The following is a 56,704-nucleotide window of genomic DNA, read 5'->3' on the forward strand; positions in this document are numbered from 1 at the left end:
GAGCGTGCCGACGAGGGTGACCGCGTCGGGACTGATGCCCATCCGGATGAACAGCCGCACGAACGGGTGCAGCACGGTCCCGGCCCAGAACTCCTTGAAGCGCTCCAACACGGCGCGAAACCTACCCCTGCCAGTGCTCGGCGAGCAGATCGCGGGTGTCCCCGAGCAGCTGCGGCAGGGTCTTGGTGCCCGCGATCACGGTCATGAAGTTGGCGTCGCCCGACCAGCGCGGCACGACGTGCTGGTGCAGGTGACCGGACAGCGAGCCGCCGGCCGCTCCCCCGAGGTTGAGCCCGACGTTGAACGCGTGCGGCTGCGAGACGACCCGGATCGTGCGCAGTGCGGCCTTCGTCAGCGCCGCGACCTCGTCGGTCTCGGCGTCGTCGAGGTCGGTGTAGTCGGCGACGTGGCGGTAGGGCAGCACCATCAGGTGGCCCGGGTTGTACGGGTAGAGGTTGAGCACGGCGTACGCCGCCTCCCCGCGTACGACGACCAGGGCGTCGTCGGTCGACGTCGCCGGGTCACGGGTGATCCGGCAGAAGGGGCAGGCCGGGCGGGGCTCGGCGTGGGCCGGCGGCTCGACGTCCTCCTCGCCGCGCACGTAGGACATGCGGTGCGGCGTCCACAGCCGCTCGAGCCCGTCGGGGTCGGCCACGTGGTTCCCGTTCCTCACTGCCGTCACTGGTCGTCGGACGAGGTCGAGTGCGAGAGCATCTGCAGCAGGTCGGCGACGGGCAGGTCCGGCAGGTTGAGCCCGCGCGACAGCGCCATGCCGTTGATCTGCAGCCAGATCGACTCCGACAGGATGTTGATCGTCGCCTCGGTGCTCGGCTCGCGCACGTCGCGCTCGAGCCAGCGCCGCACGGCGGCGAAGACCGCGCCGATCATGCCGAACACCCACGGGTCGAGGGCGGCGCGGTCGTCCTCGGAGAGCTCGACGCCGAGGGCCGCCACGACGATCGTCATGATGCCCTCGATGCCCTCGGCGACCTGCTGGACCGCCTGGCTGAGCGGGCTCGGGCCCCACTGGGTGAGGTCGCGCTCGCCGAACCAGTAGAGCGACGGGTGCGCCTCGGCCCAGCGGACGAAGCCGCCGACGATGCGGTGGATGATCTGGTCCGGCGTGCCGTCGTAGGACAGCGCGGGGAGCATCTGGGCGCCGATGTTCTCGCAGATCTCGGTCTGCACGGCGCGGTCGAGGTCCGAGCGGTCGCTGAAGTGGCGGTAGATGACCGTGCGGCTCATCTTCGCCTCGTCGGCGACGTCCTGCACCTGGAAGTCCTCGCCGGGGGCCTGGCGTTCGAGCACCGCGATCGCGGCGTCGATGATCACCTGGCGGCGTACCTGGTTGTGCTCCTGCCAGCGCCGACGGCGTCCGTCGAGCAGCTCACCACTCTCCGAGCTCATTGCGAAACCCTCTCACGTGAAGCGGTGGAACCACTGGCCGAGGTCGGCGGCGACGCCGGGGCACGTGACGTTCTGGTCACGCTGCAAGGCGACCCACTGTCCCATCACGGCCGTGCCGCCCTGGATCGACCAGTCGTCGCCGCACCTGTTGAGTGCCTCCGCCTTCGACGTCTGGCCCGCCGCGCGCCACTCGGGCACGCCGCCGAGGTCGAAGTCGCCGACGACCCGCTCGTAGAGGCTCGGCGTCGAGTAGACCCCGATCCGGAAGCCGGCGTCGACGTAGCCGCGGGCGACTCCCTCGATGACGGCGGCGTTGGCGCGCAGGTTGCCGCTCCACTCGAAGTCGGGCACGGGCTCGACGTCGATCCACACGATCGGGCTGAGCAGCCCGACGGTGGCCATGGTGCCGATGTTGAAGCGGGCCTGGGCGTAGCCGACGTTCTTGAGCTGTCCGATCGTCGTCGAGGCGTCGTAGGGGCCGTTGGCGCCCTCGTCCCTCAACGTCGCGGCGCTCGGGTACGACGACACGGCGTAGACGGCGACCAGGACGTCGTTGTCCTTCGCCCACTGCACCTGGTCGGCCAGGCACGGGTTGGGCGTGAAGCCCGGCCCGTTGGTGAGCCCCAGGACGACGTACTCGGCCGTCGGCAGGGGCATCGGGAGCCCCTTGCCCTGCTTCTGGGGGATGCCGGTCCCCTTCGGGCACTGGGGCCAGCTCACGTCGCCACCGAGCACCTCGCCGTCGCGCGGCGCGATGTCGCTCGTGGGCTGGCTGCCCTCGCGGGCGAGGTCCTCCGCCGCCTTCGCCAGGTCGCTGGCGTCGGCACCGGGGTCACCCGCGTCTCCCCCGGGCTTGCCGCTGTCGCTGGGGCTGGCCGTGGCCGTCGTCGACACGGGCGGGCGCGGCGGCGCACCGGACGGCTTGTCCGAGCCGCCGCAGGCCACGAGGGCAGGCAGCAGCGCCGTGAGTACGACGACCGCCGGCCCCCTGCGTCCCATGGTCAGACTTGCTCCCGGCTCTCCACGGCGGCGACCACGCGCTCGATCGCCTCGGCGATCGGGACGCCGTTGTCCTGCCGGCCGTCGCGGTAGCGGAAGCTGACCGCGCCCTTCTCGACGTCCTCGCCACCGGCGATGAGCATGAACGGGATCTTCTGCAGCTGGGCGTTGCGGATCTTCTTCTGGAACCGGTCGTCCGACTCGTCGACCTCGACCCGGATGCCCCGCGCCTTGAGCTGGTCGGTGACGTCGTAGAGGTAGTCGGTGAACGCGTCGGCCACCGGGATGCCGACGACCTGCACCGGCGCGAGCCACGGAGGGAAGGCGCCGGCGTAGTGCTCGACGAGGACACCGAGGAAGCGCTCGATCGAGCCGAACTTCGCCGAGTGGATCATCACCGGCTGCTGCTTCGAGCCGTCGGACGAGGTGTACTCGAGACCGAAGCGGGCCGGCTGGTTGAAGTCGTACTGCACCGTGCCCATCTGCCAGGTGCGGCCGATGGCGTCCTTGGCCTGGACCGAGATCTTCGGCCCGTAGAAGGCGGCGCCGCCCGGGTCCGGCACGAGCTGGAGACCGGTCTCGGCCGCGACGTCCTCGAGCACCTTCGTGGCGGTCGCCCAGTCCTCGTCGGAGCCGACGAACTTGTCGGGCTTGGAGTCGTCGCGGGTCGAGAGCTCGAGGTAGAAGTCGTCGAGCCCGAAGTCCTTGAGCACGCCGAGCATGAAGCCCAGGAGGTGCTTGACCTCGGCCGGCGCCTGCTCGGGGGTGCAGTAGGAGTGCGAGTCGTCCTGCGCGAAGCCGCGCACGCGGGTCAGGCCGTGGATCACGCCCGACTTCTCGTAGCGGTAGACGCTGCCGAACTCGAACAGGCGCAGCGGCAGCTCGCGGTAGGAGCGCCCGCGGCTGCTGAAGATCAGGTTGTGCATCGGGCAGTTCATCGCCTTCAGCTGGTAGTTCGTGCCCTCGAACTCCATCGGCGGGAACATGGTGTCGGCGTAGTACGGCAGGTGCCCCGAGGTGTGGAACAGCCCGTCCTTGGTGATGTGCGGGGTGCCGACGTAGGAGAAGCCCTCCTCGATGTGGCGCTGGCGGACGTAGTCCTCCATCTCCCGCTTGATGACGCCGCCCTTGGGGTGGAACACCGGCAGGCCGGAGCCGATCTCGTCGGGGAAGGAGAACAGGTCGAGCTCGCGCCCGAGCTTGCGGTGGTCGCGCCGCTCGGCCTCCTCGAGCCGGTGGAGGTGCTCGTCGAGCTCCTCCTTGCTCGGCCAGGCGGTGCCGTAGATGCGCTGGAGCTGCTTGTTCTTCTCGTCGCCGCGCCAGTACGCCGCCGCGCTGCGCATCAGCTTGAACGCCGGGATCCGCTTGGTGGTGGGCAGGTGCGGCCCACGGCAGAGGTCCTTCCAGGCGACCTCGCCCTTGCGGTTGATGTTGTCGTAGATGGTCAGCTCGCCCGCGCCGACCTCGGCGGAGGCACCCTCCGCGGCGTCCGCGGCCGATCCCTTGAGGCCGATCAGCTCGACCTTGTAGGGCTCGTCGGCGAGCTCGACCAGCGCGTCCTCGTCGGTGGTGACCCGGCGGTCGAAGCGCTGGTTCTCCTTGACGATCTTGCGCATCGCGCTCTCGAGCTTCGCGAGGTCCTCGGGCACGAAGGGCACCGGCACGTCGAAGTCGTAGTAGAAGCCGTCCTGGATCGGCGGGCCGATGCCGAGCTTGGCCTCGGGGTAGAGCTGCTGCACCGCCTGGGCCAGCACGTGCGCGGTCGAGTGGCGCAGGATGTCGAGCCCGTCGGGGCTCCCGATGGCCACGCCCTCGACCTCGTCACCGTCGGCGAGCTCGTAGGAGAGGTCCTTGAGCTGGCCACCGACACGCGCGGCGATCACGTCGGCGTCGTCGCGGAACAGCTCCCAGGCCTTCGTGCCCGTGGTGACCGTCGAGTCCCGGCGCGCATCGGCGGACACTACGACGACCTTGATGTCGGACACGGAGGAGCTCCTTCTGGAGAGGCGGACCGCACGGTTGCGGACGTACGTCGATCGTATCGGCCGCCGCGGGCCGGCACGCAGCCGATTCCCGCGCCGGGACCCCCGTCGGGCTCAGCCCCTCTCCGCGCCCCGATCTCCGCCCCGGTCCGGGCCCCGGTCCGAGCCGGCGGCGGCGCGGCGTGCGCGGCCCGCCTCGGCGCAGCGGCGGAGCCGGCGGCGTACCTCGGGAAGGGCCGCGGGGCCACGCTCCTGCACGGCCGCGAAGGCGTGGTGGGAGCAGGTGGGCGTCAGGTTGCAGACCGCGGGCCGGTGCGCGGAGACGTTGACCTGGTAGGACCGGATGAGGCGCAGCAGCGTCCCGGTGGTCCCCCGCGCGCCCGCCACGGGCGGCGTGGTGCGGTAGCCGGCCAGCGTCGCCAGCACGAGCCCGAGCAGGAACGGGCTGCAGTCGGCGCACTCCGCGACGTCGCACGCGCCGTCCGCGCAGTCGCGTCCGCGCTTCCTCCGGCTCCGCCGGTTGCGGCGATCGCGCCACCACCCCATGGGTCAACCCTCCCGATCGGTCACGTCGGCCGGAGCCTAGCCAGTGTCGTCCGGATCACGCCTCGCGAAGGCAAAATGTCCGGCGTTCCGGCACGGCGCGGGACCGGCGCCCCTAGCCTCACCGGCCATGGGGACAGCACGCCGTGCGCTGTTCGCCTCGCTCCTCGACCCTGCGCGAGGCCGCCGCGGCGCGCTTCAACGGCGCCCTGAGCGACCTCGCGGACGCCGGCTGGGAGCCGGTGTGGCGTGGCGTCGTGTGGCACCAGGGCGAGCAGGACGCCCAGCAGTACCCGGACGTCGGCGGGCTGCGGGCGGCGTACACGGACGCGCTGCGCGCCCTCGGCGCGTGGCTCGCCGGGGCGGTGCTGCCCGGCGAGGTCTTCGTGCTGCGCCTCGGCGACCGCAGCGGCTACCGGGACGGGTACGCCGCCGTGCGGGCTGCCCAGGACGCGGTCTGCCTCGGCGAGGGCTTCACGATGACCTACACCCAGTGCGACCTCTTCCCCGCGCGCGGCTGGATGCGCGACCCGCTGCACTACGCGCAGGCAGGGCTCAACCACATGGGCACCCACGCGGCCCGCGCCGTGGCGACGCACCTCGGCCTCCTCGCCGAGGGTGCGCCGCCGGCTCCCACCGGGCCGACCATCGCCCAGCGGCTGCGCCAGGCGCTCTAGAGGGCGTCGGCGTACACGCGGCCGATGTAGCCGATCGGCGCGCCGCACGCCTCACCGATCGTCGGCACCAGCTGGGCGTTGCAGGCGCGGTAGCCGAGCTCGTGGCCGACCGCGAGGCCGTTGACCTGGAGGTTGAAGTCCTCGCCGTCGACCGGGTAGATCCGGAAGGTGCCGTTGGACGCCGTCAGCACCGTGCCGACCCGGACGTTGTCGACGGCGCGGCGCAGGTTGACCCGGGCGCCGGCGACCGGCGCGAGGGTGGCCGCGTCGACGACCTGGCCACGCACGAAGGACGGCAACGCCCACACCCGGCCGAGTGCCGTGCCGTCCGCATAGCGACGGGCGAAGGAGAAGTTCGCCTCCACGTACCGGGGGCTGCTGTTGCCGCCCACGATGCCGCCCTGGACCCAGTTGTTGCCGACCACCCGGACGTAGGAGCCGCCGGCCGGCAGGGGCCCGGTGCGCACGACCGAGAACCGGCCCTCGCTGTCGGTGGTCGTCGAGCCGATGATCGTGCCGCCCGGACCGGAGCGGAGCTCGATCCGTACGCCGGCCGCGGGGCGCACGTCGTCGAAGTCGTAGACGAGGCGCCCCGTGATGGGCGCGGGAGCGGCCTGGGCCGCCCGTGCTGATGAGCCGGCTGGAGCACCGGCGCTGGATGCCGTCGGCACCGCGGTGAGGGCCGCCAGGGCGGCGGCGAGGCCGAGGAGGACCACGAGAAGTCGCTTCATGGGTCCGTTGTAGGCCCGCCGGGCGTCGTAGCGCAGGAAAACGGCGAGAGCCGCGCTCTTCGGCGCGGCTCCTGCGTGGTGCTGGGTGGTGGTACTGGGTGGTGGTGCTGGGTGGGCGATACTGGGTTCGAACCAGTGACCTCTTCGGTGTGAACGAGGCCGACGGTTCCGATAGACCACCCGCCACTGGTGCCAGCGCGATCCTATCGGGCCCAAAGTCGCAGGTCAGAACGCGAATCGAACGCGCAAGATCGCCGGGGGTCGTCTATCGGCCCGGTCCATGCCACCTTGTGGGCTGTGTAAAAGAGGTGCCAGGACTGCGCCTCTGCTCGGCGGGCGAGCAAGCAGAGGCCGCGCCTTTCATCCGCTGGCTGAGGCCCCGTGCCGGCCGGCGTGCCCGAGTCGTCGAGCTGTCCCGGAGGGGACCCTTCAGTGCGGCAACTCGAACACACTTGCGAAACTTGCAATGGGCGTCATAATATGACCACCTCCACCGAGAAGGGCCGATTATGACCACCGCGCAGCACCCCGACGAACTTCCGCAGGAGCTGGTTCTCGAGCTCCGCGATCAGCTCACTCCGCTCGCCTCACCCTTGTATGACGGCCTGGCGCACTCTCTCGCGTTCGCGAACAAGCACAACAGCCGGTTCTCCTTCAAGGAGCAGCCGCATCTCTGGTCGCTGACGGCGCGGGCTGAGATGCGCGAGTACTACAAGGGTCAGCCACTGCCAGACGGCTGGGTGGTCGCGGGCGACCCCCGCCTCATGGGCCAGCTGATTTTCAGCAACGACGACTTCGGCTTGGACCTCTCCTTCATCAAGGAGAACCGACGTGTCCACCGCGGGAGTTTGCCGCCCGCCGGTTCGGGGCGCACCCGGCGCCAGCGCTGGGCCTCGCCCGCGCTGTTCGAACTGGACGGAACCTTCATTCGGGCAGACCGGATCGTCATGCACCACGCGTGGGACTACGGAACCGACGATGAAGGCAACGTCGACCTGAACGCTTTCAAGACCCGCATCGTGCACACCACCGAGGCTGGTGTGTTTGGCCGCTCAGTAGGGTGCAACTTCTTCTTCAACATCCTCCCCACGGGCGGGCTGCACACCACCCAACGCTTCGACGGTGACGCCGCAGAGGAGGACTTCTTTCTCAAGAGGGACGTCAATGACCAGCAGTGACATCGAGCGCAGCGGCCGGCGCCTAGAGGCTCTCCGCGAGATGTTCAATCTCACCCAGACCGGACTAGCTGAGCGCGTCGGGGTCAACCAGTCGTTCCTCTCCCGCATCGAGAAGGGCGAACGCCCCCTGCCGGCCGAGTTGGTCACCAAGTTGACGATGGCCTACAAGGTGCCAGCCACCTTCTTCGAAGTACCTCCGTCGGATCGCGAGAGTCTCGTTCAGACGTTCTGGAAGACCTCGAAGGCGACTGTTGCCGATGAGCGCAGAGTCAAGCGTCTGCACCGCGAAGCGACCAGGATCTTCGAGGCAGTCTCTGAGTCATCGGGATACCGAGCGACCGACTTCGTCAGTCCGGCCGACCACGGCGGAAGTGTCGAACACGTCGCCACCGTGACTCGCAATCGCCTAGGCCTCGCCCCTGGTGCGCCGATCATGAATGCAACCCGGACGCTCGAGCATCTCGGTGTTGGAGTCGTTGCGAACCTCGACGGGCTCGACCCCAGCAGCACAGACCACATGGGCATTTCGATGCCGCACTCGTCGACCGGGCGACCCCTCGTCGCACTCATATCAGAGCTAAGCGGCGCAGAGCAGCGCTTTGCGCTCATGCATGAGTTGGGCCACCTGATCTTTGATCAAGGTCTGAGTGCGCCCATCCGCACTCGACGTCATCCGGCTGAACTGCGTGCTCATCACTTCGCTCGCGCGATGCTTCTCCCGATCGAGGCAGTGTCGAATCGGATCAGTGAGACTCTGAACCTGCAGGGATATCTTGGGATCAAAGCTGAGTTTGGCGTGCCAGTCGCGAGCATCATCAAGCGGGGTCGGGACTTGGGCTTGATCAGCACTGACCGCGAACGCAGCCTCTTCATCCAGTGGTCCTCACAGGGTTGGCGCAAGAACGAGCCCGTCGAGGTGGCCTCAGAGAAGCCCCTCCTTCTCGGCCAGGCGTTGAACGAGGTCTACGGCTCTGACCGAGTTCATGCGGGCCGAGAGTTGGGATTGCCTGCGACTCTGTTGCGACAGTGGGTTCAAGAACCTGAGCGGATGACATCGTCATCGGAAGGTGCGCGAGTCATCGACTTGGCCAGCCGCCGTAGAGACAATCTGTAGAGCCCAACGCTGTGGCCCGGATCGGGCTGAACGGAATCCGATCCCTATGCGCGTCGCGATGTCCCGGCTCGATGGTCGAGCGTCGTCCGGGCTGGGGCATCCCCGCGCTAAACCGTCTTGGACTAGCTGCTGGCCGCGATCATTTCTGCGTATCGGTCGAACAGAACGGTCTGCCGTGCCAGCTCATCCATCCGGGCGCGGCCGGCACCGAACGCCTTGTCGACCGCCTTGTCCAAGATGTTGTGCGCAGCAACAAGCTCCTTGGACATCGCAAGTGGTTGGTAGTGCTCGGCCAACGATCGTTCAGGACGCAGGCCTCGAGCGGCGTTGACACCAGCACCAGCATCGATGACGGCAGCTCGCACGTCGGCGCTAACAGCAGGCAGCGGGAGGGTGTTCCAGACGATCTCCTTCGAGAATCGCGGATCCGACTTGAGCCTCCCGCCGACTGTCTTCTGCCAGACAATGAACATTGACGACGACAGCACCGCGAAGACGAAGCCATCCGGATCGACAGTCGTGAAGCACGAATCTCCCGCGATGACGTCAGGCTCAAAGCGCGCAACGGTTGCGTACGGACGGCCTTCGGAGAAGTGTCGGGGGATACAGATGTAAGGCACAAGCGGTTGGGCCTGCTGGACAAACAGGTGCGGCAACTTTGCCCACTCGCGAGTGGTAGCGGCTTTCGAATTTGAGCGCATCGCTCGAACCCCTTCCAGCCGCTGCTTCAGGACCGGTGATCGGCGAACGTCGGCGGGATCCAGGTCGACCATCCAGAGACACCAGCGCGGTTCGTTGTTGATCAGCTGTCGCGCTCCGATGAATCTGCGAACGTACTTCGCCGCGACTGGGTCAGCAATCACACCGGCGTATTCGTCCGGCTCGATGAGCAGGAAGCCGTCGTCACGAGGCATGGATCCGAAACTGACCGGCGCCAGTTCGGGCGAGAGCGGTTTGCTGCGACTCGCCGGGTAGACGGCCGGTGCGTCGGCCAAGTAGCCGTTGATTCCTTCGGTGACCTTGACCTCAGTCTGCGTCCGGCGATCCGAATAGTCGAACAGTCGCTGCTTTGCCCCCTGATCCCTAGTGAACCCGACGATGACGCAGTGAACGTGAGCTCGTTCCTTGGATGCTGACTCGTTAGTCCAGTAGAACGTCCGGTGGCCGAACTTGATGCGCCATCCCGCATCGCGGATGTCCGGGAACAAGTCGGGAACCTGCTCTCCCTGTGTGACGGAGTTCGAGGATACGAAGGCGAACTCACCGTCAACGTTCGTGAAGTAGTCGAGAGCTTTACGGTGCCAAGCAGTCACGTAGTCCAGGTGGGCAGTGGGCTTCTGCCAGGCCGCCTGCAACTCGGCCTTCTGCTCATCGCTCGTCTCCTTCCGGCCGAGAAAGGGCGGGTTTCCGAACACCCACACCGTTGGGCCATCGGGGAGGAGTTCAGCCCAGTCGTGCGTGAGCGCGTTGGCGTGGTGGATGTTCGCGGCGATGTCGATCGGGAGTCTGTTCGGCGTAACGCCGAGCGTCTTCTCCATCTGTCGATTGGATTGATGATCAACAAGGAACATCGCGGTCTCGGCGATCTTCGCAGGCCACCACTTGATCTCCATCCCGGTAAACTGATCGAGAGTGACGTTCAGAAGATCTGACGGATCAAGGATCATCTGCGTGTCGCCTTGCTTCGTCCTCAGCTTGATCAAGAGATCTAGCTCCAGATTCCGCATCTCTCGGTAGGCGACGATGAGGAAGTTGCCGCACCCACAGGCCGGATCTACGTAGCGGAAGCGCTTGAACTCGTCGTGCAGGGCCTCCAGTTGAGGCTTGGTGTTGGCTGCGTCGAGTCGTTTGCGCAAGTCATCGAGGAACAGTGGGCGCAGCGTCTTCAGGATGTTCTCTTCTGACGTGTAGTGCTCGCCCCCCGCGTGCCTGGCCTCGCGCGAGTGGACCGTCTGAAACAGCGATCCGAACACGGCGGGGCTAATGCGGGACCAGTCGAACTCACAGGCGCGGACAAGAGCGTCGCGCATGTCCGTGTCGAACCACGGCATCTTCTTGATCACGTCGCGCCTGAACAGAGCGCCGTTTACGTAGGGGAACCGAGCAAAGGACTCGTCGATGCGTCTGTCGCGCTTGTTCTCAGGCGTGTCGAGAACCTCGAACAGCATGGTGAGCTGCCCCGCCATGTCGCTGCCATCGCTTTGCGTACGATCGAGAAGGAATCGGTGGAAGGTCGCCCGCGGCCAGAGGCCGGCGTCGTCGCCAAACATGAGGAAGAGTAGGCGCGTAAGAAGAATCGAGGCGTCGTACGTTTCCTCATCTTCGTTGGTCGGATCGTCTTCGTCCTCTGTGTCGGCATCCTTAGTCAGCGCAGTAAACAGGTCGCCCATCAGGCGCGCTGCCTTGACCGATGCGTCCGCCTGGTCCTCGCGAATGATGGCTTCGATGTCGTCTTCCGCGGTCAGGAAGAGGAACGACTCGACGTAGTCTGGTAGCTCATTCGTACGGATCGTAAGGGTGCGGGTCGGATCGTCTTTCCGTCGTGAAAGATCGGTCACCTGGATTGACTGGAAGTCGGACGTCAGGACATACCGCGGAAGTGCACCCGAGATCGATCCACCTGCGATGTACGCGTTCGCTTGCTCCTCAGCGTTCGAGATCGACGCGCCCTTGGGTGTCACCAGCTTGCCGGCTGACTTATGTTCGATGAGGAACAGCCCAGGCTTGAGGACGTCGATGTAGCCGTAGTTGCCGGTGTCGGCACGCTTGGCTTGTGCCTCGAAGATCACCCCCTTGCGGCGGACTGAGTCGACTCCGTAGCAGGCCATCAAGTCACGCCAGAAGTTCTGCGCGTCAGACTTCTCGCTGGTCGCGTCCTTGTAGTCCACAACGAACCGAGCCACCCGGTTACGCATCTCGTTGAGGGACAGCACTTTGCCTTCGTCGATCACGCTCGCATCCTGCCGGAAGACACAGACATCTGAGGACACTCTGCGGAAACACTCATGACGGTTCGGCCCTCAGGGTCGCCCTATTGCAACTTGACGCCCGAGGGGCAGCGCCTACTCGCCGAGTAGGCGCACCGCTTCGCTGGACGACACTTTGATCGTCTCCGTGACGATTCGGTCGCTGCCGCACCGGACGCAAACGAGCTTGCCTTTGTCTGGTCTGCGGTTGGCGGCCGCTTGCATTGCGTAGCCGCCCTTGTCGGCGCCCGACAGCCCCGGAGACGCGGCTGCACCCCAGGCTTGCATCCGCATGCCGATGGGGGCCTTGCCAAGCTTCGTGACCACGTAGGTCACCGTGCCCGGCAGCGCATGCTCCGTAGCGTGCCCTTGGGCCTTACAGCCCCGGCAGGTCGTGCGCGTCAGCTTGGTCCTGGCCATGATCATGTCTCCTATCAATCGAGCACTGTGACAGCGAGGACGTTGCAGGAGTCGACGGCTTCGGCGTCACCCTGCATGTTGCCCATACGGATCTTTTGGCGTTGGCCGGCCTTGAGCTCGGCAGTGAACTCGGTTCCCGTTCCAAGGACGGTCGACTCGGACTCGAACTGCACCTCGACCGAGAACGCGGCGGCCAAGCCTGTCGTATTCGTGACCTCTACTTCGGCCACGGGCAGCCCGTTGTCGATCCGGCAGGCGACAACAGTCGTCTTCGGCGTCACGTCATTAGCACCCGTCGTCGTGGCAGTCGCAGCTGACGGGACGCCCGCGTCGGTCGATCCCTGAGTCTCGGCGCGCGGTGGGTCGTCCCGCTCTGACGCGCTACAGCCCCATGCGAGTACGAGGAGTGCCATGCAGGCCGCCATTCGCAGATGCTTCACAGACCGAAGGTAGCGTCGATCAGATCTGATCGGAGGGAGATCGCATTAGATCTTCAGTGCATCCATGATGCCTAGCAGGCTTTTCGCAGAATGGATTCCAGTGACAAGCATGCTGTCCTCAGACGTGTTGGGCTCAACATCAAGGCCGAACGTGCACGACGGGAACTCACGCAAGAGGCTCTCGCGCATCTCGTCGGTATCGGCGTAGCGCAGCTAGCACGGATGGAGCGTGGCGAGACCGACAGCGGGCTGTCCAGCTACGTGGGCGTTGCCCGAGCGCTGGAGGTCGATCCGGCGCTACTCCTGCAGGGACTTAGGTAGCCCCTCGGCTCGTTCGGGATCCCTGGCAAACGACAGACTTGAAGAAGCTTCCATTGCTGAACTGAGCAGTGCCGTGCTTGTCGATCGTCGCCCGGAGAGCACGCGACCGTAGATGTCTAGCGTGACGCTGCCTCTCGAGTGGCCCAGACGATCTTGAACATCAAGGACGTCGAGCCCGTGGGAGAGCATCAGGCTGGCCGCCGTGTGGCGCAGCTGCCGCACGTTGATCCCGCGCCCTTCCAGGCCGGCCTCCGACACCGCCTTCACAAAGATCCGGCGGAAGTTTGACCGGAGCGGCGTATGGCCGAGACAGGTGCTGCTGGCCTCGCATCCACCCTTGCGTCCGGTCACCGCGTGTTTGCCGGGCGGCGGGCACGGCGCTGTAAGGAACACCCGGCGGTTCCCCGCGGCATCCACAGCGGACCGGCTACGGTGCCAAATAAGCACGTCTACGGCCGCGGTAGGCAACGGGATGATCCGTGTGGCGGCATCGGTCTTGCCGCCACGCCGCACGTACAGGTGCCCTTGCGATTCGACGATGGTCTCGTTGCCGACGTAGATCACCGCTGCATCGAGGTCCACATCTCTCCATCGCAGACCCATCGCTTCAGACCAACGCCAGCCCAGCCAAGCGCTCAGGTAGACAAGCGCCTTCCAGTGGTCCGGCGTCGCCTTCGTGAGCAGATCCACCTCGTTTGAATCGAGAACATCGGCGAGGGTGACACGCTTTCGTCGATGAGCCGGTGACCTTGTCTCAGCTGCGGGGTTCGCACGCAGCAGCCCTTCGCGCACGGCGGCTGCGAGGCATTGCTTGAACTGCGCAAGCACCATGCGCTTCGTCGTCGGACCGACGCTCAGATCCTTGATCCACCGATCTACATCGAGGGGCCTGATTTTTCCGAGCGGCACGTTCTGCCATGTTGGCAAGATGTGGCATCGGGCGTGGGAGGCCTCCGTCGCTGTTCGCGATGGCGACACGTCTCGCGCGGCCACCCACCGCGAGTGGAATGCTCCGAACGTTTCTCGGCCTTTGTCGGGATCGAGCCAGTCGCCAACGTCGAGTCGATGCTGAGTCTGATGCGCGTATCTCACCGCCTCGATCCGACTTCCGAATGACTTGGACCGTTGGCGACCCTGGTCGTCTCTAAAGCGAACTACGTAGGCGTCGCCTCGCTTTCCGGGGCGCCTCTCGATGCTTGCCATGAAGCCTCCTGTGCTCACAAGCGGACCAGAAGGAAACCTCTGAAATCGCGATAGTGCAAGTCGGTCCACCCCGAACCAAAAGGTGTCACAAAAGGCGCTTTTGGTAACGATTTGATAACACTATTTCCCCTATCGTCCTCGCCAAGGACACCACGTCGTGGTGGAGTTCCGGGGTCGCACGCACGAACCACGGAAGGATCCGGTATCTATGTCGGAACATTTGGAATCGCTGCTCACTCCGGGTGAGGTCGCGGAGTATCTCGGAGTCACTCGGAAGACGCTTTCTGAGTGGAAGGCCTCGTCCTACGGGCCGAAAAGAATTCAGGTGGGTAGGCGCGTCTTCTTTCGCCTCGCGGACGTCAACGACTGGATCAAAAGTCGTGCGGAGGACCAGGCGTGATCAGCAAGTTGGATCGCGACGACGGTCTGCCTCTCCCAACCCCTCGCGATTGGAACGGCTGCTGCGATTGGTGCGGGATCTCGATTGACCCTGCCGACGAATGCTGGCTTTGGCTGGCGTCAGACTCGTTCGTGCCGATCATGCACGTCGCATGTTTCGGCGATTGGTTCCACCGCCTCCTCCCGGACGCACACAGGGCTTTCCACGTTGACGCGGCGCGGTCCATCGACTCTGCCAGTGCCGGAGCCCGGGATCATGGCTGAGTCTCAAACGGTCGACTTCGCGGCAAAGCTTGCGGAGCTTCGCGCCCGCAAGGCCGCCCAAGAGACTTCCCGAGTGTCTGCTGAGGATGAGGCGTTCGTCGGGGACCTTGGCGGTTTCCTGGACTACGTAACCCACTGGTCCACAACTGTCTCGCCTCCGGGCGAGCGACTGAACGAGCTGTATGAGTCGATAACGATCTGGGAGATCTACACCCGGCTCTTGCCGCACAAGCCGCGCAATGACTACCACCCGACGGGAGAGATCAGCGTCGCCTGCCCGCACGAGTCTGGTCAGACATCCCTCTCCATGTGGATCAACGACGCCAAGGGTCTCTACTTCTGCGCCCATGCATGGGAGGGCAACAACAAGATGGCGCTCTACTGCGAGATACGCGGTCTGAATAATCGCGCTGATCTATTTCACCACCTCAAGAGACTGATGGTCTGGGAGTTCCGAGGCGAAGACCCCTATGGAGTGGTGGAGACAAAACCTCGATGACCCAGTTCGACCCCTACGCGAAACCGCTTCCGATTTCGGAACCCGACCCGCAAAGTCTCCAACAGTTGATCTTCGGTAACGAAGAGGAGGAAGCCTACCGGAAGGTTCGCGCCCGAAAGCGGGCTGAAGAGCGTTACGCGGAAGAGCACCGGGAACACTTTGCCGGTGTAGCGGGCCGCTCGCTCCGCGATTTACATCTGTGTCCTCCGCCCGACATCGAGTGGACCATCGAAAAGCTGGCGGCACGTGGGTCCATTGTGTTCGCGCTAGGGACGTTCAAATCTGGAAAGTCGTCGCTTGTCGTCAATCTCCTCAGGTCGCTCGCGGACGGTGCAGCATTTCTCGGAACCTATCCAGTGCGCCAAGTGAATGGAAAGATCGGCTATTTCGACTTTGAGATGGGAATAGCCGAGACCTACGATCGATTGCGTCGAATAGGATGCGCAAACGACGAGAAGGTTCTTGTGTATGACCTCGTGGCAGCTGGCTTCGACCTCATGGCCGATTCTTCTTATGAATGGATCAGAAGCGAGATCAACGCCGCAGGTCTCGAGATCATCGTACTTGACGCTCTCCGACACATCGCGAAAAAGAAGGACGGCAACAACGATAGTGAGATCCAAGCCATCTTCACCCGGCTCGAGCGGCTCAGGAAGGACTGTTCGTCGTTGGAGGACATCTTCATTCCAGCTCACACCGCCAAGGGCGACTCTGCGAGGCCAGGTGATGACATCTCGGTCTTGGGATCGGCGGCGTGGGACGGGGGCGCTCAGTATCGTTGGGGGTCTTACAGAACCAGGACCAAGGAGGGATGGCGGTACTCCTTCTGCCTCCTGCCTTCGAGGAGAACCGATCCTGAGGCCGCCCGCCCGCGCGACTTGTCAATGGATGAGAATGGCGTTCTAAGCTTAGGCGCGGCGGGCGACGCCGTCGCGAACGAGCGAAAGCGCACGCAGGAAGCTCGCAGATCGTCCATCACTGCGTTCGTGTCGGCCAACGAACCGACGAGCAAGAACAAGATCCATGCGGCGGTCGGCGGAGGGCGCGTCGAGACACTTGCGCTCATCAGCTCGATGCACGGCAATGACTTGTGGATTGACGAGAGTGAGCGCACGCCGAAGGTCTGGACCTTCCAGAGCTTCGTCAACAAGCCACGCGGCGCAACTGGCCTGTAGGCCGCCTGGCGCCGTTTGTGTCGGAAGTGCGGTCTAAGTTCCGAACATGCCTCTGACAGCGCAGCTGGCGAGCGGGGTGCGAGTCGTCGCGCCCGACTTGTCGGTGCGTGAGATGTCCGCCCTGCGCGAAACTGAGCTTGCAATGCCCTGCTGTGGTTCCGCTGCCTCCGTCGTCATTCCGCAGGACCTACTCCTTCGGCAGAAGCACTTCCGGCATCACCGGATACGTACGGAACCAGCAAACGATTGGTGCGATGAGTTCGATAACAGGAGCCCGGCTCACATCAAGCTTCAAGAGCTCGTGTATCGGTTGGCTCTTGAGGCCGGCTGGGGTGCTGAGATCGAGGCCTGGGGCCCCCACCGGCGCTGGGTCGCAGATGTCCTCCTCACACCGCCATGGGCTGACGATTCGTCGAACGTCAAGGGCCGCGTGGCGGCCGAGATCCAGCTTTCCCCGCAGGCGCCTGAGGAGTACCTCCGCCGGTCTCGGCGCTACCTGGACGACGGCGTTCGCCCTGTATGGCTGGTAGGGCCGGGGGCGACTCCGCACCTAGAGACAGAGTTCACCAGGGGCGGCCTCTTCGCGGAGGTCCACGAGGACTTGGACGGATACCTCGTCGCACCTCTTCGCTCGGCAAACAACCTGTCATGGCGACCGTTAGGTCACCTATTGAAGCTTCTGGACGGAACGTCCCGGCTCCGCCTGAATCATCGCCGCGCATACAACCAGCCTCCTGCCCTGCCCTCGCGGCGGACAACAAGCACGACGTCGGCGCCCGTCGCGAGGAGTGCGCCACTACGCAACCGTCCTGCTCGTCGATCCGCGCCGGTCAAAGTGAAACCGGTATGGGGGCAGGACGACAGCCGCTTGTCGACCGGGGCAACCGCACCCTCCTGCAAAGTGCCGCGGCAGCACGCGCCAGGATGGTTCCAAGTGAGGCTCGGCAATTCCTGGTGTGAGATCTGCGAAGCCACCTACCGCACCTGGCAGCCAGTACCGTGCGGTGAGACCGGACATCCATGTACGCATGGGCAGGCAGGCGGAGGCGCTTCCCCAAGCGGCTGGACCGTGACGCTGGGACTTCGCAGTGAGGTTTCGCGTCTGCGGACAACCTCGACCCAGGTCATGGCGACGCCAACGGAAGCTGGCGGGTGGGCTTGCCCGAACGGTCATCCTCTAGAAATCGGTGACATCGAAAGGTGGCACACCTTCGGGGTCAGGTTGGACTCCGGCACCCAGCTCGAGCTCTTTTGATGAGACACGGCTGGAATCGGGCTACATCGCGCGGGAAGCAGCCAAGGCGTGGGCGGTTCGCGGCGTTTCGTACCGGTTCGAGTACCAGCCAAACCACGGTCGTACCCGGTCGGTACGCCGGTATGACCCCTAGTAGAACCACCCCCATTCGTACCGCTATTGCGCTGGGCGATCTCTGGCCGCCCCAGGATCGGTCAGACGCCTACCTCATGGCTTTCCGACCGTCGGGAAGGCAGGCGGGCCGAGTCGGGCCCTCGAAAAAGTTGATACGCACGACGAGCAGGAAGAGCCGTGGCGGGGAGGGGGGGTCCGGATTTTCTTCGACTTTCGGTTTTGGGCAACGTATTCCGTGCCGCACCGAGCGGGGCCACACGTCTACTGACGCCCGCGAGCCGCTCAGACGCGATCTGACGGCCGTTCGCCCGATGGATGGGCAATGACGTCACGTGACAACTAGTAGGGCCGCAGCGGGCCGATAGTCGCCGAGTGTAAGAACTGTGTCACAGACGCTCAGAGCCCCCGAACGCATGACAACGATCGAGGGCTCTGTGGTGGTGCTGACCTGCATGTTCTCTTGTGGGCGATACTGGGTTCGAACCAGTGACCTCTTCGGTGTGAACGAAGCGCGCTACCACTGCGCCAATCGCCCGGACGCGGAACCCAAGGAACCGCGGTCGGAGACTCTAACGCATCTCGCGACCGCGGTTCACATCGGGGACGGGTCAGCCCAGGTGGTGCACCTCCTGCAGGCGGTGCACCGGGGTGTCGATGCCGGCGTGGCGGGCCTTCAGCTGGAGGGCCAGGTAGAGCGAGTAGTGGCGCGACTGGTGCAGGTTGCCGCCGTGGAACCAGAGGTTCTCCTGCTGGGTCGGCTTCCACATGTTGCGCTGCTCGCCCTCCCACGGACCGGGGTCCTTGGTGGTGTCGGAGCCCAGGCCCCACACCTTGCCGACCTTGTCCGCGACCTCCTGGTTGATCAGGTCGGCGGCCCAGCCGTTCATCGAGCCGTAGCCGGTGGCGTAGACGACCAGGTCGGCCGGCAGCTCGGTGCCGTCGGCGAGGACCACGGACGTCTCGGTCAGGTGGTCGACCTGACCCTTGGCGAGCTTCACGTCGCGGTTCGCCACCAGCTCGGCGGCACCGACGTCGATGTAGTAGCCGGAGCCACGGCGCAGGTACTTCATGAACAGGCCGGACCCGTCGTCGCCCCAGTCGAGGTCGAAGCCGGCGGCCTCCATCCGGTCGTAGAAGTCCTTGTCGCGCTCGCGCATCTGGTCGTAGAGCGGGATCTGGAACTCGTGCATGATCTTGTAGGGCAGCGAGGCGAAGATCAGGTCGGCCTTCTCGGTGGTGACGCCGTTCTCGAGCGCACGCTCCGAGTAGAGGTCGCCCAGGCCGATGTCCATCAGGGTGTCGCTCTTGACGATGTGGGTCGACGAGCGCTGCACCATCGTCACGTCGGCGCCGTGCTCCCAGAGCGCGCCGCAGATGTCGAACGCGGAGTTGTTGCTGCCGACGACCACGACCTTCTTGCCGGCGTAGGCGTCCGGGCCGGGGTGCTGCGAGGAGTGGTGCTGCTCGCCCTGGAACACGTCCGCGCCGGGGTAGCTCGGGATGTTGGCCTTGCCGGACATGCCGGTCGCCATCACCAGGTGGGTCGGCTTGAGCACCAGCGGCTTGCCCTCGCGCTGGAGGTGGACGGTCCACTCCCCCGCGTCCTCGTCGTAGGACGCGTTGGTGGCGACCGTGTTGGACCAGTAGGGCACCTCCATGACCCGCGTGTAGAACTCGAGCCAGTCGCCGACCTTGTCCTTCGGCGCGAAGACCGGCCAGTTGTCGGGGAACTTGAGGTACGGCAGGTGGTCGTACCAGACCGGGTCGTGCAGGCACAGCGACTTGTAGCGGTTGCGCCACTGGTCGCCGGGGCGCGGGTGCTTGTCGATGACGAGCGCCGGTACGCCGAGCTGGCGCAGCCGCGCGCCGAGGGCGATGCCGCCCTGGCCGCCGCCGACCACCAGCACGTAGGGCTGGGTGTCGACGCCGAGCGCGGCGTCCTCGGCCTGGCGCTTCTCGAGCCAGGTCACCCGCTCCTTGTTCGCGCCGTGCTCGGCGCCCATCGGGCGTCGTACGCCCTTGGGCTCCTCGTGGCCCTTGAGCTCGAAGAGGGTGGTCAGGAAGGTCCACGCCTTCGGACCGTCCTCGTCGACGATGCGCACCAGCCCGCGCCCGCGACCGACCGCGGTCTCGAACTCGAACCAGGCCGTGGTGACGCCGTCCGCCGTGGCCGCCGGCTCGGTGAGCCGGAAGCCGGACGGGTCGACCCGGTCGAGGGTGGCGGCGAGCAGGTCCGCGACGCCGTCGGGGTTCTCGACGGTGGTGAGGTTCCAGGAGAAGGCGATCAGGTCGCGCCAGAAGCTGGTGGCGGCGAAGAGGCCGGAGGCGCGGTCGATGTCGCGGGCGGCGAGGGCGTCCTCGAAGGCCGCGAACCAGGCGGTGGCGGGGTCCGGAGCTGGGGTGGTGTCGGCCGTCGTGACGGGCCGGTCGTCGAGCTGGGTCATGCCGAGAAGGAGACTCCCGGGCGCACCGCTGCAGGAACCGTTGCACGATGTTGCATGTGGCCCCGGTCACATGGACCCGCCTACTGTGGACACATGGCCACGCACGACCTCGCGATGCGGGCCCGCGACCTGGTCCGGATCCACGACGCGGTGCTCTCCGGCTCCGCGCCGCCCGAGCGGCCGCGGGCCGTGGTGGCGCGCTCGTGGAGCCGGGTGATCGGCCTCGGCATCGACCCGGACGGCCGCAACGGCCGCGACCCGCTGTCGCCCGCGGACGTCGACGAGCGCCGCCGGAGCTCGCGGCTGGCGCTGGTGATCGACGAGATCCGGGAGCTGCTGCTCAGCGCCGCCGACGCGTCGAACTACCTGGTCGTCGTCACCGACGCCGACGGCATCCTGCTGTGGCGCAGCGGCTCGCCGCGGGTCAAGCGGCAGGCCGACGGGCTCGGCTTCGCCGAGGGCGCGCTGTGGACCGAGGGCAGCGTCGGCACCAACGCGATCGGCACTGCGCTCGAGGAGGGTGCGCCGGTCCAACTCTTCGCGGCCGAGCACTTCGAGCGGGCCCAGCTGCCCTGGTACTGCACCGCCTCCCCCATCCACGACCCCATCGACGGCTCCCTGCTCGGGATCGTCGACGTCAGCGGTCCGGCCCTCACGCTGCACCCCGCGATCGAGGCGCTGGTGACGGCGTCGGTCCGGCTCGCGGAGGCCCGGCTGTGGCGCCACCACGAGGAGCGCCTCGAGCAGCTGCGGCGTACGGCCGAGCCGTTGCTGTCCGGTGCCAACGGCCCGCTGCTCGTCGTCGACGACCACGGCTGGGTGGCGGCCCACCAGGGCGTGTCCGTGCGCGACCGGGTGGACGCGCCGCGGGCCGACCGGGCGGTCGCCGTACCCGGCCTCGGGCTGTGCCTGCCGGAGCGGTTGCGGGGCGGCTGGCTGATCCGGCCCCAGTCCGGCGAGACCGTGCTGCGGGCGACCCTGGACCTCTCCACGACGCCCGCGATGCTGGAGGTGCGCGGCGGTGAGGCACCGTGGCGGGTGGCGCTGTCGCCGCGGCACGCCGACGTCCTCGCAGCGCTGGCCGCGGCCGGACGCGGCGGGCTCACCGCCGGCGTCCTCAGCCACCGCCTGTACGGCGACGGGGAGCACCAGGTGACCGTGCGCGCCGAGATCTCGCGGATGCGCAAGGCGCTCGGCGCGCTGCTCGCGACGAACCCCTACCGGCTCGGCGACGGCGTCGAGCTCAGCGTCGTCAGCGATCCAGGCCGATGAGCGCGGCCTCGTTGTCGCGCCACGCCTGAGCGGCGGCCTTCGTCACGGGTCCCGGCGCCTCGAGCGTGCGGTCGTCCCAGCGGTGCACGCCCTGCACGTCGCGCGTGGTCGAGACGAGGAAGATCTCGTCAGCGCCCGCCGCGACCTCGATCGGCTCGTCGACCTCGGTCGCGCCGAACCACTCGATCAGCAGCGCGCGGGTGACCCCCGCGAGGCAGCCGCTCGCCAGGGTCGGCGTCCGCACCTCCCCGTCGACCACGTAGAACACGTTGGTCCCGGTGCCCTCGCACAGGTTGCCGGCCAGGTTGGCGAAGACGGCCTCGCTCGCGCCGGCCGCCTGGGCCTGGGCGAGCGCCACGACGTTCTCCGCGTACGACGTCGTCTTCAGCCCCGCCAGCGCCCCGCGCTCGTTGCGGGGCCACGGCACGGTGACGACAGCCGTCGTCTCCGGCGCCGGGTCCATCGGGCTCGCCACCACGATGACCGTCAGCGGGTCGCTGCCCCGCCCACTCCCCAGCGGCGCATTCCCGCCCGTGACGGTGATCCGCAGCCGGCCGAGCGCGATCGGCTCGCCCTCCAGCACGGCGCCGACCCCGCGTCGTACGTCGTCGACGTCGAGGCCCACCAGGCCGAGCCCGGCCGCCGAGGACTCCAGCCGGTCGAGGTGGCGCTGCAGTGCGAACGGCTGGCCGTCCACCACCTTGACCGCCTCGAAGACCGCGTCCCCGACCGTGAGGCCGTGGTCGGTCACCGGCACCGCCGGGGCCTTGGGGTCGGACAGCAGCTCACCGTTGATCCACACGCGCATGGGGCCAGCCTAGGAGGCTCCGCGAACGCCTTCCGCAGGGCTCCGACGAGGGCCGCGAGAACCCCCGACATGCCGAAAGTGACCCCCCGTTTTGGCGCCGTTCACTGGATCGGCTAATGTTCTCAACCGCACCGCAGAGCGGGCCGAAAGGCCGGCAAAGCAGTGCGATGCGGACGTAGCTCAGTTGGTAGAGCGCAACCTTGCCAAGGTTGAGGTCGCGAGTTCGAGCCTCGTCGTCCGCTCGGAGTGGTCAGACCCACTGCCTGACCAGGCCAGTGTGTAAAGGGCCACCTGCGGTGGGTTGGCCGAGAGGCGAGGCAACGGACTGCAAATCCGTGTACACGGGTTCAAATCCCGTACCCACCTCCACAACAACTCCACAAGGGCGATTGGCGCAGCGGTAGCGCGCTTCCTTGACACGGAAGAGGTCACTGGTTCAAACCCAGTATCGCCCACCAGCACTACGAACAGCCCCGACCTGCGGACACGCAGGGTCGGGGCTTCTTCGTTCTCCGGCGGCCCACCTCGACCCGCCCCTCTGACGTCATACGAACCGGCCGCGATGGCGCTCGGTCCGCATGACGTCCACACGGTCACCGATCGGGTGTGGCGACCACACCGAGGTCATCCACGGACGGCACGAAGTAGTAGGCGCCGGTCAGTGGACGGGTGTAGCGGGTCAGTGCGTCCCGCGGCCCGTCCAGACCGGCCATGCTGCGCAGCATCGCGTGCAGGGTGGACCGGGTGGCGCTGAAGCCGACGAACATCGTGCCGTGGTCGAGCACGGTGCCGTACGCCGTGTTGCGGCGCAGGATCGTGCCGTACTCGTCCTGGTCGGTCCTCGCCGCGTGGGACGTCGCGGGGCGGTCGTCGAGCTCGACGCTGTCGGCCTTCGTGCGTCCGATCACGGCCTCCTGGTCGGTGACGCCGAGGCTCATCCAGTCGGCCGTCTCGTGGGCCCACTGCTGCAGCAGCAGGACGGACCCGCCGGCGCCGGGCTCCCCCGGCGCGACCAGGACGCGGCTCGGGGCCTCGGACTGCTTGGGGTTCTCGGTGCCGTCGATGAAGCCGGTCAGGTCGTAGTCGCGGTGGTAGGACCAGCCCATCGTCTCGGCGACCAGCACGGCCTTGCCGGCGAGTGCGGTGACGATCTCGACGCCGCCGTCGAAGACCGCGTCCGGCGCCGGTCCTGAGATCCACACCCCGATGTCGTGCTGGGTGGCGGGCAGGGTGAAGCCGTCGGGGCCGACGACCGGCTCGGTGAAGCCGGTGACCTCGGCGGGCATCCGGCCGGGCGCCACCGTGGCCCACAGCTCGGGCCGGAACCCCGCCACGAGGTTGACCGCCTGCATCGAGGTCTCGCTCAGCAGGTGGTCGGCGACGGCAGCGACCACGTCCGCCGCGACGGCTCCGGGCGCGAGGTCCAGCTCGAAGTAGCCGTGGGCGGACGTGCCGAAGGCGAAGATCCCGTTCTGGGGGACACCCATGTGCGCTCCTTGTGGTCGTTGTCCGGACCGCCGGTCGCCATGATCCTAGGCTCCCGGTCGTGACCGACGAGACGCACGACGACCGGGTCCGGGCATGGGAGCGACACAGCGAGGTGCCGCTGCTCCTGCTCGCGGTGGCCTTCCTGGTCGCCTACGCATGGCCGATCCTCGACCCGCGGCTCGAGCCCGACCTGGAGACGACCCTGACGGCCGTCTCCTGGACGGTCTGGGCAGCCTTCGCCATCGACTTCGGCATCCGGGTCGCCCTGGCCAAGCATCGTGCCTCCTACGCCCGCCGGCACTGGTACGACGTCGCACTGATCGCGCTCCCGATGCTCCGCCCGCTTCGCCTACTGCGCGCCTTGGCGTTCGCACGGATCCTCAACCGGACCTTCACCCGCAACCTGGCCGGGCGCGTCACGACGTACGTCATCGGCACCGCACTCGCAGCATGTGCCCTCGGGGCGATCGCCGTGCTGGACGCCGAGCGGGACGCTCCGGACGCCAACATCACGAGCATCGGCGACGCGCTCTGGTGGGCGACCACCACCGTCACGACGGTCGGCTACGGCGACCGCTTCCCCGTGACCACGGAAGGACGGCTGATCGCCGTGGCGCTCATGGTCGTGGGCATCGCCGTCGTCGGCTCGGTCACCGCAGCCGTGGCGGCATGGCTGGTCGCCAACGTCGAGCGCGAGGCGTAGGGGCCGGGACCCCGTCCCGGCAGTTCGCGCCGTGGGAAGAGGTCAGCGCTCGCAGGCGGTGCCGTCGCGGTCGCGGTCGAGGTTCCTGTAGTTGGCCGAGTAGACCCTCTTGGCCCGGGCCGTCGTCGAGGGGCGGCCGTAGCCCTGGCGGACCTGCTTGGCCGCCGCCGTCGCGCTCTTGGCGACGCCGTGCGGGTAGACGCGGGTGAGCTTGGCGCAGCTGGAGTAGGTGAGGCCGGCAGCGTCGGCCTGCGGCGCGGAGAGCGCGACGACGGGGAGGGCGAGGGCGGTGGCGGCGACGGCCGAGACGATGCGTCGGGAGATCATGCCGGGAGGCTAGGGGGCCCGGCCCAGCCGCCGCAGCGAAATGGTGAGGGTTCGTCCGAACGTCCCGTGTGCACCCACCCGGACGGACCATCGAGGGACCGTCCCTCTCATCCGAGGGTCGCTGATTGGCCGGGTTTTCCGGACAGGATCGCCCTCCGCTGGGACAGTCAAGGAGCATGGAGCCGCAGGACGTCACGGGGCTCGAGCTCGACCGGCTCGCCCGCCGGCTGCTGGCTGCGCACGGCTGTGCCGACTACGTGATGAGCGACCCGGCCGTCGCCGCTGTGCTGGACGAGGTACGCACCGGCGACACGGCGCCGTTCGTGCGGCAGCTCCTGCGGTGGGTGGGACACGGCTGTTGCGAGCTGGGCCGGCTGGCCGGACGGCGCGGGCGTGCGTTCGAGCTGACGGCCCTGGCCGACGAGGCAGGCGAGTACGGCGTCCCGGCCGGCCTGGCGCGTCAGCTGGTCTGTTGCCTGCACCTGATGGAGCTGCCCGAGGAGCTGGCGGGAGGCGAGCTCGACCGCGCGATCGCGGCCCTGCTGTCGTCGTACGGCGTCAGCGCGATCCTCGGCACGAGTGGGTTCTTCGTCCTCGTCGCGATGCGGGCGGCCGAGCTCGAGCCGGGCCCGGCCACGCACCAGCAGGTGATGGCGCGCTGGTTCGTCGCGGAGGAGTGCGGTCGCTGCGGCGACTGATCCCCCACCGGCTCGCCCCGTGACGGTCCCGTGAAATGTGGCGGCACGACCCCATGTATCACTGTCGCCCGCCCGCGGATCCGGTTAGACAGGACACCAGACCGCCGGGCAACGGGCCCGGCCCCACCGCAGGAGCCTCCCCATGTCGCGCTCTCGGATCCTCTCCCCCGTCACCCGGCTCGCCCTGGCCGCCAGCGCGCTGCTGGTCGTCGTCCTCGGCCTGCAGCCCGCACCGGCCCAGGCCGCCACCACCTTCTCCGGCACGATCGCCCAGGGCATCGCGCAGATCCCGACGGCGGCGGAGAGCAACTCCGGCTACGACCGGGCCCTGTTCCCGCACTGGGTCGACGCCAACGGCGACTGCCAGAACACCCGCGCCGAGGTCCTCATCAGCGAGGCCGACGCCGCCGTCACCTACACCTCGTCGAGCAAGTGCACGGTCGCCAGCGGTCGGTGGTTCTCCTACTACGACCGAGCGACGTGGACGAGTGCCGCCGACATCGACATCGACCACATGGTCCCGTTGGCCGAGGCGTGGGGGTCCGGTGCACGCAGCTGGACGACCTCGCGCCGGCAGGCGTACGCCAACGACCTCGGCGACTACCGCACGCTCGTCGGCGTCACCGACAACGTCAACCAGTCCAAGGGCGACCAGGATCCCTCGACGTGGCTGCCGACCTACGACAAGTGCCGCTACGTCGCCGAGTGGGTGGCGGTGAAGATCCGCTGGGGACTGAGTGCCGACTCCGCCGAGAAGAGCGTGCTCAACAGCTACGCCGCCAGCTGCTCCAACACGATCACGGTCACCACCGCCTGAGCCCGCCCCGGACACAGAACGCTCCGCCCTGCTGGACGGCAGGGCGGAGCGTCCTCGCGCCCGGCGGTTGTGGGGTTCGTCGGGCGCATGTGGTTGGGGAACCGACGCTGACGGTAGTGGTTCCGCGCGGGTCCGGGCGCGAAATTCCGCAGATCTTCAGGAAACCGGAGCCGGGTCGCGATCAGGTCACGACCGTGACCTCGGGAAGACGTCGAGCGACCTGCGGTACATGGCGACGGCCGCCAGCTGCGACTCCGCTCCGAGCTTGCGGCGCAGCGACTTCACCTGGCTGCGCACCGTCGCCTCCGCCACCCCCGACGCCTCCGCGATGGCCTTGACCCCGATGCCGTCGTACAGGAAGCCGAGCACCTCGTACTCCCGATGGGTCAGCAGCTCCATGCGGCGGATCAGGTCGCGCTGCTCGTCGGCGACGTTCTCCCACGCCCGGACGGCCCGGGTCCGCACGGAGTCGGGGGTGGGCGAGCGGCCGGCGAGGGTCTCGCGGAGGGCGACGTTCAGCCCCGCCGTGGTGGTGCTCGTCGGCAACACCCCCACCGCGCCCGCCGACAGCACCGTCCCCCAACGGGCTCCCACGGGACTGTCGGTGAGGACGAGCCAGCGCACCGGCCGCCACGACACGAGGAGCTCGACGTCGCGCAGGAGGTCAGGGGTGCGCAGGTCGCACATGACCAGCCCGACCCGGGCACCGGTGAAGTCGAGCTGTCTCCGGTAGACCATCATCCGTCGTCGCTCCGGCCACTCGAGGACGGCGGGGAGGAAGCCCTGCGCCTTCAGCGCCGCAGCGATCGCCTGGCCGACCAGTCTCCGGTCGGACACCAGCACGACCCGGCGTGCGGTCGCATCACCGAATGTCGACGACGACACGATCGATCGTCCCACTGAACTGGTCCACCGAGTTGCGGTCGAGCTCGCCGCTCGCCGCGACCTTCGCGGCGATCGAGAGCGGCACGCGGCCGAAGCGGAGCTCACCCGGGTCGGCGTGCCTGACCCACTCCAGCGGCTCTCCCCCGGCGTCGAGGTCGGTCAGCCGCATCGTGACCTCGCCCTTGGTGACCGAGCAGGAGAGCCGGTACCACCGGTCCGACGTCACCGCCTGCTTCGACGCGACCAGCACGACGCCGCCGATGCCGGCGACCCGACAGGACGGCGTGCCGTGGTCGAGCTGCAGCTTGAGCTGTGCCCGGTCGCCGTACCGGCCCCACTGGACGAGGTTGTCGCCGTCGTCGCCGGGACGTGACGGCGCGGGTGCGTCCGCCCGGAAGTCGACCTGGAGTACGACGGGCCGCGAGCCCGGCTGGAGGGCGTCGGCGTCCGCAGGGTCCGGCCAGACGACGATCGCGGCGGCCTCGACGGCTCCCTCGGGTCGAGCGGCCGGCGTCCGCACCGCCCACCCCTGGCCCCGGTCGTGGGTCCAGGTCAGCTCGCCCCCGCGGGCCGTCACGACGGTCGTGTGCACCCGGGCGGTCCCCACGCTCCTCACCCGGGGTACGACGTCGCCGGGCACCACCGGTGCGTCGAAGTCGAACGCGACGTCGTAGCCGTCGAGCGCCACGTCGTCCTGGTCGCCGGACAGCACGGCCGGCGTCTCGCCCGCAGACCCGCCCGGAGACCCACCCGGCGCGCCGCAGGCGCTGGCGAGCAGGAGGACCGGAGCGGCGAGCACCACACCCCGGATGCCCATGGGCTCACCGGCCTCTCGACACGAGCGGGCTGGGCTCCGTGCGCGCTCGGGCTCCTGAGACGGTGGGCATCCTCGCAGTCTCCCTCCCACGCGTTCGGCCCGGACTCCTCCGACCGTAGGCCGACGGGGCGGCCGCGAACCGGTCGGCGGCGATAGTCACCCAAAATTGGTGAGTCGTCGTCCGCGCTCCGCAGGGTTCCCTTGCTCCATGGCGGAGGTGCCTGGGACCGAACCTCCGGCCACGAGGGCCGCTCGGCGCGCCTTCGTCGTCGGAATCGTGGGCCTGCCCGTGTGGTGGGTCCTCGGGCTCGCCTCGGCCGTGCCCCTGCTCGTCACCGTCCCGATGGCCTGGGACCTGTGGACCCGGCGCGGCCTGCGGGTCCCCCGGCACTTCGGCTGGTGGCTGCTCTTCCTGGTCTGGGTCGTCATCGGCGTCGGGACCCTGTGGGCGACGGCGCCGGGCACGGCCGACGCCGGCGGGGGCACCCGCATCCTGGTCTTCGGCTTCCGTCTCCTCTGGTACGTCGCCTGCACGGTCATGCTGCTGTGGATCGGCAACACGCCCGCCCGCTTCGTGCCGGACCGGTTGCTGCACCGTGTGTTCGGGTCGGTCTTCGTCGTCGCGGTCGTGGGCGGCCTGATCGGTGTGCTGCTGCCCGACCTGGCGGTCACGACCCTCGCCGAGCGGGTGCTGCCGGGTGGGCTGCGCAGCAACGAGTTCGTGCGCACCCTCGTGTCGGCCGAGTTCGCGGACGTCCAGAAGGTGCTCGGCGACGAGGGCGCCCGCCCCAAGGCTCCGTTCCCCTACACCAACACCTGGGGCAGCGTGATGGCCCTGTCCCTGGTCTACTTCCTCGCCGCGGCGGCGAGGGTCCAGCGCCGTTGGCACCCCGCGGTCGTGGCCGTGCTCGCGGTCGCGGTCGTGCCGGTGGTGCTCAGCCTCAACCGCGGGCTGTGGCTCGCCCTGATCGCCGCCGCTGCCGGCGTCCTCGCCCTCGCCGCGCTCCGGCGCCACACCCTCGCCCTCGCGGGGCTGGTCGGGGTGCTGGTCTTCCTCGGGGTGGCGATCACGTCCACACCGCTCGGCGAGACGGTGTTCTCCCGGCTCGACCACCCCCACAGCAACGACCGGCGCTCCCAGCTGATCGTGGCGACCATCGCCTCGATGAGCGAGGGATCGCCGGCGGTGGGCTACGGCAGCACACGGGACGCCGCCGGCACGTTCACCTCGATCGCCGGCGGTGCCACCGCCGACTGCGCGGCCTGCGGCGTCCCTCCGCTGGGGACCCAGGGCCAGCTGTGGCTCGTCCTGTTCTCCCAGGGCTGGATCGGTGCCGCCTTCTTCCTCACCTTCTTCGTGCTGGCCCTCGCCCGGACCGTGCGGTGCCAGACCCTGAACGCCACCGTCGCGACCTTCGTGGTCGGGATCTTCCTCCTGCAGCTGACCGTGTACGACACGCTCGGGCTGCCCATGATGCTCGTGATGGCCGCCGTCGGCCTGGCGTGGCGCGAGCGCGAGGAGGGTGCCCGCCTCCACCTCCCCAGCGGGCCCGCCGTCGCCATCGTCGCCGGGAGCGCACTCCTCGGCGCGGTCGTCGCCCTGGTCGACCTCTCCCCCGGGGACCGCCTCGCGAGCACCGTGACCATCGCGCTGACCACGGCACCGACGTACCTGGACGTCGGAGCGGACACGAGCGGCCCGGAGGTCGATGCGATCGCCGACGTGACGACCACCAGCAGCGTGGACACGGAGGCCGCCCTGCTGTTCTCCGAGCGCGCGCTCACCCGGGCGGGCAACCGCTCGGACCTCACCCCCCGCGAGCTCCGCCGCGGCATGACGCTCGCCGCACCGCCGCTGTCCACCGTGATCGAGGTGACGATGACGACCTCGGCGCCGCGCGACCCCTCGACCGCGGCACTGGCCGTGGCCGAGGAGTACCTCGCCGAGCGCCAGCGATTCCTCGACGCGCGCCGTGACGACCTGGCCGCGCGACTGGCGACGAACCTCGCCGCGACCGACCCCCTCGATCCGGCCTGGAGCACCTCGCGCGACTACCTGCGCGCGGCGATCGACCACCTCACCACCCACCACCCCGAGGTCGGTCGCATCATCCGGGTCAGCGACGTGCACCGCGTCGCAGACGACCGGTCCGTGCCCGTCACGACCGGCGGTGGCCTCGGCGGCCTGCTCGGCGTCGGCCTGACGGCCGTGGCCGGACATCGTCCCCGGAGGTCGCGATGGCAGCGGTGAGCCCCACGCGCGACATCTGGACCCGCGTCGCGATCGACCCGATCGCTGATCCGCTCGCCCGCATCCTCGCTCCGCGACAGCGGATCACCCCCAACCGGATCACCGCGGTGGCGGGCGCCCTCGGCCTCGCCGCCGCGGCCTGCCTGGCCGTCGGCCTGCTGCGCTTGGGCGGTGCGCTCTTCCTGCTCCGCTTCCTCGCCGACTGCCTGGACGGGAAGGTCGCCCGCGCCCAGGCGTCCACCTCGCAGCGCGGTGCCTTCCTCGACGTCGCGACGGACGTCGTGACCGTGACGGCGGCGTACGTCGCGCTGGTCTGGTGGGCCCTGCGCACCGACCACGTCCACCCGGCGCCCGCGCTGCTGCTCCTGGGCGCGCTGGGCACCTACGGCTGGTCGCTCGCCCACCGCAAGCAGCTGGCCGCGGCCGCCGGCGAGGGCACCGGCAGTGCCGCGTTCCCCCCGGCGTCGACGACGCCCGTCCTGGGCTGGTGGCTGCGCCTGTGCCACCGGACCCGGATGCGACCGGTCCCCTGGTCGGTCGAGGCAGAGACGCTCGCGCTCGGCCTCCTCCCGCTGGCCGGCCCCTCGGCGGCGGCCACCGGCCTGGTGGGGGCGGCGGCCTTCTACGGCCTGGCGACGGCGGTGAACCTGCGCCGCTCGTGGCGGATCGCGGGGCGCCTGGACGCCGCTGCCTCGCGCCGACCGGAGGAGGCAGTATGACCGAGCAGCCGGCCGTCCTTCCCGACGTCGACGTCGTGATCGCCACCCATGACCGGCCGCAGCTGGTCCGGGAGGCGATCGCGGCGGTCCTCGACCAGACCTACGAGGGACGGATCCGGTGCCTGGTGGTCTTCGACGGCTCGACACCGGACGAGTCGCTCGAAGTCCGGGGCGACCTGCGCTCGGTCGAGGTGCTGGCGAACCGGCGGCGGCGGGGCCTGGCCGGCGCCCGCAACACCGGCATCCTCGCGGGGGCAGGCGAGCTGGTCGCCTTCTGCGACGACGACGACCTGTGGCTGCCCGACAAGCTGGAGCGCCAGGTGGCGCTCCTCGTCACCGGCGGCCCGCCGACCTGCGTGAGCGGGGTCGAGATCGTCTACCAGGGCAGCCGGCACGTGCGGGTCCCGGCTCCGGAGGCGCTCGAGCTGCGCAACCTGGTCCGCAACCGGGTCATGGAGGCCCACCCCTCGTCGGTCGTCGTACGTCGCACGGCACTGTTGTCGAGCATCGGGCTGGTGGACGAGGACATCCCCGGGAGCTACGGCGAGGACTTCGACTGGATGATCCGCGCAGCGCTGGCCGGGGGCTTCCACCTGGTCACCGCGCCGCTGGTGCGCGTGCGATGGGGCGGGTCGCAGTTCTCGCGCAACTGGGCGACCATCGCGGCGGCCATCGACTACGGCCTGGCCAAGCACCAGGTCTTCCACGAGGACCCCCGGGCCCTGGCCCGGCTCCTCGGCCGCAAGGCCTTCGCCCTCGCGGCCCTGCACGACCGGCGAGCCCTCCCGTGCGCCGTGCGGTCGGCCCGCGCCTCGGCCCGCGAGCCGAGGGCCTATCTCGCGGCTCTCGTCGCCCTGCGGCTGGTCAGCGCGGAGCGCCTCCTGGCCGCCGCGCACCGCCGCGGCCGCGGCATCTGACCGCACTCCCCGTCCCCCATTTTGGGGGACACGATTCGTTCCGGGCCGGTTCCTGCCGATGGAATCCCTGCCGTACCACGCAGCGGCACACCGCACGGGTGTTCCGACAACGGGAGGGGTTGATGGCGTTGACGTACGCCAATCGAGGAGCATGGCTCGTGGCCGGGCTGCTCGCAGTGATCGCAGGAGTGTTGACCGTCGTGCCCACGGCGCGCTCCGCCGAGACGACCGCGATCCACACCAGCACGTTCGAGAGCAGCCTGTCCGGCTTCGGCAAGGTCGCCGACAGCCGCGTCGCGCTGTCGCGCGCCGGTGCCGGCAGGAACCAGAGCCGGGCCATGGTCCTGCGCGCCACCCGCACCGGCCCCGCCGCCACCCAGGCCAACCGGTCGGTGGGCGCGCATCCCCGGGGTGCCCGCTACACGGTCGAGGGGTGGGCACGCGCCTCGTCCCGCCGCGTGGTGGCGCTCGTGGTCCAGGAGGTCGCCGCCGGGAAGGTGGTCCAGTCCCGGGTGCTCCGGGTCATCGCCGGCCCCAAGGTCTGGCGGCGCGTCACCCTCGCCGTCACGACGTTGACGAGCGACTCGACCCTCCGGGTGCGGGTCCGCTCCCCCAAGCTGCGCACGGGCGACCGCGTCCTCGTCGATGACGTGCGGGTGCTCCGCCCGGTCACCAGCGGGACGGTCACGCCGCCCGCGACGGAGCCCTCCGTGCCGGGTGAGTGCGGCCATTCCGCGCGAGGCATCCCGGCCTGCGGGGTGTACGTCGGCGCCGCGCACGGGTCGAACACCGACCCGTCCGCGCTGGAGAAGACCCTCGGTCGCAAGCTCGCCGTCCGGCGTACCTACTTCACGGCCTCCGGAGTCGACAAGGCCGTGTCGACGGCCCGTACCGACCTCGCGGCCGGTCGGCTGCCGTGGATCAGCTTCAAGCTGCCCTACTCGTGGGAGGACATGGCCGCCGGGCGCGGCGACGCGTGGGCGAAGGACATCGCTGTCCGCCTCTCAGCGCTCGACGGCCCGGTGTGGGTCGCCTTCCACCACGAGCCCGAGGGCGACGGTGACATCCAGGCCTGGCGTCGGATGCAGGAGCACCTCGCGCCCCTCGTCCGCTCGACGGCCCCGAACGTCGCCTTCACCGTCGTGATGACCGGCTGGAACCAGTTCTACGGGGCTGCGGAGTACCGCCTGTCGGAGATCTGGCCGCGCGGCGTGAAGATCGATGTCGCAGGATTCGACATCTACCAGCAGTACGGCGTGGTGAAGAACGGCACGACGACCACCAAGTGGACCAGCTTCGACGACTACTACAGCAAGATCTCGAGCTGGGCGAAGACCGTCGGGGTCGACTGGGCGCTCGGTGAGACCGGCGTGACCGATGCCGCGGCAGCCGCGCGTCCGTCGGAGATCGTCGACAGCGTCCAGCGGATGGAGGCCTACGGCGGCGTCGCGTACAGCTACTTCGACACCACGCTGAACAGCGTCGCGAACTGGAGCCTGAGCACGACCACGAAGCGGACGTCGTTCGCGAACGCGCTCGCCGAGACCACGCGGCTCGACTGACGACTCACCCGACGAGCCCTGGCGGGCCTGCGCCGGTCGCGGACGACACCGCGATCAGGCCAGGCCCGCCAGGCGTTCGAGGGCGACCAGGGTGTGCTGCGCCCGCTCGGAGATGTGCTCGCCCTCGGGCACCTCGCTCAGCCGGAGGTAGCGGCAGAGGATCTCGACGAGGTACAGCAGGGCCCGGATGTGCGGCTCACCGCCGAGGCTGCGGTCCGGGTACGCCGCCAGGGTGAGCGCCCACAGGATGCCCTCCGCCGACGCGGGCGTGCCGGAGTTCATCACGTTCACCCGGTAGTGGAGCGGGTCCAGGCCGGACGGCACGCCCACCTCGAAGCGCTCCCAGTCCCAGAGCAGCACCCGCTCCCCGGCGAACGCCATGTTCCACGGCGTCCAGTCCCCGTGCCACGCACCGAACCGGACCAACCGCTCCCCGGCCATCGCCTCGACGACCTCCATGGCCTGTTCCAGCCGGCCGCGCGTCACCGGGTCGCCGATCGAGCCTGCCGCCTCCCAGCGGCTGGACCACCACGGGGAGGCGGCCAGCTCGACCTCGTCGAGCGCGAAGTGCTCGTCGAGCTCGGACATCGCGCGCTCCGGGGGATCCCACGCGCGACGGCGTCGGGACCAGGCCGACGGCTCGAGCGGACCGGTCGTGAGGATGGGGCGCCCGCGCCAGAAGGTGCGTGCCAGCAACGCCGGTGGGACCACGTGACGGAACTCGTGCTCGCCGACGCGGGCCAGCGCCTCGCCCTCGGCGACGACGTCGGTCACGGTGCTGTCGGACCAACCGACCTTCACGAACGCCCGGCACGCTCCGGACGTGTCGAAGACCTGCAGCACGGGCTTCCGGTTCACCCGCGCCGTGCCGATGCTGATGCTGAAGGTGACCTCCGTGCCCAGCACCTCCGCGAGGTGCTGGGCCAGGCTGTCGTCACCACCGCGGATCTCCACACGGTTCCGCAGCAACGCCGGCGCCGAGCGGACCGCGGCACCCGCAGCCGCACGTGACGCCGACTCCCACCAGGTCGACGCGGTGCTGAACCGTCGCAGCGAGGCGCCCGCTGCGACGGACGTCTCGACCGGCACCAGGACCGTGGGCACCTGTGACCTGCTGATCACGGCGTAGCGGGCCCGGACCGGGCGGTCGTCACCGGTCCGTCCGGCGGGGACCACCTCCGCCCCCGGCCACAGCTCGGCGGCTGTCTCGAGGAGCTCCACGGCAGGTCACCCGGCTCCCGCGCCGTCGTCGCGCACGCACGCGAACAGGTGCCGGCCGTAGTTCTCGGCGTACGGACCGACCGCGTCGCGGTCCGGGCCGAGGTCGAGCACCGCGTCGAAGGTCGAGTTCTCCAGCAGGAAGTTGCGGATGTGCTCGGGGTTCCAGCCCCGGAGCGAGGTCCGGAACCACTTCTCGTGCTCCTGCCCGGTGTCGAGGAACAGCACGCGCCCGGTCGCCCGGTCCAGCAGGCGCACCAGCTCCGCGGGCTCGCAGCTCCCACGGCCGAGGACGAAGTGGTGCAGCAGGCTGAAGCAGGACACGACGTCCCAGCGCTCCTGGGTGCCCCGCAGGATCCAGGCCGCGTCGCCGATCCGGATCCGGTCGGGGTCCTGCCCGTAGACGAGGCGGCCCACCGTCGCACCGAGCGAGTCCTGCTCGATCCCCTCCGCCTCGAAGCCGAGGTTCCCCATCTGGTGGACGAACCACCCGTAGCAGCTCGCGACGTCCAGGTAGGTGCCGGAGAGCTCGGGCAGCTGGTGCCGCAGGAAGGTCTCCATCGCCTCGAGGCGATCGGCGCAACACCGCACCGTCGGCCACAGCGCCTCGAGCTCGGGCGCGTCGATGGGTTGGTAGAGCTCCTGGCCACCCTTCAGCCAGGACATCCGGCGCAGCAGGTCCTGCAGGGGCGTCGTCACCCGTCCCCGGCGCACGCGCACGGGCATCGTCGTCATCCCGGCAGCGGCCGCGAGCGCGATCCGGTGGTGCCCGTCGAGCACCTGGAAGCAGTCGGAGTCGGCGATCGGCACCACCAGGACGGGCAGTCCGGGGGGCGAGTGGTGGTCGCCGGTCGGGACCTCGGTCTGCTCCCCCGCCGCTCTGGCGAGGAACTCGCGCGCCTGCTCGACCACGCCCGCCTCGTCGGTCGCCGAGAAGTAGCGACCGGTGTGCCGGATGCAGGTCATCGCCATCCGGCCGTACGACGACGACAGGATCTGCTGGTCGGTCCGCTCCGAGCCCCGGGCGAGCACCTCGGCGTGCGGGCCGTCGACCACGGGTCGCGAGGGCCACATCGGGTCGCCGAGCGCTGCGGCGAACTGGTGCCCGGTCGTGCCGTTCTGCCCACCGAGCAGGAGACGGGACACCGGGACCTGGCGGCTTCCCGGGTGCCACTTGGCGGCGCGAGCCAGACGATGGCGCGTCTCTGCGCTGAGCATCGCACCCCCGACTCGTGGTGTGTTGAGAGCCGTCATGCTGATTCCTTTCGCCAGCTGGGGAGATGTCCCAGGAGCTCGGCAAGCTCCGCGTCGTGCGGATCGAAGTGGGCGCGCAGCGTCGCGACCAGGGAGGCTGGGAGCGGCGCGCCCGGACGCTCGTTCCAGCGCCCGACGTGCTCGGGCCGGTGGACCGCCAGCCCGAGTCGCTCCTGGAGGCCGACGTACACCGCGACCGGGTCCGCGAACAGCTCGTCCGCATCGACGACGAACACGTTGTCCGCCCCGACCGCGTCGACGAACCGTCGTACCTGCGCGGCGTACTCGCCGCGCTGCAGGTATGCGAAGTGGCGGTGGGCGTAGCTGACGCTGGTCGGGTCGGCCGCGAGCAGCTCGGTGAGGCCGGACGTGCGCTCCTGCTCCTTGCCGACGGCCTCGCTGAACGACAGGGTCTCGAAGCCACGCGCCAGCTCGTGCCGGTGGGCCGAGTACGCGCGTGCGACGGGGTCGCGGACCAGCACGACCACCCGGCACCCCGGGAGGTCGCGCGCGATGCGCTCGGCCGCGAGCGGGTGGAACAGGTAGTAGCCGCTGCACTCGAAGGCGATCTGACGCCACCTGCCCGGTCGTCGCAGGGGGAAGTGGGCGCGGTACCACCGGGCGCCGTGCCGGTAGCCGTCGTCGAAGTAGCCGGTTCCCTTGCTCACCGACGGCCGGCTCAGCTGCGGGTGGTCGCTCAGGAGCCGGAACAGGGTGGTCGTGCCGGCTCGCTGGGCGCCCACCACGACCAGTCCCGGTCGCTCCCGCAGGTCGGCCGTCAGCCAGCCCCAGGCCAGGAGCACGGCGCGGGCCGCGCGGCGCGCCGGCAGGGGCAGGCGCTGGCGCAGCCGGCCGGTGATCGTCCGGATCATGTCGTGACCACCTGCTTCCCGTGCCCTCGCAGCCCGGCGACGAAGAGGTCGATGGCGAGCGGCTCGCGCAGCCGCCACGCGACCGCGAGGTATCCGGCACCCACGAGTCCGGAGGACAGCAGCCAGGTCACCGGTGCCAGGTCGAACGCGAACTGGAGTGCCCCGAGCGGCAGGAGAATGCATCCGACCGGCAGCGCCGCCGCGCCGAGCAGCGTCCTGACCGGGAGGGCGAGGCCGATGTCCGCTCGGAGCTGGACGGTCGCCAGGATGCAGCGCACGACCACGGCCACCACCCAGGCCACTGCGGCACCGGCGATCCCCACCCGCGGCACCAGCACCAGGCACAGGGCCACGTCGATGGCCAGCGCGACCAGGGTGTTCGCGAGGCTGCGCCCGCTGCGACCGGTCATCAGCAGCAGGGTGTCGACGGGCCCCGAGGCCACCGCGGCCAGCATGCCGCAGCACATGACGACGGCGACCGCGCGGGACTCGACGCTGTCGTAGCCGTCTCCGAACCAGCCCAGGTAGCCGGCCGGCGCGGCAGCGACGCACAGGTAGATCGGCCAGGCCGAGAGGATGCTCCAGCCCGTCGTGACGGCGAACACCCGGTCGAGCAGTGCCCGGTCCCCGCCGGACCCGCCGGACTCGTCGGACGCGCCGGACTCGCCGGAGCCGGCGAGGATCATCGTGAAGCGCGGCTGCACCACCGTGGAGACCGCCTGGTTGGCCAGCTGGCCGAACACCACGAAGCGCGTCGCCACGGCGTACAGGGCGGCATCGGCCGGCGAGAGCAGCCAGGCCACGATGACGATGTCGGACTTCTGGATGGCGATCTGTGCGACGCGCGCCGCCGCACGGGGCCAGGTGAAGCGCCAGAAGACCCGGGGGGCGACGTCGTCGCCTGCGCCGTCGAGCGGGACCGGCGGGCGCGCGAGCACCCGGCGGAGCGCGCGCAACGACAACAACGCGCTCGCGGCGTAGCCGGCCGCCCAGGCCGTTGCGATCGCCGCACCCGAGCCCGCCGTGGCCACGGCGAGAGTCACCAGCAACAGCTGGATCGCGGGGCGTGCGACGCGGTCGATCAGCACCGTCGCCCGGAACAGGGCGTGGGCCCGGATGACGGCCAACGCGAGATCCGACAGCGCCGCCAGCGGCAGCGCCCAGACCAGCCACCGCGCATCGGGCGAGACCACCGCCACGACCGCAGCGATCGCGAGGGCCACCACCACGACGGGCACGGATGCGGTCCGCACCAGTGCCCGGACCGCGCCGCGGCTCCCGGTGCGCAGCACGAAGCGCGCGAGCCCGGTGTCCGTGCCGAGGCCCGACACCGCCAGCGCGATCAGGAACACCGCGGACGCCGTGAAGAACCGGCCGGCCGTCTCGGTGGAGACACTCCTCGTCACCACGAGGACGAGGGCGAATCCCGCGACGGTGCTGACCACCGCACCCAGCAGCGTGCCCGCACTCCCCCGTGCGACCGCCCGGAGATGGACGTGGGAGCGTTCGGCGAGCTCCGGATGGTTCACGCGTGCCCTGCCTTCCCGCCCTGCCGGGTGCGGACGGCGACCGCACCGCACAGGTCGCCGCCCTGGCGGTCGATCTCCGCCTGGACGTCCGCCAGCTCGACCCGGGTCGATTCGCCGGGAGCCACCTCCATCACCACCGTGCGGGACGCGTGCAGGATCGCGCGGCCGACGGGCGTGGCCAGCGGGGGCGAGCTGACGACGACCAGGTCGGCGCGCTTCGCCAGCTCCTCCAGGCAGGTGCGCATCTGCGCCGAGGCCATCAGGTCGGCGAAGCCCGACGTCGCGTGCTCCGCCTCGACCGGCTGCAGACGGCTGCGGAACTCGGCGACCTCGACCAGGACGTCGCTGGCCGCGGCCTGGGCCAGCACCAGCTCGACGAGGGCCGTACGATCGGCCTCGTTCTCGAGGTCGACGGCCACCACTTCGTAGCGGGCCCGCGTCAACGACGCGACCAACGGCTCGAAGGTCGCCGAGCGACCCGTCGACAGCGGGGCGACGGCGACCACGAGTGGACGGTCGGGTCCGCCGTGGAGCACTGCGGACCTGATCCGGGCGATGACGTCGTCCTTGCTGCGGACCGGCTCGGAGACGGCCCCGAGCGGGACGACCCCGGCGTCGGCCAGGTCGTCGAGGTCCCGGATCATCGTCGCGGCGCGCCGCCCCGAGCGTGCGGCGGCCACTGTCAGGCAGAGGGCGAGGCCGGCCACGCCACCGGCCATGGCCATCACCACCGGGCTCGCGAGGGGCCCGGGCTCCACGACGTGCCCCGGGGTGACCACCTGACCCGGGTCCAGGCCGATCGCCTGTGCCGTCGCGAGCTGGGCGCGCAGCGACCCGATCTGGACCACGATCTCCTGGACCTGCTGCTCGACGAGCCGCCGCTCGGGCGCCGACGACGACAGCTTCGCGAGCCGTGCCAGCGCCGCCTTGCGCTCGTCCTCACGGACCTCGACGAGCTCCTCGATCCGCGAGGTCCTCCCGAAGATGGACGACTCCGTGCGCGCCCTGCGGAACTCGAGGTACACCTCGGCGAAGGCCGTTGCGCGCGCCACTGCCGTCGCCTCGTCCGCCGCGGTCACCGTGATCTCGAGCAGCTGGGTGTTCGGCGGCACGGCCACGGATACGCTGGACAGCAGCGCGGCCGCGGTCCCGGGTGCGTCGAGCCGCTCGAGGACGGCACGGGCGACGGCATCCGACCTCAGCACCTGCGCCTCGGTCTCGAGGTTGACCAGGTCGTCACCCCGGCCGCCCGGGCTGTACGCATTGCCCTCCAGCGGGTGCAGCATGATCGTCGACGTCGCGACGTGCTGCCGGTCGGCCAGCAGCGCCCAGGCCCCGCCCGCGAGCGCGCCCAGAGCGCAGACCACGCCGACGGCGGAGGCCAGCACCAGAACCCGGACGCTGCGTCCCGAGGGACGCCCCGTGGTCATCCTGGCCATACCGAATCACCGCCGTCGAACGGTCCAGCGCCGGGCCGGTCACCCGACGACCGGATCATCATGGGCAAGGTCCCGGTGCCGCGGACCCGAGATGCGTCGATACCCCCAATTTGTGGGACGTCATGCCCGATCCCGCCGCCGGGGGCCGCCTCGCCGTCCGCGGGCAGGTGCCGAACCTGCCCAATATCGGTCATGCCCGAGGCGCCCGCCGCTTGTCACGATCGCAGGGCCCTCGGGACCGAGGGACATGCGAGTGCGGGGACGTGAAGCACATGTGTTCAACCACCACCAGTCGGCGCCAACCGGTCCCAGGCCGACTACGGCGACACATCGTCAGGGTGTTGTTCCCCATCATCGCCCTGGCGGCCCTCCCCGCACTCGCGCCAATCGCGCCACCCGCCCAGGCGGCCGCCGGAGCGATCACCTTCGTCGACGCCGCCAGCACGGCGGGCAACCGGACCGCCCACACGGTCCGCGTGCCCGCGAGCGTTCGGGCCGGCGACGTCCTGCTGATGGCACTCACGACGAACTCGACCGCGAGCACGATCGCCGACCCCGGCGCCGGGTGGACCGAGGTCGCCGCGCGCGACGGCGACGGCATCCGCAGCCGGCTGTGGACCAGGACCGCCACCGCAGCCGACGTCGACGCCAACGTCACCGTGACCACGAGCGCCTCCGCCAAGTCGGTGATGACCGTCGCCGCCTACCGCAGCACCGGTGCCGACCCGGCGGTGGTGGGCGTCGCGGGCGGCTCCAACACGGCCGGCACCAGCCACGCCGCCCCGGCGGTGACGGTCGCCGACCCCGGCTCCTGGGTGGTCAGCGTCTGGGCGGAGAAGTCGTCGACCGACACCACCTGGACCTCGCCCTCCGGCGTCACCCGGCGCAGCTCGGCAGCGGGCACGGGGACGGGAAAGATCAGCGGCATCTGGGACGACTCGGCCGGCGCCGTCCCCACCGGGCTTGCGGCCGCCCGCTCCGCGACCACCAGTACGACGGCGTCGCGCACGGCGACGTACTCCGTCGTCATCAGCCCGGGGAACCTGCCGGACAACCCGCCCGACGCCGCGTTCACGGCCAGCTGCAGCGGCCTCGTGTGCTCCTTCGACGCCTCCGGCTCCACGGACCCCGACGGCGACACCCTGACCTATGCCTGGACCTTCGGGGACGGCAGCACGGGCTCCGGGAGGACCCCCGAGCACACGTACGCCACGGCGGGCCCACGAACGGTCACCCTCACGGTGAGTGACGGGACCAACGACGACACCGCGACGCGGCAGGTCGCCCCGGACGTCGCGGTGACGGCGGGACAGGTGACCTTCGTCGCCGCCGCCAGCACCGCCGGCAACCGGCCCGGCCACTCGGTGACGATCCCGGCCGCCGTCGAGCCGGGCGACCGGCTGGTCCTGTTCCTCGTCACCAACTCCACCTCCAGCACCATCGACGGCGCGCCCGCCGGGTGGGACCTGCTGCAGTCGCGCGACGGCAACGGCATCCGTGGGCTGGCATGGACCCGCAGCGCGACCGCCGCCGACGCCGGGCGGACCGTCACGGTCACCGGCAGCGCCTACGTCAAGTCGGTGATGACCGTCGCCGCCTATCGGAGCACCGGACCGGCGGAGGTCGGAGCGTTCGCGCTGGGGGGTGCGAACGCCCCGGCCTCCAGCCACACCGCGCCCGCGACCACCGCCACGCAGGCCAACTCGTGGCTGGTGAACCTGTGGAGCGAGAAGTCCACGGATCCGACGACCTGGACCCTGCCGGCCGGGACGTCGAGCCGCAGCCAGGCGACCGGCACCGGGACCGGGAAGATCAGCGGGATCCTCGGTGACAGCGACGGCGCCGTCCCCGTCGGTCCGCTGGCCGGCCGCACCGCCACCACCAGCACGTCGGTCTCGCGGTCGATGATGTTCTCGATCGTGCTCGACCCGGGCGTCGACGGCACCGGGACCAACGAGCCTCCCGTGGCGGAGTTCTCGACCGGCTGCGCCGGGCTCACCTGCGAGTTCGACGCCGCGCACTCCTTCGACGTCGACAAGGACCCGCTGACCTACAGCTGGCAGTTCGGGGACGGCCAGACCGGGACGGGCGTCAACCCCGAGCACACCTACGCCACCCCCGGCACCCGGACGGTGACGTTGACCGTCGACGACGGCCACGGCCACGTCGACCAGGCCACGAGCAGCGCGAGCGCCGTCCCCCCGAACCCCGCGCCCGGCCACACCGCGCTCGTCCCCGACACCCCGCGCACCAACCAGCCGACGATCACGACCGGCGAGATCTGGGACATCGAGGTCGTCGGCAACCGCGTTTACGTCGCCGGGTCGTTCACCTCCATCCGCCAGCCCAACAACGGCGCGACGATCAACCAGGCCTACCTGGCGGCGTACAACTGGAGCACGGGGCAGGTCGACACGACCTTCCGGCCGACCTTCACCAACGGACAGGTCGACGCCGTGGAGGCCTCGCCCGACGGCACCAAGCTGTACATCTCCGGCAACTTCGGGACCGTCAACGGGCTGAGCCGCAAGGCGATCGCGCGGATCAACCCGACCACGGGCGCGCCGATCGAGGGCTTCACCGCCAACGCCAACGGCAAGGTCAACGAGCTGGCCGTCACCAACTCGACGGTGTACGCCGGCGGGCGGTTCAGCACGATCAACAACGTGCCGCGGGGCGCGCTCGTCGCCGTCGACGGCGTCACGGGTGCGGTCCGCTCGGACTTCGTCAACAACATCACCGGCGGCATCGGCACCAACGGCGAGCTCGCCGTGCAACGACTCAAGCTGACCCACGACGAGGGACGCCTGCTCGTCGTCCACACCGGTCGGCAGGTCAACGGCAAGGACCGGTACGGCATCGCGATCATCAACACCCGCACCAACAAGCTGACGCCGTGGAGGACGACGCTGTGGGAGGACAACCTCCAGTTCGTGGGCGGCATCCAGCGCATCTACGGCGGTGACATCGCACCCGACGACTCGTACTTCGTCGTCACCAGCGGCTCCGGCGGCGACCGCCCGCCGATCAACGACACCGTCATCCGCTACGACTTCGACGACGACGACACCAACGCCCAGCCCACCTGGATCTCCCGGCACTTCGACTCGGTGTACTCCGTCGCCGCGACCGAGGCCGGCATCTACATCGGCGGCCACTTCCAGTGGGCCGAGTCGGCGACGGCACCGGTCCCGTGGCCGGGCCTCGACGACGTCGGCTACGGCACCGGCCAAGGCCTGTCGGCGTACGCACTCGGCGACGCGGTCGTGAAGCGCTTCCACCTCGCTGCGCTCGACCCCGCGGACGGTCACGCACTCGAGTGGTTCGCACCGTCCAACTCCTACGAGGGCGACAAGCACATCGAGGCCACCCCGCGCGGGCTGTTCGTCGGCGGCGACGGCAACACGAAGGGCAGCTACAACGTCGGGCGCATCGCGTTCTTCGACTTCAACAACGTGCCGGCCCAGAACGGCACCCAGACGGTGATCACCGCCCCGATCGAGGGGCGGATCGAGCCGGTGGACGAGGAGTTCGAGATCACCGGGACGGCGACGGCCGCGAGCGGGATCCAGCGGGTCGAGGTCGAGGTGATGGACCGCACGTCTAACCGCTACCTCGCCGACGACCTGACGACGTGGGGCTCCACGGCCACGAACACCTTCGACGCCGTCCTCGACCCCGGAACTGGTACGTCGCGCACGTGGCGCCTGCCGCTCACCATGAACGCCAACCGCGAGCTCATCGTGCGGGCGAGGGCGGTGGCCGGCAACGGCACCGCCGACAACACCAAGGCGGCCAAGAAGTTCGAGACGTTCGGCACCACCGACCGGACGCCGACCACCAGCATCACGGGACCGCCCAGCCCGCAGAGCCAGCTCACGTTCACCATCACCGGCACGGCCTCCGACGACTTCGGCGTCAACGGCGTCAGCTTCACGCTGCGCGACACCCGCGGTCGCTACCTGCAGGACGACGGGACGGTGTCCGGCACCTACAACACCTTCCAGGTCGAGCCCGACGTCGTCGGAGCGACGAGCACCACCTGGTCCTACGAGATCACCGTGCCGTTCGAGGACGAGTGGTGGGCGCAGGCGAGGTCGAGCGACACGGCCGGCCAGTCGTCGCTGGACACCGCGGACCGGCGGTGGATCGTGACCGAGAACGGCCAGGCGCCGACGGTCTCGATCACCCAGCCGGCCAGCATGGTGCCTCCCACGACCGCACAACCGGTCACGGTGAGCCCCGGCAGCCCGATCACCTTCGCGGGCTCCGCCAACGACGACGAGGCGCTCAACGAGGTCTCGATCACGCTGCGCAACAACTCCACCGGGGAGCGGCTCGCCTCCGACGGCTCCTGGGGCACCGGCGTGATCGCCGGCTCCTACCGGGTCTCGCCGGTCAACCTCGACCAGGCGAGCTACAACTGGAGCTACACGACGCCGTTCGACCTCAGTCCCGGCAGCTACTCGTTCACGGTCACCGCCGAGGACCAGATCGGGCTGGGCACGCCGTCGAGCATGCAGGGCCGACTCACCGTCAACGCCCAGATCCCCGGCGACAGCCCACCCAACGCGACGATCACGCCGACGGGGACGATCACCGGTCAGCAGGTGCTCGCGCTCAACCTCGCCGGTGCCGCGACCGACGACAAGGGCGTCGCCCGGGTCGGCATCGCGATCCAGGACCGGGACACCAGCCGCTACCTGCAGCCCGGAGGCACGATGGCCGCCGCGTTCGCCACGCTGGACGCCACGCTGGCCAGCCCCGGTGCCACCAGCACGTCGTGGAGCCTGGCGGTCTCCCTGCCCAGCCAGGGCGACTGGGCGGTCACGGCCTACGCCTATGACACCGCCGGGCAGCAGGACCCGTCGACGACCGGCGCCACCTCGCGCTACCCGATCTACCCCGGCGACCAGCCTCCGGTGCTCAACGAGGCACTGCTCAACCCCCTCGAGGGCACCGAGTTCCTCGACGGCAAGATCTTCGTGAGCGGCCGCGCCGAGGACGACCAGGCCATGCAGCGGGTCGAGGTCGGGATCGTCAACTCGCTCGGCCAGTACATGAGCTCCACCGGGACCTTCACCAGCACCACCGCGAGCTGGCGTACCGCCTTCCTCAACAGTCCCGGGACGCCCGGCTCCAACTTCTCCTTCACGACGCCCGTCGTCCCGCCGGGCAGCTACACGGTGCGGGTGCGGGCCATCGACCAGCACAACTTCGTGAGCGTGGTGTACGAGCGCCACGTGACCGTGGTCCACCCGCCCAACAACCCGCCGGTGGCGAGCTTCACCGCCAGCTGCACCCGCAACGTCTGCACCTTCGACGCTCGAGGCTCCACCGACGAGAACGCCACCGCCCTGACGTACTCCTGGAACTTCGGCAACGGCACCGGGAGCGGACCGGTCGCGACCCGGACGTACACGGCGGCCAACACCTACACGGTGGTCCTCACGGCCCGTGACGAATGGGGGGTCACCGCGACGGCCACGCAGACCGTCACCATCGCGGTGCCGGCGGACAACCACGCGCCGACCCCGGTGCTGAACGCGCCCGCGTGCGCGGGCCTGTCCTGCAACTTCTCGGCCGTGGGCTCGGCGGACCCGGATCCCGGCGACGCGATCACCTACCGCTGGGACTGGGGCGACGCGACGCCGGCCTCCACCGCCTCGTCCACCTCGCACACGTTCCCGGCCGCCGGGACCTACACCGTCTCGCTGACCGTCACCGACGGGTGGGGAGCTCCGGCCACCACGACCAGGGTCGTGACCGTCGCCACCCCGTGACTGTCCCAAGGGGGATAAACAACGCTGGAACGCGTTATCGGTTACGGCACCGAGAACACCAAAATTGGGTACGTTCCGGCGTTCGACCACCGGCGTGCGCCGCCGCGCGCATAATCCCTAGACGAGAGGCCGCTGGGACGGGCCTCGTCTCGCCTACGTGGGGGTGGGTCTCGAATGAAGAGCCGTCACTACTTTGCACAGGGGGTACGGCAGCGGGAAGGACACACTCCGCTGTGGTGGCCGGTCGCGCTCGCGACACTGATGCTCCACCCGTATGTCGTCCTGCTCCTGGACGGCACCGGGGCGGATCCCGCTGCCCTCGCGGCGCACATCTGCATCGTCCTCGCGGATCTCGTCCTCCTCGGCAGCGCCCTGGTGCTCGCCGTCGACGCCCGCGCCGCCCACTGCGCCATGCGCGCCAACCTGGCCACGATCGCCACCCTGGTCGCGGTGCAGGACCTGCCCCTGGCGATCATCGCGGTCGCGGACCCGACACGCAGCGGCTACGCGCACCGGATCACCTCCGGACACCTGATGACCGTGCTGGTGGTGGGGCTGCTCGTCCGCGCCGGTGGCCGGAGCGGGCGCCCGCCCCGGAGCAACCCCCTCGTGGCCGGCCTCGTGCTCGGGCTGCTGACACTCGCGGTGCGGCTGGTGCTGCTGATGACCGACGCCACGCCGTACCTGCGGGTCGGCGACCTCTTCGACGCGGCGCTCCTGGCCACGATCAGCCTGTTCACCGCGGCAGTCTGCATCGGGCTGATGCGCTCGCCGCTGCCGCCGTCGGCGTCGAGCAGGATCAGCATCGGTGTCGCGTCGCTCTTCATGGCGCGCCTGTGGGCATCGGTGACCGAAGCCCCCCTCCCGCCGTTCGTCTCGATCGTGGGCGTCACCCTCTCGAGCGCGATCCTCGCGACCACGTCGATCGCGCTGCTGCTCGAGACGCTGCGGCTGCGGGAGGTCCGTGAGCAGGACCTGCGGCAGCGCGCGGCCATCGCCGAGGCCACCGTGCGGCACGACCGCGAGGTCGTCCACGAGGTCCGTGCCGCCACCGCCGGGATCGTCGCGGGCGTCCACCTGCTGGCCAACGACCGGCTCCCCCCGGGACCGCGGCGCCGGGCGCTCCAGCACATGGTCGACGTCGAGGCGGCCCGGCTGGATCGGCGCATGTCGCACGCCGAGGTCCAGGAGATCACCGTCCTCGACCTGGACGACCTGATCGCCCCGCTGGTCACCGCCCACGCCGCGCAGGGCCACGAGGTGCTGTGGACGGCGTCCGGCCTGCAGGCCGTCGGCCGGTACGACTCCGTCACGGAGATCGTCAACGTGCTCCTCGTCAACGCCGCCCGGCACGCGACGGGGCGGGACACCGCGATCCATGCTGCCTGCACCGGCGACCTCGTCGAGATCTGGGTCTCCGACCGCGGTCCCGGCCTGGCGCCCGACGTCCGCGACCGTCTCTTCGAGTGGGGGGCCCGCACGGCGGACTCGCCCGGTCAGGGCATCGGCCTCCAGCGCGCCCGCCGACTGGCGCAGGAGATCGGGGGCGACCTGCGCCACGTGGAACCCGGGACACCGGGTGCCGGCACGTCCTTCGTCGTCTCCCTCCGCGCTCCCGCACGCGCGACCGAACGCAGACCACGTCTCGGCCAGGCTGTCGGGATGACGGGATGACGGCGGCCGGCCTCGAGACTCGTGTCACGATCATCGACGACCATGCTCTGTTCGCGGAGTCGGTGGCCATCACCCTCGAGGCGGACGGCTACCACGTCCGGAGGATCGACCTGACGACGCCGCACGCCACCCTCGCCAGCGTCCTCGCAGCAGCGCTGCGCGGGCGGCCACGGGTCGTCCTGCTCGATCTCGAGCTCGGGCAGGTCGGCGACGGGATGCGGCTCATCACTCCCCTGGCCGGAGCCGGCATCGTCGTCATCGTCGTGACCGGCAGCGTCGAGCGGACCTGGCGCGGGGAGTGCGTACGACGCGGCGCCAGCGCCGTGCTGGCCAAGACCAGCCCGCTCGAGGACGTCATCACCATCGTGCGCCGCGCCCGCGACGGCCTCCCGCTGATGACACGCGAGGAGCGCCACCACCTCCTGGCCGAAGCAGTCAACGGGCACGAGGAGGATCGCGAGATCCGGGCCCGCCTGGAGCGCCTGACCCGGCGCGAGATGGAGGTCCTGGGCTCCCTGATGCGAGGCGCCCAGGTGCGGGAGATCGCCCGCGAGAGCGTGGTGTCGGAGGCGACGGTCCGGACCCAGGTGAAGGCGATCCTGGCCAAGCTCGAGCTGAGCTCGCAGCTGGCCGCCGTCGGTGCCGCCTACCGCGTCGGCTGGCGGCCTCCGGGCGACTAGGCGTGTCGCGCCACTCCTGGCACCGCGGTCACCTTCCCGCATTTCGGGCATGCGGGTGCCCCCTCCGAATCCTAGGGTCGGAGCGCGCCCATCACTCGTTCCCACGGAGCTCCCCATGCGACTGCTGCTGGTCTCCTCGTCGGGAGGACACCTCGCCCAGCTGATGTGCCTGCGCTCGTGGTGGGAGAAGCACGACCGTCACTGGGTGACCTTCAACACCGAGGACGCGGTCGCCAAGCTCCAGGGCGAGGACGTGACCTGGGCGCACCACCCCACCACGCGCAACGCGAAGAACCTCCTGCGCAACGCAGTGCAGGCGCGGCGCGTGCTGAGCCTGACCCATCCGGACGTGATCGTGTCGACTGGCGCGGCCGTCGCCGTTCCCTACTTCTGGATGCACAGCCGGCAGCGCAGCTCCACGGTCTACCTCGAGGTCTACGACCGGGTCGAGACGCCCACGCTGACCGGGCGGCTGTGCCGGCCCGCGACGGACCTGTTCCTGGTCCAGTGGCAGGAGCAGCAGCACCTCTACCGCTCGTCGGTCGTCGTCGGGGAGCTGTGGTGATGTCCGCGCGTCCGCTCGTCGCCGTCGTCGTCGGCACGGACCACCACCCGTTCGACCGGCTCGTCGGGTGGGCCGCCCGGCTCCATGCCGAGGGCCGCTACCGGTTCCACGTGCAGCACGGCTCGACGCCGCTGCCCGAGGGCCTGCCCGGGAGCCGGATGCTCGACTCGACGGAGCTGGTCTCGCTCCTCGACTGCGCCGACGCCGTGGTGACCCACGCCGGTCCCGGAAGCATCATGGACGCGCGCGACCGCGGCCACGTCCCCGTCGTGGTCCCGCGTGACCCGCGGCTCGGCGAGCACGTCGACGACCACCAGCTCCGGTTCGCCCGGTTCCTGGGCGCCCGCGGCGTGGTCACGACCGCCCACGACATCGACCAGCTCGCCGCGCGACTGCACCTCGCCGCCCTGGCGGGACATTCGGTGCCGGCGCGGCGCAGGGACTCCCCGACCCTTGCCCGGTTCGAAGCGATGATCGAGGAGCTGGTTCGCAAGTGACCGTCGTCGAGGCCCGCGCCCTTGCGATGCCCGCGACCGCCGGGCGCGAACGGATGGCGCCGGTCGTGCACCGGGCGAGCCGGATGATCGCTGCCGGGGACGGCGCTGCCGCCGTCCTGGTCGCGGCGACCGCGAACGCCGCGCCCGTCGGCCTGCCCGCCGACGTCGGCGCGGTGTTCGTGCTGATCTGGCTCGTCACCGTCGCCGCGACGGGTGACTACCGGCTCCCCGGCACCCTGCCCGTGCGGGCGCGCCGGGTCGGGCTGGCCGCCCTCGTGGTGCCGACGCTCGTCGTCTTGGCCACGAGCCTCGCCCACCGCCCGCTGCACGCCGTCACGACGACGGCCCTGTGCTTCGCCGCGGCGTGCCTGGGGATGGTCTGCCGCGCGTGCCTGGCCTCGGCCGCCCGGCACGGGTTCCCGCTGGCCGGTCTCGTCCACCGCGTCGTCGTCGCCGGGTCCAGCGACAGCATCGCGAGCCTGCTCGCGCAGCTCGGCGAGGCCGACGCGGGCCGCTTCCAGGTCGTCGGCACCTGCGTCGCCGACGACGGCGCGTGCGCGGACTCGCCGGGACCCGTGACCCACGGGCTGCTGACCTGCACCGGACTCGCCCGCGCCTGCGACGCCGACGCCGTGATCGTGGCGCCGGACTCGTCGCTCAGCACGGCGGACCTCCGACGCTTCCAGTGGGCGCTCGACGAGGCGAGGCTGGAGAGCTTCGTCTGGACCGGCGTCCCGGCGCCGGCGTACGGACGCACCTCGCTCGACCGCGCCGCGCTCGCGCTGCTGCACGTGCGGCGCCCCCGGCGCTTCGGCGCGTCGCACGTGGTGAAGCTGGCCCTCGACCGCGCGGTCGCCCTGGTCGCGCTGGTGCTGCTCGCTCCGTTGGTCGCGGCACTCGCGCTCGCCGTGCGGCTGGACTCGGCAGGGCCGGCCTTCTACCGCCACACCCGGGTCGGCAAGGAAGACACCCGCTTCACGATGTGGAAGCTGCGCACGATGACCGTCCACGCCGACGCCGGGCAGGTGACGCTGGACCACGCCAACCAGGCCAGTGGTCCCCTCTTCAAGGTGCACGACGATCCCCGGGTGACCCGGATCGGACGGTGGTTGCGCCGCACCTCCCTCGACGAGCTGCCGCAGCTGCTCAACGTGCTGTGCGGCCAGATGTCGCTCATCGGTCCGCGGCCGGCCCTGCCCAGCGAGGTGGACCGCTACCACCCCGACGTCCGGCACCGGCTCGCCGTGCACCCCGGGATCACCGGACTGTGGCAGGTCTCGGGACGGTCGGACCTGTCCTGGGAGGAGTCGGTCCGCCTCGACCAGCAGTACGTCGACGAATGGTCGCTGCTGCTCGACGCACGGATCCTGGTGCGCACCGTCGGCGCCGTGTGCCGCGGTGGCGGCGCGTACTGACGAACGGTGCGAAAGTCACCCAAATTCGGGCATTCGCCGCGGCTCGTGGCGATGTCAGATGGAGCCGTGACGGCACGCAAGGCGCTCCTCTCCCTCCTCCTCGGCACCGCACTCGCGACGAGCCTGCTGGTTCCTGCGGCCTCGTCCCCGGCGTCGACCCCGGCGCGGGTCGCTGCGGTCGCCGCCCAGCCACCCGCCGCTGCCCAGACGGGCCGCATCGTCGACGACGACCCGGCGGGCTTCACGCCCCACGTCATGGACGGCGCCGTGTACTCGATGACGAGGATCGGCGACCTGATCGTGGTCGGCGGCAGCTTCACCAGGGTGCGCAACGCGGGCTCGTCGACCGACATCCCGCGGCGGAACCTCTTCGCGTTCAACGCCGCCACGGGCCAGGTCAGCACGTCGTTCGCCCCTGATCCCACCGGCACGGTCTACGCCCTGGAGCCCTCGGCCGACCAGCAGTCCGTCTACATCGGCGGCAGCTTCAGCTCCGCGACGTCGGCCGGCTCGGCGGTGAGCGTCAGCAACCTGTTCCGGGCCGACATCGTCACCGGCAACCGCATCCCGCAGTTCCAGACCGGCAGGCTGAACGGGTCCGTGCGCGACCTCGCCCTGAGCGGGAACCGCCTGTGGATCTCCGGCAAGTTCACCCACGTCCAGGGCACGGCACGCCGCGCGCTCGCGACCGTGAACGCCTCGACCGGCGCCCTCGATCCGTACTACGACCGGGTGATCGCCGGCGTTCACCGGGCCGGCTCGGTGACCAACGTGCTGCAGATCGCGATCAGTCCCGACGATGCGCGGCTGGTGGCGATCGGGAACTTCGACACCGTGGACGGCGTCCGGCGTCACCAGCTCGCCGTGCTCGACCTCGGCCCCGGCGCCGCGACCCTCGCCGACTACCGCACCACCCTGTACGAGTCGGCCTGCAGCTCGTCCTTCGAGACCTACCTGACCGACGTCGACTGGAGCCCGGACGGCACGTTCTTCATCGTGTCGACGACGGGCGCCTACGGCGGCTACTCCGCGAGCATGGCCGGCACGAGCGGGTGCGACGTCGTTGCCCGGTTCGAGCGCGGGGCCAGCGGCAGTGCCGTGACGCCGACCTGGACCGCCTACACGGGCGGCGACACGACCTGGTCCGTCGAGGTCACCGACGACGTCGTGTACGCCGGGGGCCACCAGCGCTGGCAGAACAACCCGGGGCGCGGCGACGCCGCCGACGAGGGCGCGGTGTCGCGCCCGGGCATCGCTGCGCTGAGCACGCACAACGGCCTGCCGTACTCGTGGAACCCGACCCGCACCCTCGGCGTCGGCGTGCGCGACATGGTCGCGACCGACCAGGGCCTCTTCGTCGGCTCGGACACCGACGTCTTCGCCGGCGAGACCCACCGGAAGGTCGCGTTCCTGCCCCTGTCGACCGGCAACCGGCTGCCGGCCCGCCGGGACGGCACCCTGCCCGGTGAGGTCTACCGGGTCGCGACCGCGCAGTCGCAGCTGCTGCGGCGCAGCTTCGACGGCAGCCAGGTGACGGCGTCGAGCGACGCCCCGAACGGGACCGGCTGGGGCACCGTGGTCGGTGCGTTCATGGTCAACGGGGACCTCTACACGGCGTACGGCAACCGGACCCTGACCCGCCGCTCCTTCGACGGCACGACGTACGGCGCACCGGTCACGATCAACACGGCGGACCAGATCGTCTACCAGGACGACTGGCACAACGGTGACGTCCCGCTGGTCACCACCCTCTTCTACGACCGGGGGTGGATGTACTTCACCAAGCTGGGCTCGAACCGGCTGTTCCGTCGCTCCTTCGAGACGGAGTCGGGTGTGGTCGGGCAGCAGCGCTTCTCCGTGGACTCGGTGCCCGGGGTGGCCTACGGCACGATGCGCGGCGCCTTCGTGGCCGACGGCCAGCTCTACTTCGCCTCGAGCGACGGCTCCCTCAACCGGGCCACGTGGGGCATCCACGGCGCCCTGGCGGGGACGAGCACGACCATCGCACCCAGCGGATCCGGATGGTCCTCGCGCGCCATGTTCCTCTTCCAGGGCGCCGCTCAGCCGTAGGCCGAGCCGGTCTGCGGCGAGCTCTTGATCGGCCGCAGGTTGGCTGCGGGGAGCCACTCCATGACCATCCGGCCCTCACGGTCGGCGTACATGACGTAGCCCTCCCAGCCCTTGTCGCCGGAGCGCCACTCGAGCACCAGCCCGGCGAGCTCGGTCGGCACGAAGGCCGGCCTCACCCATACGTGCCGAACCCCCGCCATGCGTCACAGAATAGAACATGTGTTCGAATGACGGGAAGGGGGCCGCGGGTCAGTTGCGGCGGTCGGCCGGGTCCGCCAGCGGGTCGTCCAGGACGTCGGTCGGCGTGGGAGAGTCCTCCGCCACCGGTCGCGGGTACGACGGCGAGCGGGTCGCCGTGGGGGCGGGCGCCGAGCCCTTCGAGCGCTTGGCGAACGCGAAGGCGGCCGCGGCGATCGCGGCGAGGCCGCCGGCGAGCAGCAGCTTGCGCCCGCGGTGGCTCCGCTGCGTCGGGAGGTGGTCGGCGACGCTGGCCGGGAGCCGGTCGACGACGGTGTCCGGCACGCGCTCGGCGGCGGCGTGGACGGCCGACCCGACCTTGGGCACCACGACCGTCTCGACGATGCCGCGAAGGTCGTCGGCGACGTCCTTGAGGTCGTGGGCGAGGCCCTGGGCGAGGTCTTGGGTGGCGTTCTTGCTCATGTCGATCCTCCTGCGTGGGTTCAGGTTCGCCAGAGCGGTACCCGAAGCGCGGAGGTCAACCCTGCCGGTGGTCGACGGTGCGGAGGTCAGCTGGCGACCAGGCCCGGGTCGTTCGAGCACTCGTTGCAGCGCGTGCGGCGCTCGTCGAGCTCCGGCGGCTCACCGAGCAGCCGGCGGTACCACCGCGTCTGCTCGGTCCGACGAAAGCAGCGAGGGCACCAGTCGTGCCTGACCCACGGTCCGTAGTCCTTCCCCATGGCCCTCAGCATGGTGGGTGCGGACCCCCGTTGTCGCGGACCGAAGGTCCTGGTGACCGCGTGGCGGGCAAGTGTGCACGATCGTCGGCACCCCGGGTAGTCCGGGTGAGCCATCGGTCCCGGCCGGGGTCCCGCCCCGGTCCGCGCTCAGTCCTCGTCGGCCGCGAAGTCCTCGTTGTGGGTCCCCGGGCGCGGCGCCCAGGGCAGCTCCTTGGCCGGCCGTACGACGACCAGCCGGTCGCCGCGCGCGAGCAGGGTCACGACCGGGTCGAAGTAACGGTAGACCTTCTCGTCGCGCACGACCGCGATCACCTGGTCCGGCAGCGACTGCGGCGGCATGCCGACCTCGTTGACGAGGAGCTCGCGCTCGGCGACCTCCAGGCCCTCGCCGTAGGTGAGCAGGTCCTCCATCACCGTGCCGAGGGTCGGCGACAGCGTGGAGAGGCCCAGCAGGCGGCCGACGGCGTCGGAGGAGGTGATGACCGAGTCGGCGCCGGACTGGCGCATGAGCGGGGCGTTCTCCTGCTCGCTGACCGCCGCGACGATCCAGGCGTCCGGGTTGAGCTGGCGCACGGTCAGCGCGGCGAGCACGTTGGAGTCGTCGCGCCCGGTCGTGATGATCACCTGGTCGGCGTCGGCCACCCCGGCGCGCTGCAGGACGCCGCGGCGGGTGGCATCGCCCGTGATCACGGCGAGCTGGTCGGCGTGCGCGTCGGCCAGCGCGACCGGGCTCGGGTCGACCACGACCACGTGCTCGCGGTCGAGGCCGTTGTTGACCAGCGTCTCCACGGCGCTGCGGCCCTTGGTGCCGTAGCCGATCACCACCACGTGGTGTCCCATCTGCTTCCTCCATCGGGCGATGCGGAAAAGTTCGCGCCCGCGCTGCGCGAGCACCTCGAGCGTCGTACCGATCAACAGCACGAGGAAGGCGATGCGGGCCGGGGTGATGATGAACGCGTTGACCAGTCGCGCCGGGTCGCTGACCGGCGAGATGTCCCCGTAGCCGGTCGTGCTCAGCGTGACGGTCGTGTAGTAGATCGCGTCGACCAGCGAGACCGTGCCGAACGGGTCGTCGGCGGTGGCGTCACCGGAGTCGCGGTAGCCCTCGCGGTCGAAGTAGACGAGCATCACGGTGCCGACGAGGATCGCCAGCGCCGCGAGCAGCCGCCGGCCCAGCTCCCACCACGGCGAGCGGATCCGCTCGGGCAGCGCGACCCGGCCCACCGAGGGGCTGTTCGCCGGCGCTCCTGTCTGGTCACCCACGGCCCGGAACCTACTCCACCCGGCTGGCCGCCCCGGATACCGGCGTCGCGAGCGGCGTTTCGGGCCGATCTGGCAAGGCGGCGGCGCGACCGCATGCTGGGCGCACGTCGAGCGTCGCCAACGCGGCCAGATCGAGTCCGAGGCGCCGCGCAGCAGGCGGGATCCGGGGTGGCCTGCCGTCAGTCCGTGGGGCGGCGCAGGAGGCGGGCCATCAGCTCCCGGCGCGCCCGCTGCGTGGTCTCCTGCGGGAAGACCTCGTCGAAGGCGGCGTTGACGCCGGCCCCGATCAGCACGGCCAGCGCGGCGATGTAGAGCCAGATCAGGATGGCGATCGGCGCGGCCAGCGGGCCGTAGATCGAGTGCGAGTCCTGCGCGGTCACGGTGAGCACCCAGCGCAGCAGGTAGGAGCCGCCGATCCAGCTGATCAGCGAGAAGGTGGCGCCGGGCAGGTTGAAGCTCCAGTTGGTCCGCACCGGCACCGACACGTGGTAGAGCGTGGCGAGGAAGCAGATGCAGATCACCACGATCAGCGGCCAGTAGAAGCCCATCAGGAACTCGGCGCGGTTCGGCAGCCACGAGCGCACCAGCTTGGGTCCGGCGACCACGAGCGGCAGCGTGATCGCCCCGGTGATGACGGCGAGGATGTAGAGCACGAAGGCCAGCGCGCGGGTCTTGACGATCCCCCGGTGCCCGCCGAGCCCGTGCATGATCGTGATGGTGTCGACGAAGACGTTGAGCGCGCGGGACCCCGACCAGAGCGCGAGCACGAAGCCGAGCGAGATCACGTCGAAGCGGCCGCCCTCGAGCACGTCGTTCATCGTCGGCACGATCACCCGGTTGACCGCCGTGTCGGTGAGGAAGGCCGAGAAGAGGTCGATGACGGCGCGGCGCACCTCCTCGACCTGGGCGGCCGTGAAGTGCTCGGTGACGTAGCCGACACCGCCGGCGAGCGCGAAGATCAGCGGCGGCACCGACAGGACGGCGAAGAAGGCCCCCTCGGCGGCCAGCCCCGTGACCCGGTAGCGCAGGCAGGAGCTGACCGTGGTCACGATCAGCCGCCACACGAGGTGGAAGAACCGTCGTACCGGCCCCGGGAGACGGTCCACGGCGTTGCGGAGGTACGACGGCCGGGCCTGGGTCCCCGGATCGTCCGCCATGGCCCTCACGCTATCTGCCGCAAGACCCTGACCGAGGCATCCCGAGCGGCCTAGAGTCGGGTGATCTGCATCGCTCAGCTCGGGTTCACGCTCCGGAGGACGCCGTGCACGACCGCTCCGCCCTCGGCCCCGCCGATGTCTCCGACGCCACGCTCGCGGCCATGGTCGCCACCCTGTACGACGCCGGCGACGCCTCCGTCACCGTGCTGCGCTCACAGGCGGTGCAGGTCGACTACGAGCTGCCGGCGATCACGACCGGCGGGCGGTGGTGGGTGCGGGGCACGGCATCGATCGACGGCCACGAGCGGGACTTCACGCTGTTCGTGAAGCACGTGCACGAGTGGTCACGCTCGCCCTTCTTCGAGATGGTGCCGCCGGAGGTGCGCGAGTGGGCCGCAGGGATGGTGCCGTGGCGCACGGAGGGCGCGGTCTACCGCGCCGGCCTCGGCGACCTGCTGCCCGAGGGACTGGCGATGCCGCGGGCGGTCGGCATCCACGAGATCGACGACCGGGCGTACGCCGTGTGGCTGGAGGTGGTGCCCACGGTCGAGGTGGCGTGGGACCTCGACCGCTACCGGCGGGCGGCCCACCTGCTCGGGCGGTTCGCCGCCCGTCCGGGCATCCGCGCCCTGGCCCGGATCGGCAGCCGGGAGTGGGACGTGCGCAGCTACGTCGACGGCCGGCTGGGCCACCAGGTGCTGCCGATCCTCGGCGACGAGGGCATCTGGCGGCACCCGCTCGTCGCGGGGACGTTCGTGGACCTCCGTCCACGGCTGCTGGCCGCGGTCGACCGGCTGCCGGAGCTGACCGACGAGCTGCTCGCCCTGCCGGAGCTCGTCGGCCACGGGGACGCCTGCCCCAACAACCTGCTGGTGCGCCCGGACCGGGACGGCTTCACGATGATCGACTTCGGGTTCTTCATGGCGCTGCCCGTCGGCTTCGACCTGGGCCAGCTCCTCGTCGGCGAGGTCCAGCT

51 protein-coding genes and 4 tRNA genes (2 of these 55 running past the window's edge) are annotated in these 56,704 nt (G+C 69.9%); 27 read left to right on the forward strand and 28 right to left on the reverse strand.

All coding sequences use genetic code 11. The features are described 5' to 3' along the window. The 6 genes from pgsA to yidD all read right to left on the reverse strand — a co-directional run. Positions 1-111 carry the beginning of a phosphatidylinositol phosphate synthase gene (gene pgsA, locus BJ993_RS23655; protein WP_036544961.1) on the reverse strand. The gene continues 549 nt to the left of window position 1, outside the view, so the window shows 111 of its 660 coding nt (coding positions 1-111); the start codon lies at positions 109-111; its stop codon lies off the left edge, out of view. A 10-nt stretch (positions 112-121) separates the two neighbouring features. After that, positions 122-610, reverse strand: a complete 489-nt coding sequence (locus BJ993_RS23660) for an HIT family protein (RefSeq protein ID WP_179652627.1) — start codon at positions 608-610, stop codon at positions 122-124. Between the two features lie 68 nt (positions 611-678). After that, complete coding sequence (locus tag BJ993_RS23665) at positions 679-1,407, reverse strand: TetR/AcrR family transcriptional regulator (RefSeq protein ID WP_051932210.1); 729 nt, start codon at positions 1,405-1,407, stop codon at positions 679-681. 12 nt (positions 1,408-1,419) lie between these two features. Then, on the reverse strand, positions 1,420-2,406 hold the full coding sequence (locus BJ993_RS23670) for a glycoside hydrolase family 25 domain-containing protein (RefSeq protein ID WP_179651662.1): 987 nt from the start codon (positions 2,404-2,406) through the stop codon (positions 1,420-1,422). A gap of 2 nt (positions 2,407-2,408) precedes the next feature. Further along, complete coding sequence (thrS, locus tag BJ993_RS23675) at positions 2,409-4,391, reverse strand: threonine--tRNA ligase (RefSeq protein ID WP_179651664.1); 1,983 nt, start codon at positions 4,389-4,391, stop codon at positions 2,409-2,411. Between the two features lie 111 nt (positions 4,392-4,502). Next, positions 4,503-4,934: a membrane protein insertion efficiency factor YidD gene (gene yidD / locus BJ993_RS23680; RefSeq protein WP_179651666.1), complete on the reverse strand. Its 432-nt coding sequence runs from the start codon at positions 4,932-4,934 to the stop codon at positions 4,503-4,505. Between the two features lie 143 nt (positions 4,935-5,077). Here yidD and BJ993_RS23685 point away from each other — a divergent pair, with 143 nt between their 5' ends. Then, positions 5,078-5,608, forward strand: coding sequence for a hypothetical protein (locus tag BJ993_RS23685; RefSeq protein WP_179651668.1), 531 nt, complete (start codon positions 5,078-5,080; stop codon positions 5,606-5,608). Here the strand turns inward: BJ993_RS23685 and BJ993_RS23690 are convergent. Beyond that, positions 5,605-6,339 (reverse strand): peptidase associated/transthyretin-like domain-containing protein, encoded by a 735-nt coding sequence (locus BJ993_RS23690; protein WP_179651670.1) that lies wholly within the window; start codon positions 6,337-6,339, stop codon positions 5,605-5,607. The genes BJ993_RS23685 and BJ993_RS23690 overlap by 4 nt on opposite strands. 509 nt (positions 6,340-6,848) lie before the next feature. On the opposite strand from BJ993_RS23690, the gene BJ993_RS23695 reads away from it, so the two are divergent. Together BJ993_RS23695 and BJ993_RS23700 are read left to right on the forward strand one after the other, a co-directional pair. Continuing rightward, positions 6,849-7,517 (forward strand): hypothetical protein, encoded by a 669-nt coding sequence (locus tag BJ993_RS23695; RefSeq protein WP_179651672.1) that lies wholly within the window; start codon positions 6,849-6,851, stop codon positions 7,515-7,517. After that, a complete protein-coding gene (locus tag BJ993_RS23700) occupies positions 7,504-8,631 on the forward strand; it encodes an XRE family transcriptional regulator (RefSeq protein WP_179651674.1) in 1,128 nt (375 codons plus the stop codon). The genes BJ993_RS23695 and BJ993_RS23700 overlap by 14 nt, the downstream gene beginning before the upstream one ends. Before the next feature lie 122 nt (positions 8,632-8,753). Here the strand turns inward: BJ993_RS23700 and BJ993_RS23705 are convergent, their stop codons facing one another. The 3 genes from BJ993_RS23705 to BJ993_RS23715 all read right to left on the reverse strand — a co-directional run bounded on the left by BJ993_RS23705 (position 8,754) and on the right by BJ993_RS23715 (position 12,430). Then, positions 8,754-11,582, reverse strand: coding sequence for a DNA methyltransferase (locus tag BJ993_RS23705; protein ID WP_179651676.1), 2,829 nt, complete (start codon positions 11,580-11,582; stop codon positions 8,754-8,756). A gap of 111 nt (positions 11,583-11,693) precedes the next feature. Then, on the reverse strand, positions 11,694-12,017 hold the full coding sequence (locus BJ993_RS23710) for a hypothetical protein (RefSeq protein WP_179651678.1): 324 nt from the start codon (positions 12,015-12,017) through the stop codon (positions 11,694-11,696). A 14-nt stretch (positions 12,018-12,031) separates the two neighbouring features. Continuing rightward, positions 12,032-12,430: a hypothetical protein gene (locus BJ993_RS23715; protein WP_179651680.1), complete on the reverse strand. Its 399-nt coding sequence runs from the start codon at positions 12,428-12,430 to the stop codon at positions 12,032-12,034. A gap of 117 nt (positions 12,431-12,547) precedes the next feature. On the opposite strand from BJ993_RS23715, the gene BJ993_RS26765 reads away from it, so the two are divergent. Then, positions 12,548-12,778 (forward strand): helix-turn-helix domain-containing protein, encoded by a 231-nt coding sequence (locus BJ993_RS26765; RefSeq protein ID WP_179651682.1) that lies wholly within the window; start codon positions 12,548-12,550, stop codon positions 12,776-12,778. Here the strand turns inward: BJ993_RS26765 and BJ993_RS23725 are convergent. Further along, positions 12,755-13,981, reverse strand: coding sequence for a tyrosine-type recombinase/integrase (locus BJ993_RS23725; protein ID WP_179651684.1), 1,227 nt, complete (start codon positions 13,979-13,981; stop codon positions 12,755-12,757). The genes BJ993_RS26765 and BJ993_RS23725 overlap by 24 nt on opposite strands. A 208-nt stretch (positions 13,982-14,189) precedes the next feature. Between BJ993_RS23725 and BJ993_RS26770 the strand changes: the two genes are divergently transcribed. From BJ993_RS26770 to BJ993_RS26825, 4 genes are all read left to right on the forward strand, one after another. Continuing rightward, positions 14,190-14,381 carry a helix-turn-helix transcriptional regulator gene (locus BJ993_RS26770; protein WP_373366971.1) on the forward strand — a complete coding sequence of 64 codons (192 nt, stop codon included), beginning with the start codon at positions 14,190-14,192 and terminating at the stop codon, positions 14,379-14,381. Positions 14,382-14,618: 237 nt separating this feature from the next. Then, positions 14,619-15,143 carry a hypothetical protein gene (locus BJ993_RS23735; protein WP_179651688.1) on the forward strand — a complete coding sequence of 175 codons (525 nt, stop codon included), beginning with the start codon at positions 14,619-14,621 and terminating at the stop codon, positions 15,141-15,143. Continuing rightward, a complete protein-coding gene (locus tag BJ993_RS23740) occupies positions 15,140-16,318 on the forward strand; it encodes an AAA family ATPase (RefSeq protein WP_179651690.1) in 1,179 nt (392 codons plus the stop codon). Before BJ993_RS23735 ends, BJ993_RS23740 begins: the two co-directional genes overlap by 4 nt. A 142-nt stretch (positions 16,319-16,460) precedes the next feature. After that, the gene (locus BJ993_RS26825) at positions 16,461-17,573 is read left to right on the forward strand and encodes a competence protein CoiA family protein (RefSeq protein ID WP_444547294.1); all 1,113 of its coding nucleotides are present in this window, start codon (positions 16,461-16,463) and stop codon (positions 17,571-17,573) included. Positions 17,574-18,150: 577 nt separating this feature from the next. Here the strand turns inward: BJ993_RS26825 and BJ993_RS23745 are convergent. Both BJ993_RS23745 and BJ993_RS23750 read right to left on the reverse strand, forming a co-directional pair. Further along, positions 18,151-18,222: transfer RNA gene (locus BJ993_RS23745), tRNA-Val, on the reverse strand. A gap of 73 nt (positions 18,223-18,295) precedes the next feature. Then, positions 18,296-20,131 carry a flavin-containing monooxygenase gene (locus BJ993_RS23750; RefSeq protein ID WP_179651692.1) on the reverse strand — a complete coding sequence of 612 codons (1,836 nt, stop codon included), beginning with the start codon at positions 20,129-20,131 and terminating at the stop codon, positions 18,296-18,298. Between the two features lie 93 nt (positions 20,132-20,224). Between BJ993_RS23750 and BJ993_RS23755 the strand changes: the two genes are divergently transcribed. After that, complete coding sequence (locus BJ993_RS23755; protein WP_179651694.1) at positions 20,225-21,403, forward strand: GAF domain-containing protein; 1,179 nt, start codon at positions 20,225-20,227, stop codon at positions 21,401-21,403. Here the strand turns inward: BJ993_RS23755 and BJ993_RS23760 are convergent. Continuing rightward, positions 21,384-22,211: an aminotransferase class IV gene (locus tag BJ993_RS23760; RefSeq protein ID WP_179651696.1), complete on the reverse strand. Its 828-nt coding sequence runs from the start codon at positions 22,209-22,211 to the stop codon at positions 21,384-21,386. The two genes, BJ993_RS23755 and BJ993_RS23760, sit on opposite strands and share 20 nt — an antisense overlap. Before the next feature lie 169 nt (positions 22,212-22,380). Here BJ993_RS23760 and BJ993_RS23765 point away from each other — a divergent pair. From BJ993_RS23765 to BJ993_RS23775, 3 genes are all read left to right on the forward strand, one after another. Beyond that, positions 22,381-22,453: transfer RNA gene (locus BJ993_RS23765), tRNA-Gly, on the forward strand. Between the two features lie 53 nt (positions 22,454-22,506). Continuing rightward, a tRNA-Cys gene (locus tag BJ993_RS23770) sits at positions 22,507-22,580 on the forward strand. 14 nt (positions 22,581-22,594) lie between these two features. After that, positions 22,595-22,669: transfer RNA gene (locus tag BJ993_RS23775), tRNA-Val, on the forward strand. A 135-nt stretch (positions 22,670-22,804) separates the two neighbouring features. On the opposite strand, the gene BJ993_RS23780 is transcribed toward BJ993_RS23775, so the two are convergent. Next, complete coding sequence (locus BJ993_RS23780) at positions 22,805-23,698, reverse strand: Dyp-type peroxidase (protein WP_179651698.1); 894 nt, start codon at positions 23,696-23,698, stop codon at positions 22,805-22,807. A gap of 59 nt (positions 23,699-23,757) precedes the next feature. Between BJ993_RS23780 and BJ993_RS26705 the strand changes: the two genes are divergently transcribed. Beyond that, the gene (locus tag BJ993_RS26705; RefSeq protein ID WP_218864782.1) at positions 23,758-24,402 is read left to right on the forward strand and encodes a potassium channel family protein; all 645 of its coding nucleotides are present in this window, start codon (positions 23,758-23,760) and stop codon (positions 24,400-24,402) included. Positions 24,403-24,444: 42 nt separating this feature from the next. On the opposite strand, the gene BJ993_RS23790 is transcribed toward BJ993_RS26705, so the two are convergent. After that, the gene (locus BJ993_RS23790; protein ID WP_179651700.1) at positions 24,445-24,729 is read right to left on the reverse strand and encodes an excalibur calcium-binding domain-containing protein; all 285 of its coding nucleotides are present in this window, start codon (positions 24,727-24,729) and stop codon (positions 24,445-24,447) included. 176 nt (positions 24,730-24,905) lie between these two features. On the opposite strand from BJ993_RS23790, the gene BJ993_RS23795 reads away from it, so the two are divergent. Together BJ993_RS23795 and BJ993_RS23800 are read left to right on the forward strand one after the other, a co-directional pair. After that, on the forward strand, positions 24,906-25,427 hold the full coding sequence (locus tag BJ993_RS23795) for a hypothetical protein (RefSeq protein WP_179651701.1): 522 nt from the start codon (positions 24,906-24,908) through the stop codon (positions 25,425-25,427). A 142-nt stretch (positions 25,428-25,569) separates the two neighbouring features. After that, entirely contained in the window at positions 25,570-26,244 is a 675-nt protein-coding gene (locus BJ993_RS23800; protein ID WP_179651702.1) for an HNH endonuclease family protein, read from the forward strand. Between the two features lie 186 nt (positions 26,245-26,430). Here the strand turns inward: BJ993_RS23800 and BJ993_RS26425 are convergent, their stop codons facing one another. Both BJ993_RS26425 and BJ993_RS23810 read right to left on the reverse strand, forming a co-directional pair. Continuing rightward, positions 26,431-27,129 carry a helix-turn-helix transcriptional regulator gene (locus tag BJ993_RS26425; protein ID WP_179651703.1) on the reverse strand — a complete coding sequence of 233 codons (699 nt, stop codon included), beginning with the start codon at positions 27,127-27,129 and terminating at the stop codon, positions 26,431-26,433. Beyond that, on the reverse strand, positions 27,107-27,946 hold the full coding sequence (locus tag BJ993_RS23810; protein WP_179651704.1) for a hypothetical protein: 840 nt from the start codon (positions 27,944-27,946) through the stop codon (positions 27,107-27,109). Before BJ993_RS23810 ends, BJ993_RS26425 begins: the two co-directional genes overlap by 23 nt. A 208-nt stretch (positions 27,947-28,154) precedes the next feature. Here BJ993_RS23810 and BJ993_RS23815 point away from each other — a divergent pair, with 208 nt between their 5' ends. From BJ993_RS23815 to BJ993_RS23830, 4 genes are all read left to right on the forward strand, one after another. Continuing rightward, a complete protein-coding gene (locus BJ993_RS23815) occupies positions 28,155-30,197 on the forward strand; it encodes a hypothetical protein (protein ID WP_179651705.1) in 2,043 nt (680 codons plus the stop codon). Further along, positions 30,185-30,916, forward strand: coding sequence for a CDP-alcohol phosphatidyltransferase family protein (locus tag BJ993_RS23820; protein WP_179651706.1), 732 nt, complete (start codon positions 30,185-30,187; stop codon positions 30,914-30,916). The genes BJ993_RS23815 and BJ993_RS23820 overlap by 13 nt, the downstream gene beginning before the upstream one ends. Further along, a complete protein-coding gene (locus tag BJ993_RS23825; protein WP_179651708.1) occupies positions 30,913-31,833 on the forward strand; it encodes a glycosyltransferase family 2 protein in 921 nt (306 codons plus the stop codon). Before BJ993_RS23820 ends, BJ993_RS23825 begins: the two co-directional genes overlap by 4 nt. Before the next feature lie 122 nt (positions 31,834-31,955). Next, a complete protein-coding gene (locus tag BJ993_RS23830; protein ID WP_179651710.1) occupies positions 31,956-33,395 on the forward strand; it encodes a cellulase family glycosylhydrolase in 1,440 nt (479 codons plus the stop codon). 54 nt (positions 33,396-33,449) lie between these two features. On the opposite strand, the gene BJ993_RS23835 is transcribed toward BJ993_RS23830, so the two are convergent. The 5 genes from BJ993_RS23835 to BJ993_RS23855 are packed head-to-tail and all read right to left on the reverse strand — an operon-like array spanning position 33,450 to position 39,698. Further along, positions 33,450-34,616, reverse strand: coding sequence for a hypothetical protein (locus BJ993_RS23835; protein ID WP_179651712.1), 1,167 nt, complete (start codon positions 34,614-34,616; stop codon positions 33,450-33,452). 6 nt (positions 34,617-34,622) lie between these two features. Then, positions 34,623-35,867 carry a class I SAM-dependent methyltransferase gene (locus BJ993_RS23840; RefSeq protein WP_179651714.1) on the reverse strand — a complete coding sequence of 415 codons (1,245 nt, stop codon included), beginning with the start codon at positions 35,865-35,867 and terminating at the stop codon, positions 34,623-34,625. Then, positions 35,864-36,739: a sulfotransferase family protein gene (locus BJ993_RS23845; RefSeq protein WP_036544927.1), complete on the reverse strand. Its 876-nt coding sequence runs from the start codon at positions 36,737-36,739 to the stop codon at positions 35,864-35,866. Before BJ993_RS23845 ends, BJ993_RS23840 begins: the two co-directional genes overlap by 4 nt. Continuing rightward, on the reverse strand, positions 36,736-38,268 hold the full coding sequence (locus tag BJ993_RS26710) for an oligosaccharide flippase family protein (protein ID WP_179651716.1): 1,533 nt from the start codon (positions 38,266-38,268) through the stop codon (positions 36,736-36,738). The genes BJ993_RS23845 and BJ993_RS26710 overlap by 4 nt, the downstream gene beginning before the upstream one ends. Further along, on the reverse strand, positions 38,265-39,698 hold the full coding sequence (locus tag BJ993_RS23855; protein WP_179651718.1) for a hypothetical protein: 1,434 nt from the start codon (positions 39,696-39,698) through the stop codon (positions 38,265-38,267). The genes BJ993_RS26710 and BJ993_RS23855 overlap by 4 nt, the downstream gene beginning before the upstream one ends. Positions 39,699-40,048: 350 nt before the next feature. On the opposite strand from BJ993_RS23855, the gene BJ993_RS23860 reads away from it, so the two are divergent. From BJ993_RS23860 to BJ993_RS23890, 7 genes are all read left to right on the forward strand, one after another. Next, positions 40,049-45,490 carry a PKD domain-containing protein gene (locus BJ993_RS23860; protein ID WP_179651720.1) on the forward strand — a complete coding sequence of 1,814 codons (5,442 nt, stop codon included), beginning with the start codon at positions 40,049-40,051 and terminating at the stop codon, positions 45,488-45,490. 261 nt (positions 45,491-45,751) lie between these two features. Continuing rightward, positions 45,752-47,164 carry a sensor histidine kinase gene (locus tag BJ993_RS23865; protein ID WP_179651722.1) on the forward strand — a complete coding sequence of 471 codons (1,413 nt, stop codon included), beginning with the start codon at positions 45,752-45,754 and terminating at the stop codon, positions 47,162-47,164. Further along, positions 47,161-47,844, forward strand: a complete 684-nt coding sequence (locus BJ993_RS23870) for a response regulator (protein WP_036544920.1) — start codon at positions 47,161-47,163, stop codon at positions 47,842-47,844. The genes BJ993_RS23865 and BJ993_RS23870 overlap by 4 nt, the downstream gene beginning before the upstream one ends. A 115-nt stretch (positions 47,845-47,959) precedes the next feature. Beyond that, a complete protein-coding gene (locus tag BJ993_RS23875; RefSeq protein ID WP_036544917.1) occupies positions 47,960-48,409 on the forward strand; it encodes a polysaccharide biosynthesis protein in 450 nt (149 codons plus the stop codon). Then, positions 48,409-48,906 carry a glycosyltransferase gene (locus BJ993_RS23880; RefSeq protein ID WP_179651725.1) on the forward strand — a complete coding sequence of 166 codons (498 nt, stop codon included), beginning with the start codon at positions 48,409-48,411 and terminating at the stop codon, positions 48,904-48,906. Before BJ993_RS23875 ends, BJ993_RS23880 begins: the two co-directional genes overlap by 1 nt. Then, entirely contained in the window at positions 48,903-50,321 is a 1,419-nt protein-coding gene (locus BJ993_RS23885) for an exopolysaccharide biosynthesis polyprenyl glycosylphosphotransferase (protein WP_179651727.1), read from the forward strand. Before BJ993_RS23880 ends, BJ993_RS23885 begins: the two co-directional genes overlap by 4 nt. A 66-nt stretch (positions 50,322-50,387) precedes the next feature. Continuing rightward, entirely contained in the window at positions 50,388-52,391 is a 2,004-nt protein-coding gene (locus BJ993_RS23890; RefSeq protein WP_179651729.1) for a hypothetical protein, read from the forward strand. Here the strand turns inward: BJ993_RS23890 and BJ993_RS23895 are convergent. From BJ993_RS23895 to BJ993_RS23915, 5 genes are all read right to left on the reverse strand, one after another. After that, positions 52,382-52,552: a hypothetical protein gene (locus BJ993_RS23895; protein WP_179651731.1), complete on the reverse strand. Its 171-nt coding sequence runs from the start codon at positions 52,550-52,552 to the stop codon at positions 52,382-52,384. The two genes, BJ993_RS23890 and BJ993_RS23895, sit on opposite strands and share 10 nt — an antisense overlap. 88 nt (positions 52,553-52,640) lie before the next feature. After that, positions 52,641-53,051, reverse strand: coding sequence for a hypothetical protein (locus BJ993_RS23900; RefSeq protein ID WP_179651733.1), 411 nt, complete (start codon positions 53,049-53,051; stop codon positions 52,641-52,643). A gap of 86 nt (positions 53,052-53,137) precedes the next feature. Beyond that, a complete protein-coding gene (locus BJ993_RS23905; RefSeq protein WP_179651735.1) occupies positions 53,138-53,308 on the reverse strand; it encodes a hypothetical protein in 171 nt (56 codons plus the stop codon). 147 nt (positions 53,309-53,455) lie between these two features. After that, positions 53,456-54,571: a potassium channel family protein gene (locus BJ993_RS23910; RefSeq protein ID WP_051932199.1), complete on the reverse strand. Its 1,116-nt coding sequence runs from the start codon at positions 54,569-54,571 to the stop codon at positions 53,456-53,458. 179 nt (positions 54,572-54,750) lie between these two features. After that, positions 54,751-55,728 carry a YihY/virulence factor BrkB family protein gene (locus BJ993_RS23915; RefSeq protein WP_179651737.1) on the reverse strand — a complete coding sequence of 326 codons (978 nt, stop codon included), beginning with the start codon at positions 55,726-55,728 and terminating at the stop codon, positions 54,751-54,753. Positions 55,729-55,832: 104 nt separating this feature from the next. Between BJ993_RS23915 and BJ993_RS23920 the strand changes: the two genes are divergently transcribed. Further along, positions 55,833-56,704, forward strand: the 5' portion of a protein-coding gene (locus BJ993_RS23920; RefSeq protein WP_179651739.1) for a phosphotransferase. 265 nt of this gene lie beyond the right edge of the window; 872 of the gene's 1,137 nt are visible here — the first part of the coding sequence; its start codon is at positions 55,833-55,835; its stop codon lies beyond the right edge, outside the window.

Source organism: Nocardioides aromaticivorans, assembly GCF_013408525.1.
Taxonomy (GTDB): Bacteria; Actinomycetota; Actinomycetes; order Propionibacteriales; family Nocardioidaceae; genus Nocardioides; species Nocardioides aromaticivorans.

Coding starts and splice junctions, on each gene's coding strand:
- BJ993_RS23750 (WP_179651692.1), bottom strand. CDS start 20,131: ATGACCCAGCTCGACGACCGGCCCGTCACGACGGCCGACACCACCCCA.
- BJ993_RS23875 (WP_036544917.1), top strand. CDS start 47,960: ATGCGACTGCTGCTGGTCTCCTCGTCGGGAGGACACCTCGCCCAGCTG.
- BJ993_RS23870 (WP_036544920.1), top strand. CDS start 47,161: ATGACGGCGGCCGGCCTCGAGACTCGTGTCACGATCATCGACGACCAT.
- BJ993_RS23820 (WP_179651706.1), top strand. CDS start 30,185: ATGGCAGCGGTGAGCCCCACGCGCGACATCTGGACCCGCGTCGCGATC.
- BJ993_RS23865 (WP_179651722.1), top strand. CDS start 45,752: ATGCTCCACCCGTATGTCGTCCTGCTCCTGGACGGCACCGGGGCGGAT.
- BJ993_RS23915 (WP_179651737.1), bottom strand. CDS start 55,728: ATGGCGGACGATCCGGGGACCCAGGCCCGGCCGTCGTACCTCCGCAAC.
- BJ993_RS23830 (WP_179651710.1), top strand. CDS start 31,956: ATGGCGTTGACGTACGCCAATCGAGGAGCATGGCTCGTGGCCGGGCTG.
- BJ993_RS26770 (WP_373366971.1), top strand. CDS start 14,190: ATGTCGGAACATTTGGAATCGCTGCTCACTCCGGGTGAGGTCGCGGAG.
- BJ993_RS23755 (WP_179651694.1), top strand. CDS start 20,225: ATGGCCACGCACGACCTCGCGATGCGGGCCCGCGACCTGGTCCGGATC.
- BJ993_RS23665 (WP_051932210.1), bottom strand. CDS start 1,407: ATGAGCTCGGAGAGTGGTGAGCTGCTCGACGGACGCCGTCGGCGCTGG.
- BJ993_RS23715 (WP_179651680.1), bottom strand. CDS start 12,430: ATGGCACTCCTCGTACTCGCATGGGGCTGTAGCGCGTCAGAGCGGGAC.
- BJ993_RS23725 (WP_179651684.1), bottom strand. CDS start 13,981: ATGGCAAGCATCGAGAGGCGCCCCGGAAAGCGAGGCGACGCCTACGTA.
- BJ993_RS23710 (WP_179651678.1), bottom strand. CDS start 12,017: ATGGCCAGGACCAAGCTGACGCGCACGACCTGCCGGGGCTGTAAGGCC.
- BJ993_RS23855 (WP_179651718.1), bottom strand. CDS start 39,698: ATGACCACGGGGCGTCCCTCGGGACGCAGCGTCCGGGTTCTGGTGCTG.
- yidD (WP_179651666.1), bottom strand. CDS start 4,934: ATGGGGTGGTGGCGCGATCGCCGCAACCGGCGGAGCCGGAGGAAGCGC.
- BJ993_RS23810 (WP_179651704.1), bottom strand. CDS start 27,946: ATGGGCATCCGGGGTGTGGTGCTCGCCGCTCCGGTCCTCCTGCTCGCC.
- BJ993_RS23695 (WP_179651672.1), top strand. CDS start 6,849: ATGACCACCGCGCAGCACCCCGACGAACTTCCGCAGGAGCTGGTTCTC.
- BJ993_RS23840 (WP_179651714.1), bottom strand. CDS start 35,867: ATGACGGCTCTCAACACACCACGAGTCGGGGGTGCGATGCTCAGCGCA.
- BJ993_RS23825 (WP_179651708.1), top strand. CDS start 30,913: ATGACCGAGCAGCCGGCCGTCCTTCCCGACGTCGACGTCGTGATCGCC.
- BJ993_RS23700 (WP_179651674.1), top strand. CDS start 7,504: ATGACCAGCAGTGACATCGAGCGCAGCGGCCGGCGCCTAGAGGCTCTC.
- BJ993_RS23845 (WP_036544927.1), bottom strand. CDS start 36,739: ATGATCCGGACGATCACCGGCCGGCTGCGCCAGCGCCTGCCCCTGCCG.
- BJ993_RS23880 (WP_179651725.1), top strand. CDS start 48,409: ATGTCCGCGCGTCCGCTCGTCGCCGTCGTCGTCGGCACGGACCACCAC.
- BJ993_RS23670 (WP_179651662.1), bottom strand. CDS start 2,406: ATGGGACGCAGGGGGCCGGCGGTCGTCGTACTCACGGCGCTGCTGCCT.
- BJ993_RS23780 (WP_179651698.1), bottom strand. CDS start 23,698: ATGGGTGTCCCCCAGAACGGGATCTTCGCCTTCGGCACGTCCGCCCAC.
- BJ993_RS23795 (WP_179651701.1), top strand. CDS start 24,906: ATGGAGCCGCAGGACGTCACGGGGCTCGAGCTCGACCGGCTCGCCCGC.
- BJ993_RS23900 (WP_179651733.1), bottom strand. CDS start 53,051: ATGAGCAAGAACGCCACCCAAGACCTCGCCCAGGGCCTCGCCCACGAC.
- BJ993_RS23905 (WP_179651735.1), bottom strand. CDS start 53,308: ATGGGGAAGGACTACGGACCGTGGGTCAGGCACGACTGGTGCCCTCGC.
- BJ993_RS23690 (WP_179651670.1), bottom strand. CDS start 6,339: ATGAAGCGACTTCTCGTGGTCCTCCTCGGCCTCGCCGCCGCCCTGGCG.
- BJ993_RS26825 (WP_444547294.1), top strand. CDS start 16,461: ATGCCCTGCTGTGGTTCCGCTGCCTCCGTCGTCATTCCGCAGGACCTA.
- BJ993_RS23790 (WP_179651700.1), bottom strand. CDS start 24,729: ATGATCTCCCGACGCATCGTCTCGGCCGTCGCCGCCACCGCCCTCGCC.
- BJ993_RS23815 (WP_179651705.1), top strand. CDS start 28,155: ATGGCGGAGGTGCCTGGGACCGAACCTCCGGCCACGAGGGCCGCTCGG.
- BJ993_RS23660 (WP_179652627.1), bottom strand. CDS start 610: ATGTCCTACGTGCGCGGCGAGGAGGACGTCGAGCCGCCGGCCCACGCC.
- BJ993_RS23760 (WP_179651696.1), bottom strand. CDS start 22,211: ATGCGCGTGTGGATCAACGGTGAGCTGCTGTCCGACCCCAAGGCCCCG.
- BJ993_RS23800 (WP_179651702.1), top strand. CDS start 25,570: ATGTCGCGCTCTCGGATCCTCTCCCCCGTCACCCGGCTCGCCCTGGCC.
- BJ993_RS26765 (WP_179651682.1), top strand. CDS start 12,548: ATGGATTCCAGTGACAAGCATGCTGTCCTCAGACGTGTTGGGCTCAAC.
- BJ993_RS23740 (WP_179651690.1), top strand. CDS start 15,140: ATGACCCAGTTCGACCCCTACGCGAAACCGCTTCCGATTTCGGAACCC.